Raw genomic sequence first — 57,671 nt, 5'->3', positions numbered from 1 at the left:
GTTGTCGGCGGACCGTCGTCCGGTTGTCGGCGGGTCGCTGTCCCCCGTGGCGATGCCTTCCGCGCGACGCACCGCCAGTTTCCCGCGCCGTCCTTCCGACCCGTATACGGCGACGCGTTGGTTATAGAGGCTCACTTGTCTGCACGGCCGTATACGTCGCCGCATAAGTGCCCGTAGCGACCGTTTACGCGCCCGCATCGGCCGTTTACGCGGCCGTAGGCGCCCGTTTCGGCGGCGCGGTCGTCCGGGAAGTCCGTACAGTCCCCGCGCCGGAGATCCCGGAACAGAGAGCCGGGCAGAGATACGGCACGGAGAACCAGCACAGAGAACCGGCGTAGAGAACCGGGCAGAGATCGGGACGGAGATCCGGGGCAGATTGCCCCAACAGCCGCTCGGCGCGATGGCATTCGCCATCCCAAGGTCGTGACAGCTCGCACCGCTGCCGCGCGTCACCCGCCGAAATGCCGGGGACATGGAATGCGACGGAAGTGTGATCGACGTCTCAGCGTTGCGGCGCCGCCATGGCCCGGCGGTCAAGCGGGGAGTCGAAGCCGTGCGAGGCGTCTCCGTCTCCGTACGGGGCGGTGGGCTGTTCGCCCTCGCAGATGCCGGGCTCGGGCGGTGTGGCGGTGTGGCGGTGTGGCGGTGGCCACATTCCTGCGACCGGCCTCCCGGCCTGCCGCACCGTGATCGTCACCGGTCACGGCAGGCCAGGCCACCTGAAGCGGGCGCTGGAGGCGGGCGTGCGGGCCTTCGTGCCCAAGACGGTCTCGGCGGCAGCGGTCGGCCGAGATCATCCGTACGGTGCACGGCGGCGGCCGTTACGTGGCCCCGGAGTTGGCAGCCGATGTGGTCAGCGCCGGTGATGCGCCGCTGAGCGCGCGGGAAGCGGAACTGCCGGAGCTGGCGGAGGGCGGAACCCCGATCGCGAAGATCGCCGAGCGGGCCTCTCTGACCAGGGGAACCGTCCGCAACTACCTGTCGGCGGCCGCGGCGGAGCTCGGTGCTGAGAACCGTCATGCGGCAGCGCGCTTCGCTCGCGCCCAAGGTTGGCTATAGTGGGGTGCGCACCACGCGGAAACGCGCGGCGCATGCGGACGTAGCTCAGCTGGTAGAGCGCAACCTTGCCAAGGTTGAGGTCGCGAGTTCGAACCTCGTCGTCCGCTCAGCGAAAAGAACGAAGGCCCCGGTCGAGAGACCGGGGCCTTCGTCGTTTCCGCCCCCTCGGGGCCCTGCCCGCTCGCGGTCCGGCGCCGGACCGCGTCAGCCAGCCTCAGACGTCACTATCGCCACTGCCAATCGCCGATGGCCGATGGCCGATCGCCGATCGCCGATCGCCGACCATCGGGCGCCGGTCGTCAGCCGTCGGATTCCAGGCCCCGGCCCCGGCCCCGTGCGCCCGGAACGCGCGGCGTGCACACGCGTGGTCAGTCGTGCCAGGGCAGGCCGGTGAGGTGCTCGTACGCCTCGATGTACTTGGCACGGGTCCGCTCCACGACGTCCGCCGGGAGCGGGGGCGGCGGCTGCTCGGCGTGCCGGTCCCAGCCTGAGGCCGGGGAGGTCAGCCAGTCGCGGATGAACTGCTTGTCGTAGGACGGCTGCGGGCGGCCCGGCTCCCACTGGTCGGCGGGCCAGAAGCGGGAGGAGTCGGGCGTCAGCACCTCGTCGCCGAGGATCAGCCGCTCCCCGTCGTAGCCGAACTCGAACTTCGTGTCGGCCAGGATGATGCCGCGCTCGCGCGCGATGTCACGGGCTCTGCTGTAGACCCCGAGGGTCATCTGGCGCAGCTCGGTCGCCGTCTCGGCGCCGAGTCGGCGGGCGACCTCCTCGTAGCTGACGTTTTCGTCGTGGTCGCCGACAGCGGCCTTCGTCGCCGGGGTGAAGATCGGAGAGGGCAGCTCTGAGCCGTCCGTCAGGCCCTCGGGGAGCGCGAGGCCGCAGACGGTGCGACTGGCCTTGTACTCCACCAGACCGGAGCCCGTCAGATAGCCGCGGGCCACGCACTCGACGGGGACCATCCGCAGCGACTTGCAGATGAGCGTGCGGCCCGCCCAGTCCTCCGGGGCACCCTCGGGAAGGTCGTCAGCGGTGTCGCAGGCCCGGATGACATGGCTCGGCACGAAGTCGACGAGCTGGTCGAACCACCACAGGGACAACTGGGTGAGGACCCTGCCCTTGTCGGGAATCTCGGTGGGCAGTACCCAGTCATAGGCGGACATCCGGTCGCTGGCCACCATCACCAGCTCACCAGCGGCGTTCTGGTAGAGATCCCGGACCTTTCCTGTGTGCAGATGCACCAAGCCCGGCACCTGGGCAGGCTCGGGCTTTTCGACGAATCCGGACACGGTTCCTCCCGGTGGGTTTGTCCTACGTCGTTGATTCTCCCGTATCCGAGCGATCCAGGGAGACCGGCCTCCCTGGCCAGCGGCGGCGCAGGCGCTCCCCGGGTACCCGCTCCGGTCGGCAGCGTGCGGTAGCGCCGGTCCGCCCGTACGGAAATCCGGCTCCGTGCGGACACCGGCGCCGGCGCCGTGCGGACGCGGCTACGTACCGGGGCGGCACGCGGACGCCCGCGCGACTTCAGAGGGAGGAGGGGGCACGGGCGGGGACGTGCGGGTCAGCTGTGCCGCGCGGGTCAGCCGTGCCGGCGGACGCGTCGGGCCGCGTGGGCGTCGGTCAGTCCCGTTTGCAGATGCGGTCCAGCAGGTTCGCCGTCGCGCGCTGGATTCTGGTGTCGACGTGGCCTGGCCGGTCCAGGGCAGGAGACCAGGCGAAGGTGCCCGAGGCGAAGACCAGGGCGCCACTCGGCGCCCGGTACAGCGATGTCTCCTGGTGGCGCACCACACCCTCGCTGTCTTCGTACGGGGAGTGGGCCAGCAGAATCCGGCGGACGTGCTCGGGCAGGCACGTCCGCGGGAAGTAGCGGTCGGCCTCCCCCGCGACCAGGCCGGGAAGCTCGTCGCCCTCGCCCGCGCCCGTCGCCTCCCACAGCCAGTGGTCGGCGTTGCGGACGACGAGGGGGGACGGCTCGGGCACCCGGCCCGCGTACTGGATGCCCATCAGCTGCTGCTCGGGCGTCGCGACCTCGCGCCACAGGGCGGGCTTCCCCGGCCCGCGGCGTTTGCGGCAGCTGAGCAGACGGTCGGGACCTGCTGGGGACGGGGCCAACTCCACTTGCCAGTACATGGTGTTGGCGGAGAGGAAGACAAGCGAGGTGCCGCTGTCGCGGGCCACTTCGACGGCGCGGCGCATCGGCGCGGACCAGTACTCATCGTGTCCAGGGAAGACCAGGCCCCGGTACCGGGACGGGTCCACGCGTCCGGCGTGCAGGTCACACGTCTCTGCGTAGGCGACGTCGTATCCGTAGCGCTCGGCCCAGCGGATGAAGTCGTAGGCGTGCCCGACGTGCAACGGCAGGCCCGCGCCCGCGTACGGACGGTCGAAGGACAGGGTGACGGCCGCGTCCTCCTCGCCGAGGAGCCGCCCGTCCTCGTCCCACGCGTGGTAGAGGCTGGCTCCGGTCCTGCCGTCCTCGGGGTAGAGGTTGTACGCCTGCCAGGTGATGTCCGGCAGGACGAGCAGGAGATCGGCCGGGTGCTGGTCGCGGACCGTGAACGGGATGTGGCTGCGGTAGCCGTCGGCGGTGGTGAGGACGGCTACGTACGCGCCGACCTGCCAGTACGACGGGACCTGGAGCCGCCAGGACAGCCACCAGTGGTGACACGAGACGGTGCGGTCGGCGGTGAGCGGGGCGGGCTGCACGATCCCGGCCAGCCGGGGACTCGTGGTGATCTTCGACGCGCCCTCTCCGGCGTAATGGCCGATGCGGTAGATGTCGACGCTGAACTCCTGCGGCGGATCAACCGTGATCCGGAAGTCGATGGCCTCACCGGGAGCCACGGCGCCCGAACAGGTGAAGCCCTTGATCTGCCGGTGTACGTCATCGGCCATCTGAGGACTGCTGCTGTGCAGCCCACGTCCGGCACGCGCGGTCGCGTAGGCACCGGTGCGCCCGTTGATCCGGCGCGCTCCCCCCACCCTGGCTCTGCCACGGGGCGATTCGCCGCTGCGCGGCAGTGGAAACGCGGACGTACCAGGAGCATTGGCCTGGTCCACGTACCAGGGGACGACATGGCCGGTGTCGTCGAAGTAGTGCTCACTCCCCCGCAACCACGGGAGCGGTCCTTGCCCGAACGGGTCTGAGACTGCGTGTGCGAGAGCGCCTGACTCCCAGCGCCGGATCTGCTCCGTGCCCACTGCTATCCCTCCCTGCGTACCGCGTTCCTCGTCCTCGGCAGCCGTGGCCACATCGCGTGCGTGAGCGGCCTTCCCGCGGGACCGAGGGTGCCTGGGCGGCCTTTGCCGCGCTCGCACCGACTCGTCCCGGCCGCTGTTCCGGCGCTCGAACCGTTGTGTCGTTGTCCGAGGCCCGCGCTTCGCTTGTGGCTGCGCTGCTCGTACTGGGGCTGTTTTCGCCCTCGTACCCTTGCTTGCCCTTGTGCTCGTTGGCGCTGGTGCTTCGTGCTCTGTGCTGTTGTGCTCGTCTGTGCTTGTCGCCCTGTGCTGTGCTGCCTGGCGCTCGCGGCCTTCTTCTCGCCGTCTCTCTTGCTACCGGCTCTCTTGTTGCCGTCTGCTTCTTGTCGCGTGTCGGCGTACACCGACTGCCTTACTGCTCACTGCCTGCTGCTTGTTCCGCGCTGTCGCTGCGGGGCCGTCCGGGGTCCGTCCTTCCCCCGCCCCGGGGAGCCGTCGCTCCGCGCGGTGTTGGGGGCGCGCGGCGCCGTCAAACGCGTGCCCCACGCACGCGCCGCGCCGTCACTCCCCGTAGCCCTGACAGGAGGTCGGCCGCCCACCGCGTCCTCCGTCGTGGTCGTTTACCCGCCATCCGTCGAGTGTCAATCTCCTACCCCCAACCACATCACATATTGCACTCATCTCATCACTGTTCGTCGCGGATTGTCGCAACCTGCCCCGGCGGACCGGCGCACGACACCGCGCACGGAGCTCATGGTCATACCAGGCGGATGGGCTTGTCCGCACGCACGCCGACGTCCGCCAGCCAGGCCCGCAGCGGCTCCGGATCACCGTCCTCAACGAGGCTCAACACGGGGTTGACCAGGTCCGATCTCCGCCGCCCGGCCACCAGCAGCGTCGGGCCATCGAGCCAGTCGAGCCCAGGCGCGGCACCCGCCGTGTCCACCGCCGCACAGCAGACCACCGCCGTGACGTGATCGGCCAGCAGCTCGCGGCCGGTGCGTGGCGGCTGGAGCGGGAAGAGCGGCATTATTCCGTCCAGCCACGGCTCACCAGCGCCGCCTCCCGCGCCCGCGTGACCGCCTCCGGCACCAGCTCCGGCGCCCATCGCCGACCCCGCCGCGGAGCCGGGAGCTTCACACTCCGTCGTCGCCCGCCGCTGTGCGGCTTCTTCACGAGCCAGCTCGGCGGTGAGCCGAGCGGCCAGCAGCTCGCCCGTGGCGCCCAGTCCACCCAATCCGCCGAGACCGCTGTCGGCGTCCTCGGCATCCTCGGCGGCTTCGTCCGCTACGGCGACTTCGTCCACAACGGCCGCCTCGGCCACATGGAACGGCCCGGCTGCCTGGCTCGGACCGGTCGCCTGGGCCGGTCCGGTTGCCTGGGCCGGTCCGGCCGCTACCGACGGGTCACGCTTCCCGGCGCCGTCCGAGGTGCCGCTGAGGTGGTCCATGACCCGGTCCAGCGTCGGGCCTGTCACGTCCCCATGCCTGCCGACCGCGTGCTCGTGCCGCTCGACCGCTTCCCCGCGCCTCCCGGCACCGTTCCGCCGCTCCACGCCACCGGGGCGCTCAGCCGCGCGCTGGTCGGCCCCAGCCGGACCGGGCGACTCCACGGGCGCGTGCGCGTACGCCCCTTCGCCCCGGCTCGGGGCTGTCGTGGCGGGCGCCGCCGCTTCCGGGAAGTCTGGTGACGCCGCCGCCGATGCCGGTCGCACCGAGGCCACGGGCACGGGCGCCGCGGGCAGGGGCTTCGCAGGCGTGGGAGCCACGGGCTCGGATGCCATCGGCTCGGGGCCCGGCTGTCCGTAGGCGTACGGCGACGGGTCAGCCGGGGGAAGCGTGTCCAGGATGGCGTGCAGACGGGCCGCCTCCAGGCGCCACTTGCGGTCCACGACCTCCTCCGGATACTCCGCCCAGTCGACCGGGCACCAGTCGGGGCCCGACTCCGCTGGGCCGCCGTGGAACAGGCGGGCTGCCAGCAGCGACGTCGCCTCGTCGATCACCCCTGGCTCCTCAAGGAGGTCGCACGCGGGCCGCTCGCCCAGCCGTGAGGCGAAGCCCTCGGCGAGCCGGTCGCGGCGGGACAGCTCGGTGAGCGCGGACACCACCCCGGCGTCCAGCCGGGACGGCCAGCGGCCCATCCGCCAGGCGGGCAGCGCGACGCGCGTCAGCAGCCGGTCCCAGCCCGCGTAGGCGAGTCCCACCTGCTCCTGGGCGACGATCCGGGGGCCGTAGTCCACGCTCTGCGCCCGTTGCGAGGCGGCGACCGCCACGCCCCGCTCCATCTCGGCGGCGTGGTCCCTGCACGCGCGCAGCAACAGCCGGGCCACGCAGCCGACGAAGGCGAGTCCGGGGCGGCGGACGGCGCGACCGATGGCCGCGAGGGGAGCAGAGCGCGCCGGGCGGGCCCGCCCGGCCGGCACGGCACCGGCTGCCGCCCGTGACGCGTCACCGGCCACGGCCTCGGGTGTCCCGTCGTGGTCAGCCACCCGCGCGCTCGCGGAGGGCGTAGGCCCTGCCTCGCCGCTCGCCGCTTCCGACGTCGGTCCGGGGGCCGGCGGCGGCCCGGCCGCCACGCCAGAGGTGAGGCCCATGTCAGCGGTGGCCGTCCCCTGGGGGCCGCGTGCCGCTATCGCGGCGGCGGCGTCCAGGCCGCGGACGAAGCGACGAGCCGCGGCGATGTCCGGATGGGCCGCCGGGCCCGTGCCCGCCACAACCGGCGCGAGCAGCGCACGCAGCTCAGCGACCCGCATCCACCACAGGAACGGCGAACCGATCACCAGCACAGGCGCCTCAGGTGTCCGCCGCTCCCGCCCGCCGCCCTCGGCCGCTCCGGCCGCCTCGTCGGTGAAGGCGCCACGCCGCTCCGCACCGGGACGGCCGGTCCGCGTGGCCGGAACGGTCGCTTCCAGACCGAGCTGGGGCGGCCGGGCGGGGGCGAGCCGCAGACGGCCGAGCAGCCCACCGCGGTCCTCTCGCCCCCGCGCGCCGTTCGCCTCCTCGGCCGCCCGCGCCCGGCGCGTCCCGGGTGGCCGGTGGGCGCGGTGCGTACGGTCCTCAAGCCAGCTGTCGCAGTCCGGCGTGAGCGCTATCGCCGAGGGCGCGGGCACATCGAGCCGCTCCGCGAGATCACGCACAAGCCGGTACAGGTCGGGGGCTTTCGCCTCGGCGATGGGGATGGTGGGGCTCAGGGCGGGCTTGGCCCGCGCGATGACGGCCGACACTCCCGCCGCCACGGCGAGGGTCAGCACGGCGACGCAGACGACCACCCAGCGGGCGGTGCTCCAGCCGCTTCCCGAACCGTCGATCCTCCCGGTGCTTCCGCCGACGAGCAGCACCACGGCGACGGCCGCCGGCAGCAACGCCACGGCCTGTGCGGCACCTCGGACGCGCAGCACCGCGAGGGCTCGGGCGCGAGCTCCAGGTGTCTCTGTTTCCGGTCTTGCCACGAGTGTGATCACCCCCTACTGCCCTGCGGCGAGTGCGACAGCGGACGCCGACGGCGTGCCTACCCCACCACTGTCGCACCGGTCACTGACACCGCAATGCCGGTGAGCCAGTTGCCGCAGCGCGCTTGCGCGGCACACTAGTTGGGGCCGTGAATCGCGTCAGCCAGATAGTGAAGCGCTCACTCGATGGAATGGCTTCGGCCAGCGGTAGGAACTATTCCGATTACCTGTTCCGAGCCAGGCGCGCGGCGCCCCCACACCCCCGTACGAGCAGCGGAGCCCCACGTCAGCCAGGGGCACCGGGCGCCGGAGCAGCGGTCGCCACGGGGATGAGCAAGCGGCCAGTCGGCGACCGGCCGAACAGCCGGACGGGTCATCAGGCGGGCCGAGCATGGCCTGAATGGCCTACGTCGAACGTCAGAGACCAGCCAGCCAACGCCGGTGTTCAGCCAGTCGCGCCCAGCGGATGACGGTCTCCCGGTCCGCAGCCACCCGGCCTCCGTTGCCCAGCCCAGTCCAGCCCCAGCCCCGGGCCCGGCCGGGCCGCGAGCCAGCCGGCCCAGTCCGCGCCAGGCCCAGCCGCATGCCAGGCGGAAGGCGCGCCCCGCGGCCGGAGCCGCCGGGGCCCGGGGCGGGGGTGCGTCAGCCCGAGGTGGCGGCGTCGGCGGCGGCCTGGGCGGCGATGTCTGTGCGGTGGTGCGAGCCGTCCAGGCTGATCTGCGACAGCGCGCGGTAGGCCCGGTCGCGCGCCTTGGTCAGATCGGAGCCGGTCGCCGTCACGGAGAGCACGCGTCCACCCGCGCTGACGATCTCGTCGGCGTCGTTCCGCCGGGTGCCCGCGTGCAGAACGTACGCCTTCTCCTGCTCGGCGGCCTGGGCCAGGCCGGTGATGGGGTCGCCGGTGCGCGGGGCGTCGGGGTAGTTGTGGGAGGCGATGACGACGGTGACCGCCGCACCGTCGCTCCAGCGCAGCGGCGGTTCCACCTCCAGACGGCCGGTGGCCGCGTGCAGCAGCACGCTGGCGAGCGGCGTCTTGAGGCGGGCCAGCACGACCTGTGTCTCCGGGTCGCCGAATCGGGCGTTGAACTCGATGACGCGGACGCCGCGTGAGGTGATCGCGAGGCCCGCGTAGAGGAGCCCGGAGAAGGGGGTGCCCCTGCGGCGCAGCTCGTCGACGGTGGGCTGCAGGACGGTCGCCAGGACCTCGTCCGTCAGCTTCGGGTCGGCCCAGGGCAGCGGCGAGTACGCGCCCATGCCGCCGGTGTTCGGGCCCTCGTCACCGTCGTAGGCGCGCTTGAAGTCCTGCGCGGGCTGCAAGGGGAGGACCGTTTCCCCGTCGGTGATCGCGAAGAGCGAGACCTCGGGGCCGTCCAGGAACTCCTCGATGACCACCCGGTCGCAGCCGAGCGCGTGCTCGCGGGCGACGGCCAGGTCGGGGGTGACGACGACGCCCTTGCCCGCCGCCAGTCCGTCGTCCTTGACGACGTACGGCGGACCGAAGGCGTCGAGTGCCTCGTCGATCTCGGCGGCGTTGACGCAGACGTAGCTGCGGGCGGTCGGCACACCGGCGGCGGCCATCACGTCCTTGGCGAACGCCTTGGAGCCCTCCAGCCGCGCGGCCTCGGCCGAGGGGCCGAAGGCCGGGATGCCGCGCCCGCGCACGGCGTCGGCGACACCGGCCACCAGCGGCGCCTCGGGGCCGACGACCACGAGATCCGCCCCCAGCGAGGCGGCGAGCTCAGCGACCGCCGCGCCGTCGAGGATGTCCACCGGGTGCTGCTCGGCGACCTCGGCGATACCGGCGTTGCCGGGGGCGCAGTGCAGAGCGGTGACGTCGGGGTCGAGCGAGAGAGAGCGGCACAGGGCGTGTTCGCGGGCGCCGCCGCCGATGACAAGGACCTTCACGGGCCCAGCCTAGACGCCGTCGGCATGCCAGCCCTAAACCTGCCACCCACCGGCTCGCACCGGCCGCCAGCCACTCTTTCGAGTGAGTCGCGGTCTGCCCTATATCCGATAGCGCACTACTTCTGGGCGGAAATACAGCGATCTGGCGCTCAACGCCAGCCGTTCGGCGGTAGGAAGGAGGCCGCGCGTGAGACGTGGGCGTGGCACGTGGGGCGGGGAACGGAGTGGCACGCGGGGCGGGGAACGAGGCCGGTGGCTCGTGTTCCTCGTACGCCGCCGTCAACCTCGGTCAGAGCTCCGGCCTCCCGTCATCGCGAGGACAGCAGTCAGCTAGAAAGGCTGGAACAACTAGAACAACTAGAACGACCCGAAACAGCCAGAGCGACGCGAACAACGGCGGGGCCGTCGTCGCGACGAAGCGCGCGGCAGCCACCCGGCAGCCGCCCGGCCAACGGGGCCAAGAAGAACGGCGACCGCCCGGAAGCACACAGCCGGGAGCCGGACAGAGCCGGACAGGAGCCGGCCGACGGCCAGACCACAGCGGCAGTCGGCCAGCCAGCAGGGGCTTGCGGGACCACGGCGGTCCGCGGGTCCACGCCATCACGCAGGGAGTGCACGGGTGAGTCAGCCGGAGATGCAGCCCGAGGGGCTTCCGCGCGAGGAACGCCAAGAAGGAGGGGCGGGCGACCCCGGCGCGAGAGGCTGGATCAGAGGGGTGAACGGACGGCGGCAGCACACGGGGCGGCTGGGCGGCAGGCCCCTGGGCGCTCGGCGGACGGGCACCAGGCGGACGCCGGACGAACGGCCGGGGGACCTGCTCGGCCGCCCCTTCCCCCTCGGCGACTGGGGCGAGCCCACCAAGCGCCTCGACGAGCTGTACCGCTGGGCGGAGGACGGCGCGCTGCGCGTCACCGACTGGTACCTCACCGACCGCGCGTGGAAGCGGCGTGCGGCACGGACCCTGCGGGCCGGTGCCGCGCTCGGGGCGACCGCGGGCGCGGCGCTGCCGCTGCTTCAGCTGACCGGGGTCCTGAGCAGCGGCTCGGGGTGGGGCTATCTGTCGCTGCTGGCCGCCGTCGCGTGCGTCGCCTGTGACCGCTTCTTCGGGCTGACCTCCGGCTGGATGCGGGATGTGGCGACGGCGCAGGCCGTACAACGGCGGCTTGAGGCGCTCCAGTTCGACTGGGCACTGGAAAACGTACGCGAGGTGCTCGGCCCCGCTGAGGGCACAGCGAACGAGGCCGCTGAGCGCTGTCTGGCGGTGCTGCGGCGCTTCTCCGAGGACGTCATGGAACTCGTACGCGTCGAAACGGCGGACTGGATGGTCGAATTCCGCTGCGGTGCGGGGCCGCTGGTGACGCAGTCACTGATGTGGGGCGCGCGCCCCGACGCGAGCGCTCCCGCGAGCCGCCTGCTGCTGCCGCCGGGCACCCGGCCGAACATGCCCCGGCAGCGGCCACCGGAGCCACCGCGCTGACGCCCTGACGGCTCTGGGGCCCTGACGCTCAGGCGCCCTGCGGCCCTGGCGCTCAGGCGCGGTCGGCTCCCGCGCCCGGGGCGCCGGGGCCACGCATCCAGCGCGCCCCTGCCCGGCGGCCTCAGCCGCCTCAGCCGCCTCAGCTGAAGACGATCATCGACCCTTGACCCAGGCTGCGGGTCGCCGCGGCGTACAGCGACAGCCAGACATGGCGTTCCCGGGCGAACGGGTTGTCGTCGTATGGGATCGGGGCGGCGGGTTCCTCCAGGTCGGTGGGTCGGGTCGGCGGAGTGGGCGGTGCGGGCGGGTTGGCCGGGTCGATGCCCAAGGCGGGGGCGACCTCCTGGAGTTCGCGCAGCAGCCCCTGGCTGGAGCCGAGCGGGCCACCGCCTTCGAGAAGCCCGTCGTTGGACAGCGGATGCTCGAAGTCGACCGGAACGTAGGCGCCCGCGTGGTCGTAGTGCCATACGAGGTGGGACTGCTGGGCCGTGGGCTCGAACATCTCCAGCAACTGCTCGTAGTCCCCGCCCAGTTCGCCGACGGGGGTGACGGCGAGTCCGCAGATCCGCAGCAGGTAGGCGCGGCGCAGGAAGTGGAGGGCGTCGTAGTCGAACCCGGCGATCGGCGCGACCGCGCCGGAGAGCCCGGGCGTGTAGCCGAAGACCGGAACGGGAGGCAGCCCGGCGTCACCGAGCGCCTGGTCGTACGCGGCGATTTCCTCCGCGAAGGGGTTGTCGGGGCTGTGACACAGCACATCGACGAGTGGGACCAGCCAGAGGTCACATGCCACGTGTACTCACTCTCGTTGGCGGCGGTCGGGCCAGCGTAGCCCGCCGGCAACGCTCCGCGAAGAGCGCGGCAGAGAGCCGTGGCGGACCGTTTCCGGCTGCTCCGGGCCGTGACGCCCGCACCGCCGGGGCGGCCAGGCACGGATGTCAGGCGGGATGTCAGGCCGGGTGTCAGGTTGGATGGCAGGCCGGATGGCGGCCCAGGCACAGCAAGGCGGCGCGCCGGATGCCGGCCCGGCGTCAGGCCGCGTTCTCGATGAGGGCGAGGCTGTGCGCGTTGTACGCGGCGACGATCTTCTCGGCTGTCTTGATGTCGCCGCTGGTGATGGCGAGTACCAGGTCGCGGTGCCCGGCCCACAGCCGTTCGCTCAGGTCGGGCAGGCCGCGCAGATACGGGACGCAGAAGACCCAGCTCTGCACGCGCACGCGCTCCAGAATCCCCGAGATGTACGAGTTGCCGACGAGCCCGCTCAGTTCACGCCAGAACCGCAGGTCGTAGCCGATGAGTATGTCGAGGTCGCCGCCGCGCGCCGCGCGCTCGGCCTCCTCCGCCCGGCGCCGTACCGAGGCCAGGGACTCCGGTGTCGCCGCGTCCAGCGCCGGGGCGACGGAGCGCCGGAACATGCCCTCGACGATGAGGGTGCGGGCCTCGACCATGTCCCGGTAGTCGTCGATGGTGAACTCGTGCACCCGGTAGCCCCGGTGCTCCTCTACGTCCAGCAGCCCCTGCGCGCACAGGTCGAGCAGCGCCTCGCGGACCGGGGTGGCGGACACGCCGTACTGCTCGGCCATCTCCTTGACGGTGAACTGCTGCCCGGCCGGGAGGCGCCCGGCGAGCACCTCGTCGCGCAGCGCGCCGGCAATCTGCTGCCGCAGCGTGCTGCGCTTGACCTGGCTGATGCCGGGCATGGTCCCGTCTCCTTCCGTGGCCGCGCGCATGGGCAGAAGTTGGTGGGAATGCGGACGGCCCTCGCATCACGATATGCGAGGGCCGTAGCGCGCAGTGTGGAGGTGTTGTACGGAGTGCAGTGCTCTGGCCCGAGCATGGCGCTCTGACACGGAAAAGTCGCTCGGCGGTGTGGCCAACGTTACGCCGCGTACGCCCGGGCATGGCAGCTGCCGGACGGCTTCCGGCGCCCCCGCCCGCACCCACGCGCCCTCGCGCCCGCGATGCCGCGCGCACCGGGCGGTGGGCTCCGGCGCGCACACCAAGCCGTGCGCGTTGCCGCCGTACGCGTCGCGCCGTGCGCGCGCTCCGGGGCGGGAGCGCGGCGGCTACACCGTGTGCGCGTCGGCCGCTGTCAGGGCCTCGTCCAGGATGGCCAGGCCCTCCTTGGCCTCCGCCTCGGTCACCGTGCACGGCGGGACGACGTGGGTGCGGTTCATGTTCACGAAGGGCCAGAGGCCGCCGCGCTTGCAGGCTGTGGCGAAGTCGGCCATGGGCTGGTTCGCCGGGCCGCTCGCGTTGTACGGGACCAGCGGCTCGCGGGTCTCCTCGTCCTTGACGAGTTCGAGCGCCCAGAAGACGCCCATCCCCCGCACCTCGCCGACGGAGGCGTGCCGGGAGGCGAGGTCGCGCAGGCCGGGGCCGATGACCCGCTCGCCCATCTCGGCGGCGTTCTCGACGATGCCCTCCTCCGCCATGGCGTTGAGGGTCGCGACGGCGGAGGCGCAGGCCAGCGGGTGCCCGGAGTAGGTGAGGCCGCCGGGGTAGGGGCGCTGGTCGAAGGTCGCCGCGATCTCGGCGGAGATGGCGACGCCGCCGAGCGGCACGTAACCGGAGTTGACGCCCTTGGCGAAGGTCAGCAGGTCGGGCGTGATGTCCCAGTGGTCGGCGGCGAACCAGCGGCCGGTGCGTCCGAAGCCCGACATGACCTCGTCGAGGATGAAGACGATGCCGTACCGGTCGCAGATCTCCCGGACCCCGGCCAGGTAGCCGGACTGGGGACCCTTCGCACCACTGGCCGAGGGAGGCACCATGATCCCGGCCGTGCCGGGGACGGTCTCCAGGATGATCGCGGCGATGGTCTGCGGGCCCTCGAAGACGATGGTGTCCTCAAGGTGCCGCAGGGCGCGGTCGCACTCCTGCTCCTCGGTCTCGGCGTGGAACGGCGACCGGTAGAGGAACGGGGCCCAGAAGCGCACGACACCCGCCGAAGCGGTGTCCGAGGCCCAGCGGCGCGGGTCGCCTGTCAGGTTGATCGCGGCGGCGGTGGCCCCGTGGTACGAGCGGTAAGCGGAGAGCACCTTGGGGCGGCCGGTGTGCACCCGGGCCATCCGGACCGCGTTCTCGACGGCCTCGGCGCCACCGTTGGTGAAGAAGATCTTGTCCAGGTCGCCGGGCGTGCGCTCGGCGATCAGCCGGGCCGCCTCGGACCGTACGTCCACGGCGAAACCGGGCGCGATGGTGCACAGCTTCGCGGCCTGCTCCTGGATGGCGGCGACGACCTTGGGGTGCTGGTGGCCGATGTTGGTGTTGACGAGCTGGGAGGAGAAGTCGAGGTAGCGGTTGCCGTCGTAGTCCCAGAAGTACGAGCCTTCGGCGCCCGCCACCGCGAGCGGGTCGATCAGGCCCTGCGCCGACCAGGAGTGGAAGACATGCGCGCGGTCGTCGGCCTTGACTGCGGCGCCCACGGAGGGCTCGTGGGCGGGGTGCGTGGACACGTTCAGTACCTCGGATCGCTCGCGGCTCGGTGATACCAACATCGTCAGCGTATGGACCGTGGCGCCCACCTGGTACCGGCACTGTGTATGGCGCTCACCACGCCCCCGGACACACTGCCGGGAACCGGGCCGGCCCACCGGGCGCCTCCCCCGCGTCCTGGCTCCCTCGCGCCCGGCCCGGCAACCGTCTCGTCACACCGCGCCTGCTCGCGGCGCGCGGCCTCTATTCTCTGCGGGGGTGGACCGGGGCGGGTCAGCGCGGCGGCGTCAGCCTGACGCGATCTCCGTCAGCCCGTACGCCACGGAGACCCGTACGACACGGAGACCTGTACGACACGGAGACCTGTACGGCGGCAGCACGGTACGGGCAGCGCGACGGCGGCGACACAAGGGGCAGGAGCCACAACAGCATGGAAGACCTGGGGGCCGACGATCCTCGCTGGATCGGCGAGTACCGCCTGCTCAGCAGGCTCGGTGAGGGAGGGATGGGCCGGGTGTACCTGGCCCGTTCGGCGCGTGGCCGCACCGTCGCCGTCAAGCTGGTGCGGGGTGAGCTGGCCGGGCAGCCCGACTTCCGGCGCCGCTTCCAGGCGGAGGTCCGGGCCGCGCAGCGGGTCGGCGGTGACTGGACCGCGCCGGTGCTCGACGCCGACACCGAGGCGGCCACGCCCTGGGTGGCCACCGGTTACATCGGCGGCCCCTCGCTGTACACCCTCGTCGCCCGCGACTCAGGACCGCTCCCCGAGCATTCCGTACGCGCCCTCGCCCGTGGCCTGGCGCAGGCGCTGCGCGACATCCACGGCGCGGGGCTGATCCACCGCGACCTGAAGCCGTCGAACGTGCTGATCACCATCGACGGCCCGCGCGTCATCGACTTCGGCATCGCCCGCGCCCTCGACCCGGTCGCCGACAGCGGGCTGACCATGACCGGCGCGGTCGTCGGCTCGCCCGGCTTCATGTCCCCCGAGCAGGTGATCGGCGCGCCGATCACGGCGGCCAGCGATGTCTTCTGCCTGGGGTCCGTGCTCGCCTTCGCCAGTACGGGGCGCTCACCGTTCGGCACGGCCGACAGCGGTGTGCACGCGCTGATGTACCGGGTCGCTCAGGAGGAGCCGGACCTCGACGGGCTGCCCGAGGGGCTGCGCGAGCTGGTCGAGGGCTGCCTCACGAAGGACGCGGCCCGGCGTTTCACCGTAGAGCGGGTACTGGAGTGTGCGGGGGGCGCGGGGGCGGAGTCCGAGCCGTGGCTCCCGGGCGAGCTGCTGGCCCAGCTCGGCCGCGACGCGCTGCGCCTGCTGGAGGCGGAGATGCCGCAGACCTCCGTCGGCTTCACGCCGCTGGGGTCACCGGGCGCGCCCGGAGCGCCGGGCATATCGACGCCGACCGGCCCCGGCCTGGGCGCGCCACCACCGTCCGCCACCCAGCTCGGCCCCCCGCAGCACCAGCAGCCCCAGCAGCCGTCCACCCCGACACCGCCGGGGCCCCACCAGCACCAGCCACCCCTCACACACCAGTACCAGCACCAGACCCACACGCCGCACCCAGTGTCACCACACACACCACAACCACCACAGTCACAGCCACCACAGTCACTGTCGCCACAAACGCCACCGCCCGCGTACGCGCACACCGGCATCGCCGCCGCCCAGCCCTACCCGCCCGGCGGCACCGCGTACCAGCCGTTCGCCGTATGGCGTTCCCCCCGCTCTCTCGCGAACGCCACGGTCACCCTCTTCGCGATCAGCCTGCTGCTCATGCTGCTCGACCTGGCCTTCAGCATCCGGCTCTACGGCGTGTACGAGGAGTACTTCGAGGGCTCGGGCCCGGCGTCGGCCATCGACGACAGCGAGGACGTCACCGACGGGCTGGACGCCCTCGCGTTCCTCACCGCCATTCCGATGGTCGTGCTGTGGGTGGTCTGGTTCCGGCGCGTCTACGTCAACGCGCAGGTGGTCGCGCCGGGGCGGCAGCGGTACAGCAGCGGGATGGCCGCGGGGTCCTGGTTCATCCCCGTCGTCCAGTTCTGGTTCCCCAAGCAGATGGCCAACGACATCTGGACCTCAAGCTCCCCGGCCCCCAGCGCCCCGCAGGGCCCGTACCAGCCTCCGCCGAGCGGCCCGTCGCGCGCGCTGCTGAACTGGTGGTGGACGCTGTTCGTCCTCCTGCTCGTCGTCAGCACCGTCGGCCTCGCGGTGTTCGGCGAGGCGGAGACGTACGGCCAGTACCAGGACTCCGTCGTCTGGTCCTGCGTCAGCGACGTCGTGTCGATCCCCACCGCCGTACTCGCGATCGTCGTCGTGCTCCGGCTGACCTCCATGCAGGAGCGGCAGGCCCTCCAGCAGCAGCTGCCAGGCGCGCCGGGTGGCACAGGGCTCTACGGCCCACGGTACGGCCCGGGCCCCGGCGGCCGCTGACCGGACCGGCCGTCCGCACCCGCCGACCGCGCCGACCGAGCCGTCCGCGCCGAGCCGTACGGGCGTGAACTAAACGGCTGAGGCCCGCGCCCCGGTTTCCCGGAGGCACGGGCCTCAGCCGTACGCGAACTCACATGATCAGCACACGATCAGCGCGTGATCAGACGAACGGGTTGATCTGGATCGTCTCGTCGCGGCCGGGGCCGACGCCGATCGCCGAGATCGGCGCGCCGGACATCTCCTCCAGCGCCTTCACGTACGCCTGCGCGTTCTTCGGCAGGTCAGCGAAGGTCTTCGCCTTGGTGATGTCCTCCGACCAGCCCGGCAGGTTCTCGTAGACCGGCTTCGCGTGGTGGAAGTCACTCTGGCTGTACGGCAGCTCCTCGACGCGCTTGCCGTCGATCTCGTACGCCACACACACCGGGATCTGCTCCCAGCCTGTCAGCACGTCGAGCTTCGTCAGGAAGAAGTCGGTGAGGCCGTTGACGCGGGTCGCGTAACGGGCGATCACCGCGTCGAACCAGCCACAGCGCCGGTCGCGCCCGGTGGTCACACCGCGCTCGCCGCCGATGCTGCGCAGCGCCTCGCCGTCCGCGTCGAAAAGTTCGGTCGGGAAGGGACCGGCTCCGACGCGCGTGGTGTACGCCTTGAGGATGCCGATCACCCGGCTGATTTTCGTCGGTCCCACGCCCGCACCCGTGCAGGCGCCGCCGGCGGTCGGGTTGGACGAGGTCACGAAGGGGTACGTGCCGTGGTCGACGTCGAGCAGGGTGCCCTGGCCGCCCTCGAAGAGGACGACCTTCCCCTCGTCGATGGCGTTGTTCAGGATCAGCGTCGTGTCGGCGACGTAGTCCCTGATCTGCTCCGCGTAGCCGAGGTACTCCTCGACGACCTGCTCCGCGTTGATCGCGCGCCGGTTGAAGAGCTTGACCAGGATCTGGTTCTTCTCGTGCAGCGCCGCTTCGACCTTCTGGAGCAGGATCGACTCGTCGAAGAGGTCCTGCACGCGGATGCCGACGCGGTTGATCTTGTCGGCGTACGTCGGGCCGATGCCGCGCCCGGTCGTACCGATCTTCCGCTTACCGAGGAACCGTTCCGTGACCTTGTCCACCGTCTGGTGGTACGGAGTGATCAAATGAGCGTTGCCGCTGATCAGCAGCTTGGACGTGTCGACGCCGCGCTCATTGAGTCCGCTCAGCTCGGAGAGCAGGACCGCTGGGTCGACGACGACTCCGTTACCGATCACCGGCGTGCACTCAGGCGTGAGGATTCCGGAAGGGAGGAGGTGCAGCGCGTACTTCTGGTCGCCGACGACGACCGTGTGGCCGGCGTTGTTGCCGCCCTGGTAGCGCACCACGTAGTCCACCGAGCCACCGAGCAGGTCGGTGGCCTTTCCCTTGCCTTCATCACCCCACTGAGCACCGAGCAGCACAAGTGCGGGCACAGGCGTACACCCCTTCCGGGCGGGGCATGTCCAACGTGCGCGACGGTACGCGTCATCGCGTTTCCGCCACCAGAGCCGTCGGACCGGTGCCCCGGAATAGACCAAGCCCCTGGCGCAATAGCGCAAGGGGCTCTTGCACCGAGATGCTACCTGAGGAAGGACCGAGGTGTCGGCTCCAGAGCCCCGCGCGAGCGCGGGCCTACCGCTGCTCATGATCATCGACCAGGGCGCACGGCGCACCGACGGCGAGTCGGTGCGCATCGCCAAGGACGTGCTGTGCGCGCGTGCGACCACGAAAATCTGCCTGCCCGACGGGCCGGAGGACGTCGCGCGGGCGCTGGCCCGCCGGGGCGGCAGACGGCCCGTGGTGGTTGGCGATGACCAGGCGCTGCTCCGGGTCGTCACACTGCTGCACCGAGAGCGGACGCTGGCCTCCACGCCGGTGGCCATGGTGCCGGTGGGACCGGCCGCCTCCGTGCGGCTGGCGCGGGCCCTCGGCGTGCCGACGGACGCGGTCGCTGCCGCGCGCGCCGTCCTGGACGGCGCGGACCGCCGACTCGACCTGCTGGTCGACGACAGCGACGGCGTGGTGCTCGGCGGCCTGTGCGTGCCCTCCGGGCCGGGGATCAGCGGCCCGCACGCCGTCGCGTACGGCGCCGGCGGCAGCGCTGGACGCCCCCTCGGCTACGGGCACGCGTACGGCTACGAGGGCGGCCCCGGGACTGGGCCTGGGGCTGGGGCTGGGCCTGGAAGTACGGGCGGGGGCGCGAACGCGAACGCGAACACGGACGCGGACGCCGACGCGGGCGGTCACGCGCATGGCGGAAGCGCGTACGGCCGGATGGCCCGGCGCGGCGGCGGCGACGGTGGGGGCGGCGGCAGCGGCGGGGACCACGGCGGTACGGGCAGCGGCGCGCGCGGCGGCGAGAGGCCGGGCCGTGGCAACGGCGCGCTCTTCGCCCCCGGGTCCCGCCCGGGTTCCGGCCCGGAACCCGGTCCCGACAACGGCGGGGACTCCGGCGCGGGTCCTGCGGCTGCCTCCCGCGCCGAGGCCGGGACCGATCCGGAAACCGGTTCCGGGGCTCGCCCGGGAACAGCCGGTTACGGGAGTGGCGGCCCGGCCGGGCGGACCGGCGCTGCGCGCGGCACCGGCGCGGCGGGCACCGGGGGCGGCGGGGTTCCCAGGCCCCGCACCGGCCAGTCCGGCGGGCCGGACCGGCCCCGGCCGTGGTGGTCCCCGGCGGCGCGTACGGCTCGTACGGCGCTGACCCTGCTGACCACGCCCGTCACCGGGCTGACCGGGCTCGGCGGGGCAGGGACGCGCCGGGCGCAGCCCCCCACGCGACGGCTGCGCGTCGAGGCTGACGGAGTGCTGCTGGCCGACCTCGACCACCCGGTGGAACGGGTCTCGATCTCAACGGCGTCGCTCGCGACGACCGGCCCCACCGGACGCGCGGCGCACAGCGCCACGGGCACGGGCACGGGAGCCGATGCCGCCACGGGCGCCCGCACGCCGCACGGCACATCCGGGGGACCAGGCGCCCAAGCCGTCGGCGCGGCGGAGGCCAGGTCGGACGGCAGGTCAGCCATCAGGCCAGACGGCAGGTCAGATGACAGGAGCGGCCGTGTTTCAGACAGCGGGTCAGCGGACCGGGCGGGTGGCACCGCTGACGGCAGCGTGAACGGCGCGGCGCACGGAACGAAGGGCGGGGCGGCGGGCCGGGCGGCGCTGGGCGGCGCGGGCGGCGCGGCGGACGGCGGAGCGTTCACGCGGCGCGCGAACGGCGAGCCGACCGACGCGGGGCAGGTCGACGCGGGGCAGGTCGACGCGGCGCGAGCCGACGAGGCGGGCCAGGCCGATGACGCCGGGGCGCCGTATCGCGGGCTCGCCGAGGTCGTCGTCTACGGGCATGTCTCAGGCAGCCTCGTACGGGCGCGGGCCCGGGCCGTGACGATCTCGGGGCCGGACTTCCACTACCGGGCGGACGCGCTGGTCGGCGGGCCGGTACGGACCCGGACCTGGACGGTGCTGCCGAACGCCTGGACCCTGACGCTGCCCCGGTAGCGCCACCTGGCCCCGCCCGGCCGCGCTAACCGCCCGCGCCCGCGCCAGCTCCCGGCCCCGGCCCGTCCGCCCCGGCGGTGCGGGTCTCGCGGCGGGCGGCCTGCCGCTCGCGCCAGCGGTCCATGATCACCAGCATTTCGCCGTGCAGATACTCGAAGAACTCAGCCGTCTCCGTCATCCGCACCCCCGCCGGAGTGTCGGGGCCCAGGGCCTCGGCGCCGTCCCGCATGGTCTGCTCCCAGCGCGAGAGGACCTGGTCGCGGCGGGTGATGGACTCGTACCAGATGTCGGTGTGCAGTCGGTAGCGGTCGCGCCGGGAGCCGGGCTCGCGCTCCCGGCCGACCATGTGGACCTGGGAGAGATACCGGATCGCGCCGGAGACGGCGGCGGGGCTGATCTGGAGCTGCTCGGCGAGCTCGGCGGAGGTGAGCGAGCCGGAGTCGGAGGCGAGGAGCGCGGCGAAGACGCGGGACGCCATGCGCTGGACGCCCGCCTGGGCCAGCTCGGCGGCGAACCTCTCGACGAACTGGGACACGGCGTCCTCGTCGCGCGCGGCCCCCGGGGCAGCCGTCCGCGGCAGCACGGCACCCCGGTCCGGCGTGTCCAGACCGGCCCGCCGCCCCGCGCCCGGCTGGACTGCCGCCTCGGAGGCCGCGGGTTTCAGTTCCGTCATCGTCAACCCCGTCGTCTCGCTCACAGTCAAAGCTCCCTGTTCAGAGCCTCACCACCAATTATACGTTTCTTTAACTTCACAAATTTCTGAAAGAAGAGTAGCTTCGAAATCATGACGACGGCAATCACCGTGTCCAGCCTCCACAAGTCCTTTGGCCGGACGCACGCACTGGACGGCCTCAACCTCGAAGTCGAGACGGGTGAGGTCCACGGCTTCCTCGGTCCGAACGGGGCGGGGAAATCCACCACCATCAGAGTGCTGCTCGGTCTGCTCCGCGCGGACAGCGGCACCGCCCAGCTCCTCGGCAAGGACCCGTGGCATGACGCGGTTGAGCTGCACAACCGGCTCGCCTACGTCCCCGGTGACGTCACGCTGTGGCGCAACCTCAGCGGCGGCGAGGTCATCGACCTCTACGGGCGGCTGCGCGGCGGCCTGGACACGTCCAGGCGGGCCGAGCTGCTGGAACGGTTCGATCTTGATCCGACCAAGAAGGGCCGCGCGTACTCCAAGGGCAACCGGCAGAAGGTCGCGCTCGTCGCCGCGTTCGCGTCCGACGTCGACCTGCTGATCTTCGACGAGCCGACCTCCGGGCTCGACCCGCTGATGGAGGAGGTGTTCCGCGAGTGCGTCATAGAGGAGCGGCGGCGCGGAAGGACCGTCCTCCTGTCGAGTCACATCCTCAGCGAGGTCGAGGCGCTGTGCGACCGGGTGAGCATCATCCGCAAGGGCAGGACAGTCGAGAGCGGCTCGCTCAGCTCGCTGCGCCACCTGACCCGGACGTCGGTGACTGCCGAGCTGGAAGCCCCGCCCAACGGGCTGACCACGCTCCCCGGTGTGCACGACGTCGACGTCGAGGGCCATCGCGTCAAGCTCCAGGTCGACACGCACCAGCTCAACGCCGTGCTGAAGCAGCTCAGCGAGACGGGCGTGCGCAGCCTCACGTCGACGCCGCCGACGCTGGAAGAGCTGTTCATGCGCCACTACCAGGCCGACGCCCGGCAGCCAGCGGCGGAAGGGGCGACCGCACGATGACCGCCGTAGCCGACGCACGGGTGGCCGCCCCACCCAAGCGGTCGTCCCACGACCTGACGGGTACCGGGACGCTGCTGAAGCTCGCACTGCGCCGCGACCGTGTCATGGTGCCGGTCTGGGTGCTCGCCCTCGGGCTGATCCCCATGAGCACGGCGAACCAACTGGACAGCTCCTACGGCACAGCCGCCAAGCGCGCCGACCTCGTCCACGACATGAACGCCAACGGCTCGACGCGTGCGCTGCTCGGAGCCGCCTTCGACGACTCGCTGGGCGCGCTCACCGCCTGGCGGGTGGGCGGCTTCCTGGCCCTGTTCGCCGCGATCATGAGCTTGCTCATCGTGATCAGGCATACGCGTGAGGAGGAGGAGACCGGCCGCCAGGAGGCGCTGTCCTCCGGCATGGTCGGCCGCCGCGCCGGACTCACCTCCGCGATCATCACGGTGGCCATCGCCAACGGCGCCATCGCCCTGCTGATCACGGGCGGCCTCGCCGCCAAGGGCGGCAGCGGCGCGCTCGCGCTCGGCCTGGGCGTCGGCCTCAGCGGTATGGCCTTCGGCGGCATCGCCGCCATCACCGCCCAGGTCACCGAGAACACGCGGCTGGCCAAGGGCCTGGCCATGGCCGCCGTCGGCATCGCCTTCGTGCTGCGCATGGGCGGAGACGCCGCCAAGGACAACTCGGAGGGTTCCAGCCACAGCCTGGTCTGGCTCTCCCCGCTGGGCTGGGCGGAGAACACCCGGGCGTTCGCGCAGGAACGGTGGTGGACGCTGCTGCTGCTCGCGCTGCTGTCGGCGGTCACCATCGCCACGGCGTACACCCTCGCGGGCCGCCGCGACATCGGTGCCAGCTTCTTCGCGACCCGCGCGGGCCCGCCCGGCGCCGGCCCCTGGCTCCAGGGGGTGTACGGCCTGGCGTGGCGGCTCCAGCGCGGCACGCTGTTCGCCTGGGCCGTCGGCTTCGCCTTCGCGGGCGTCATCTTCGGTGGCATCGCGGACAGCGCGGAGGACATCCTCGGCGACAGCGAGCGCACGCGCGACACCTTCGTCCGCATGGGCGGCCAAGAGGGCCTCACGGACGCGTTCCTCGCCTCCATGGTGGGCTTCCTCGGCCTGGCGGTGACCGTGCACACGGCCAGCGCCGTGCTGCGGCTGCGCGGCGAGGAGACGGATCAGCGCGCGGAACCGCTGCTGGCCAACGCCGTCAGCCGACTGCGCTGGGTGTCCAGCCATCTCGTCGTCGCCTACCTCGGCCCGGTCGCCATCCTTCTGGTCGGCGGGCTCGGCCTCGGCGTCGCCTACGGCACGGCGGCCGGTGACCTCGGCGGCGAACTCCCGCCCGTGGTCGGCGCCGCGCTCGCGCAGACCCCGGCGGTCTGGGTGATCACCAGCCTGGCGGTGTTCCTCTTCGGTGTGCTGCCGAAGTACACGGCCGCCACCTGGGGTGTGGTCGGGTTCGTCGTCGCCATCGGCTGGCTCGGCCCGGCGCTCGACCTGTCCCAGTCCGTCATGGACCTCTCGCCCTTCGGCCACCTGCCGAAGCTGCCGGGCGGCGACCTCACCGCCACCCCGTACCTGTGGATGCTGCTGCTCTCCGCCGCACTGCTGGCAGCCGGCCTGGTGGGGCTGCGCCGCCGGGACATGACCAACTGACCGCCCTTGGCACGGGCGCCTGGCCGGCCATGCGACTCCCCCGCGAGGGCGCGCGTGACGACGCAGGGCCCGCGCCGAGCCGCCAAGACGTGCGGCGCCGGACTCCGTTCACCCCCGTAGCGGAGTCCGGCGCCGCACTTATGCTTTATGCGGCTTATGCCGCTTTCTGCGCCTTATGCATGGGTACGTAGCGCCACGCTCCCCATGTTATCCACAGGCTGTGGACAGAAGAGTCGATCGCGCGATCAGCGAGGCGCCCACGGCAGATCCGGCCAACCCGCGCTCAGACCTCCACCAGAAGTTCCTTCAACCCCCGGATGACGAACTGCGGTTTCCCATCCGGCTCCGCCACCAGCCGCAGTTGGGGCGCGCGGCTCAGCAACGCCCCGTAGGACTCGGCGAGTTCGACACGTGCGAGTGCCGCTCCCAGGCAGTAGTGGACGCCCGCCCCGAAGGACATATGCGGATTGTCCGTACGGGCCAGATCGAGACGATCAGGGTCGGCGAAGCACGCCGGGTCGCGGTTGGAGGAACCGAAGAGCAGCGCCACCTCGTTGCCGCGCGGGATGACCGTGCCGCCCACCTCGATGTCGTCGAGAACCCACCGCTCGAACAGCTGCAAGGGCGTGTCGTAGCGCAGCAGTTCCTCAATGGCGGTCGGCAGCAGCCGCTCGGGCTCGGCACACAGTGCGGCGAGCTGGTCAGGGTGCCGGAACAGGGCCCACCAGCCGTTCCCCGTGGCGTTGACGGTGGCCTCGTGGCCCGCGTTCAGCAGCAGGACACAGGTGGAGACCATCTCCTGTTCGCTGAGCTTGTCCCCGTCGTCGTACGCGGCGATCAGCGCGCTGATCAGGTCGTCCCCCGGCTCCTTGCGACGCGCCGCGATCAGGTCGCGCAAGTAGGCGGAGAACTCCAGGCTCGCCCGTACGGCCCGGCGCGCGGTCTCCTCACCCGGGTTCAGCTCGTACATCCCGCAGATGTCCGCCGACCATGGGCGAAGCGGCGCGCGGTCGGCGGGCGGGATTCCGAGCAGTTCGGCGATGACCGCCACCGGCAGCGGTTCGGCGACCTCGGCGATGAGATCGCCGCCCCCGGCGGCCAGCAGCGAGTCCACCAGCTCCTCGGCGAGCCGCCGCACCGTGGGCACCAGCCGTTCCACCGTGCGCGGCGTGAACGCCTTGGACACCAGACGGCGCACGCGCGGATGTGCGGGCGCCTCCAGATCGAGCAGCCCCTGCCCGTTGAGCGTATGGAACGGTTCATGCTCGGGGGGCGGCGCGGTCCGGCCGAACCCCTCGTGGGTGAACCGGTGCAGGTAACTCCGGCCGAGCCGCCGGTCCCGCAGCAACGCGCTGACATCCGCGTGATGCGGGATCAGCCACTGCTTGGTGGCGTCGAAGTAGTGCGCCCGGCCGAGCTCACGCAGCGCCGCGTACGCGGGATACGGGTCAGCGACGAACTCGGGCTTCCACGGGTCGAAGACGCTCTCCACGCTCATCTCTGGCCACCCTCTCCTCGCGCTTCCTCACCGTAGCGGTCCCGGCTCCCGAGGACGCCCGGCTCCTGAAACCGCTGAGGTTGGGGACGAGGATGATGCTCGGGTGGCGCCGGTGACACTGGTTGACGTTGGTGGGTCCGGGGTGCGGGCGAGGCGGGTGATCTCCGCGAGGACGGTCCCGGTCGCTTCAGCGGCGGGATCGATCAGGGGAAAGTGCCCCACCCCCGCGACGAGAACGAGCCGCACCGGCTGCCCGGCCGCCATGGCCGCCGCGGCGAACGCCTCAGCGGCGGGCGGCGGGACATCCTCGTCGGCCTCCCCCTGTACGAGGACCGTGGGGACACCCGTCGGCAACAGGGCCGCCGGATCGCTCTGCGCCAGCCGCCCCCGCGACTCCACGTCCGGGCCTTCGCCCTTGACCGCTCCGGAGCCGACGGGAGTCAGGCCGAGCAGTTCGTCGACGGCGTGGGAGCAGACGCCCAGCTCACGGGCCGAGGCGAAGTCCGCGATGGGTGCGAGGCCGACCACCCCGCGACAGCCGGGCCGCGTGGGGAGCCGCCAGCGCGAACCGGTGGGAAGCCGGTGCCGCGCGGCGGCCCACAGCGCGGCGTGCCCGCCCGCGGAGTGGCCGACGAGCACCGGCCGTTCCGCGTCGACGGCGGCCCAACGAGTGCCGTCGGCGGCCCGGACCGCGTCCCCTCGCGGTACGGCCCGGCCGGGGCCCGGCCGCCCGCCGGGCCCGTAAGGCGAACCCTCCCCGTCCGGCACGGGACCGGAATGACTGCTTCCAGGGCTGCCCGGTTCTTCCGGACTGGCTGCACTGTCCGGGCTGCTGGGCTTGTCCGTCCCGCCCGGACTGCCCGGTCTGCCCGCGCCCGGTGCCGCGTGACGGCCGCGCGCGAGGTCGCGTACGAGTTCGGGCATGGCGTCCATGGCGGCCGCGATGTCGTCGAAGGTCTCCGGCCACCGCCCGGCAGGCAGCGGCGGCGCCGCGCCACCGGCCGCCTCCGGCCCGGACGCGCTCGCGGGCTCCTGGCCCGGTGCCGGCACCCGCCCTGGCGCCGGTGCCCGCGTGCCATGCTCCACCGAGCTGCCCGGCGGCTCGTCCGCCGGGCCGCGCCGGTATTCGACCGATGCCACGGCGAAGCCGTGCGCGGCGATGTACGCCGCGAACGGGGAGAGGTGGCGGCGGTCGTACGGCGCGCGCCACGCGCCGCCGTGGAACAACACGACCAGCGGGACAGCCGGTGGCTGATCGCCCCGAAGCACGGGCGGGTCCGCCGGAGCCGCCGCGTCGGCTCCGGCAGACGGCGGATCGGGAACCGACGGGCGGTCAGCCGGCAGACCGGAAGACGGCAACGCGGAAGACGACGGACCCGCAGAGGACAGCCACGCAGAAGACAGACCCGCAGACGACGGGGCCGCAGACGACGGGCCGCCGGCCGCCGATCCGACGGCGACCGACCCGGCAGCCACCGGATCGGCAGCCCTCGACCCGGACGGCAGGTAGAAGTCCACCAGTTGGTCCGGGTGCGGCCCGTAGGAGGCCGTCGCGTCGGGAGGGACATCGGCGTGTGCGAACGCCGAGGCCTCCTCCCGTTCCGCGCGCGTCGCGGGCGTCATGTCGGCGCGAGTACCTCCCCCAGCGCCCGCGCGGCGCGTTCCGCGTCGGCGAAGCTCGTGTAGAGCGGCGTGAACCCGAAGCGCAGGATGTCAGGACGGCGGAAGTCGATGACCACGCCGCGGCCCAGCAGCTGTTCCGTCACCTCGACGGCGTCCGCGCACCGCAGGGCGACCTGGCTGCCGCGCATGCCGTGCTGCCGTGGCGTGAGGCACTCGACGGCGCCCGCCGGTACGTACGCGGACACGCAGGACAGGAAGAAGTCCGTCAGCGCCAGGCTCTTGGCCCGTACGGACTCGATGGTAATGCCGTCCCACGCGTCGAGCGCGGCTTCCAGGGCGAGCATGGACAGGATGTCCGGCGTGCCGACCCGGCCGCGGAGGGCGCCGTCGGCCGGGGCGTAACCGGGCGTCATCGCGAACGGGTCGGTGTGGGAGTTCCAGCCGGGCAGCGGGGAGTCGAAGCGCGCCTGGTGCCTGCTCGCGACGTAGAGGTAGGCCGGTGCGCCGGGGCCGCCGTTGAGGTACTTGTACGTGCAGCCCACAGCGAGGTCGACGCCGTGCGCGTCCAGGTCCACCGGCAGCGCGCCCGCGCTGTGGCACAGGTCCCAGACGGCCAGCGCCCCGGCCGCGTGCAGGGCCGCGGTCGTGCCAGGCAGGTCGTAGAGGCGTCCGCTGCGGTAGTCGACGTGGTTGACGAGCGCGACGGCGGTACGGGAGCCGGCCGCGGCCGGCATCTCCCCGCCGGGGACGGCACGCAGCGTGCAGCCCGTCATCCGCGCGGCCGACTCCGCTATGTAGCCATCGGTCGGGAACGTGCCCTCGTCCACGAGGATCTCGTCCCGCTGCCCGCCGCCCGCGCTGTCGTCGCCCCTGACCAGCCGTACGGCGCCGACGACGGCTTTGAAGACATTGACGCTCGTCGAGTCGCCGACGACCAGCTGGCCGGGCGCGGCCCCCACGAGCTGCCCGACGCGGTCGCCGATCCGCTCCGGCGCCGTCCACCAGTGGTTGTCCGACCAGGAGCGGATGAGGTCGCGTCCCCATTCCTCCGCGATGACCTTTGCCATCCGTCCGGGGACCGCGCGGGGCAGCGCGCCCAGCGAATTGCCGTCCAGGTAGACGGTGCCACCGGGGTCGCCCGCGTCGTCGACCAGGAACCGGTCCCTGGCCTTGGCGAGCACGTCGTCGCGGTCGAGGCGACCGGCCTCAAGGAACAGGTCGGCGTCCCGGCCGGAAGGAGCAGAGCCGGAAGGAACAACGCCGGAAGCAGCCGGACCGGAAGAGCTCGGGCCCGGGGAGCTCAGCCCCGGGGAGCCCGGCTCCGGGGCGCCCGGCTCCGGGGCGCCCGGCTCCGGGGCGCCCGGACCGGAAGTGGTCTCATACATAGCTACGCGCCGTCCACAGCTCGGGGAAGACGTTCTTGGTCGCGCGCTTCTCCAGCCACGCGACACCGGCGGAACCACCGGTGCCGGTCTTGGAGCCCATCGCGCGCCGGGTGGCCACGAGGTGGTCGTTGCGCCAGCGCCAGACCAGCTCAGCGACCTCGGTCAGCTGCTCTCCGAACGCCACCAGCTCGCCGGTCCGGCCCTGACCGCCCGCGCTCGGGTCCGCGGCGGCGTTGTCGTCCGAAGCCGTGCCCGGTTCGACGCCGGTGTAGATCTCCGTCCAGACCCGCTCGACCGCCGGGTGCGCCGCGTACCGCTGCGTGGGGTCGCGGTCGAGCGCGTCGCTGGGGAGGTCGTAGCCGCGGCGGGCCAGGAAGCGCAGCGCCTCGTCGTACAGGCTTGGTTCCGTCAGCGCCTTCTCCAGCTCGGCGTGCTCGCGCGGCGCACCCCGGTGCGGGACGAGCATGGACGCGGACTTCTCGCCCAGCAGGAACTCCATCCGCCGGTACATGGCCGACTGGAAGCCGGAACCGTCGCCGAGGGCGCTGCGGTACGCGTTGAACTGCGTCGGAGTCAGGTGCGCGAGCGGCTTCCACGAGGCGTTGAGGGATTCCAGCTCGTACGTGGAGCGCTTCAGCGCGGCCATCGCCGCGGGCAGATCGTCGTGGCGCAGCGCCTCGGCCGCGGTGTGCCACTCGTGCACGATGACCGTGAACCACAGCTCCATGACCTGGGTGGTGACCAGGAAGACCATTTCACCCGGGTCGTCGGAGAGCGGGTGCTGGAGGTGGGTGAGAACCGACGCCTGGACGTAGTCCTCGTAGGGCGTCGTGCCCTGGAAGTCGAGGTTCGGGGTCTCGGGTTCGGTCTCGTGAGTGCCGGAGTTTTGGGACATCACTGTCTCCTCATACTGCGTGCTCCCGGGTAGCGGTCCGCCCCTTCCTCTCGGCATCGGAGCCCCGGTCCCCTCTTGGGCCGCGATCGGTGATCGTCAGACCCACAGCGCATCATGCGGGTCCCGGGCTGGTACGGCAAGGGCCTGCCTGGTCGATATGCGCGACAGGCAGGCCCTAAAATCGGACACGAAGTGCGTACTAACGCCTACAAACAGCTACGGAACGTTCAGCCGAGCGTGTTCGCAGCGGTCGGCGAGGAGTCCCGGAGGAAGGCGGAGCAGCGCTCGTACTCCTCCTCCTCGCCAATGGCCTGCGCGGCCCGCGCGAGCCCGTGCAGGGCGCGCAGGAAGCCTCGGTTGGGCTCGTGCTCGAACGGCACCGGACCGTGGCCCTTCCAGCCACTGCGGCGCAGCGAGTCGAGCCCGCGGTGGTAGCCGGTCCGGGCGTACGCGTACGACTCGACGACCCGTCCCGCTTCGAACGCCTCATCGGCGAGCTGCGCCCAGGCGAGCGAGGACGCCGGGTATTTGGCGGCGACCTCGGACGGCGCGGCGCCGGTGGCGAGCAGCTCACGCGGCTCGGGATCGTCGGGCAGATGGGTCGGGGGAGGTCCCCCGAGTAGGTTCTCGTTGATGGCCATGAGTTCCAGTCTGCCGGACGGTTCGGCCCACGGCTGCTCCGAATGGGCAGGCAAACACCCTGGCTGAATATCGCGTACGGCCCTGGCCCCGGCCTGAGGCCCCCGTGACGCCACTCCAGCGGCCCCCAGCCACCGGTCAGGCCACGGCGACCAGGCATTTCAGCGCTCTCACCCAGCCCGACGAGCCCACGCACCACCACACACGGCGAAGGGTCCGGCTCCCTCAGGGGAACCGGACCCTCCACCACACCTCGCATGCCTCACACCCGCACGTCAGACACCACGCGCCACGTGCCACGCACACGCCGCGCAGGGCGCCCGGCGTCGCGCGCCGCGAATCCGCGAATCCGCGAATCCGCCGGGTGGCGAACGGCTCGCGCTTACTTCAGCTTGGTGCCCGTGGCGCGCAGGTTGGCGCACGCTTGGGTGACGCGCTCGGCCATCCCGGCCTCGGCCAGCTTGCCCCAGCTGCGCGGGTCGTAGACCTTCTTGTCGCCCACCTCGCCGTCGACCTTCAGCACACCGTCGTAGTTGCTGAACATGTGGGCGGCGATCGGGCGGGTGAAGGCGTACTGGGTGTCGGTGTCGAGGTTCATCTTCACGACGCCGTTCTCCAGCGCGGTCCGGATCTCCTCCTCCGTCGAGCCGGAGCCGCCGTGGAAGACGAAATCGAAGGGGTCGGTCTTGCCCGACGTCGCGGCGATGCCGTCCTGCAGGTCGCGCAGCAGCTCGGGGCGGAGCACGACGTTGCCCGGCTTGTAGACGCCGTGCACGTTGCCGAACGAGGCGGCCAGCAGGTAGCGGCCCTTCTCGCCCAGGCCAAGCGCCTCAGCGGTGCGCTCGACGTCGGAGACGGTGGTGTACAGCTCGTCGTTGATCTCGTGGGTGACGCCGTCTTCCTCGCCACCGGTCGGGGTGATCTCGACCTCAAGGATGATCTTCGCCTTGACGGCCTCGGCGAGCAGCTCCTGCGCGATGGACAGGTTGTCGTCAAGGTTCTCGGCGGACCCGTCCCACATGTGGGACTGGAAGAGCGGGTTCTGACCGGCGGCGACGCGCTCCTGGGAGACGGCGAGCAGCGGACGCACGTACCCGTCGAGCTTGTCCTTCGGGCAGTGGTCGGTGTGCAGCGCGATGTTGACCGGGTACTTCTTCGCGACGATGTGCGCGAACTCGGCCAGCGCGACCGCGCCGGACACCATGTCCTTGCTGTACTGGCCGCCCAGGAACTCCGCGCCCCCCGTCGAAATCTGGATGATGCCGTCGCTCTCGGCCTCGGCGAAGCCACGCAGTGCCGCGTGCAGAGTCTGCGTCGAGGTGACGTTGATGGCCGGGTAGGCGAACTTGCCTGCCTTCGCCCGGTCGAGCATCTCGTTGTAGATCTCGGGGGTTGCGATGGGCATGGGTCCGCTCCTTGTGAAGTTCCGGATACGTTGTGAGAGCCCTGACCTAGGGGGCGACGTCATCGTCGCCCCCATCCTTCCAGACTCGCCCGGGTACTCCACACGGCGCATAGCGGCTTTTGCCGGAGTGCACGGAAGGCGGGGACTGTTTCACGTGAAACAGTCCCCGCCTTCGACAAAACCCAGCTCAGACGGTCAATAGCGATCAGTCAAGATCGAGATCAGTGAGACCGTATGCCTGGTAGTACGGCAATCCGGCGGCCTCGATCGCGGGCGCGGCGCCCCGCTCCACGATGACGGCCACAGCCACGACCTCGGCGCCCGCCTCGCGCGCCGCCTCGACCGCCGTCAGCGGCGAGCCGCCGGTCGTGGAGGTGTCCTCGACGATCAGGACCCGGCGGCCCTTGATGTCCGGGCCCTCGATGCGGCGCTGGAGGCCGTGGGCCTTGTTGGCCTTCCGTACGACGAAGGCGTCCAGCCGACGGCCGCGCGCGGCGGCCGCGTGCATCATCGACGTCGCCACCGGGTCGGCGCCCAGCGTCAGCCCGCCCACGGCGTCGTAGTCCAGGTCGGTCGTCAGGTCGAGCATGACCTGACCGGCCAGCGGCGCCGCCTCGCCGTCCAGCGTGATCCGGCGCAGGTCGATGTAGAAATCGGCCTCAATACCGGATGAAAGGGTCACCTTGCCGTGGACCACGGCCTTGTTCTTGATCTGCTCCAGGAGGGCATCACGCGCGTCGCTCATACGGACGAGATTAGCCGCGCCACCGCGGGACGCGAGCCGGAGCCCGGCACGCGGGGAGCCGGAGCCCGGCACGGCGCGAGCCAGAGCCCGGCTCCGGCGCGAGCCGGAGCCGGGCCCGAACCTGCCGGGGCCCGGCCCGCCACATGCCACGGTCCCGAGCCGGCCCGACCGGAACCGTGCCAGGGACCGGCCCGGCTCGGCGCCGCGCGCGCCGCGTCAGAACCGCTGCCAGGTCCATGTCGTCGAGAGCTCCAGCGGGTCGATCGGCGTCACCAGGTGCGGCAGCGTGTTGAGCCCGTTCGGCGGCCCCGACTGCGGCTCGACACACACCCAGTCCTCCGGCTCGTCGTAGACGACGACCCACTCGGCCCTGCTGGCGATCTTCAGCTCCAGCTGCATCGGCCAGGTGAGCGTGACGTCCACTCCGTTCGGCATGCCGAAGCAGTCGTCCCACGGGCCGGGCAGCGGTTCGATGCGGCGCCCTGTCGGCAGGTGATCGGCGCCGCGCTCCTCCTGCCAGGCGGGCGTGAACGCGATCTGCACCGGTGCGCCCGTATCGCCGAACTTCCGCGCGAACCAGGGGTGCCAGCCGATCTGTGCGGGGAAGGAGTCACCCCGCGCCTCGATGCTCATGGTCAGCGTCACCGAATTGCCGGACAGCTCCACGGACTGCGTCACACGGCCGGGGTAGGGCCACGGGTCGGTGAGGTCGCAGTAGAACGTGGCGGACAGCTCGTCCACCTTGGCGGTGCGCCACGCCATGTCGCGGACCGTGCCATGAATGGCGTGCGGCGGTGCGTTGAGCGGCAACTGGTGCCGTTCGCCCTCACCCTGCCCTCCCCCCGCACCGCTCCGCACGGCGGAGACGGGGCTGCTGAACTGCCCTTGGTTCATTCGCCCGCACCAGGGCGCCATCGGGAACGCGCCGTACCGGGGGCCCGGCCGCAACAGCTCCATGCCGTCAATGATCAGCGAGCTGACGCGACAGCCGTCCTCCGGAAGGACCGTCAACTCCGCGTCACTCGACACCAGTCGTACGCCTTGCGCCCCGGAGGCGCCATCCGTGGTCTCTTGGGTGCTCACCCTGCGACCTTAACGGCGCCCCAGGGCACGCGCGCAGCGGACAACCCGGACACGCGTAAGGAACGTGCCCAGGCGTCGCCACGGGAACATGACCGCGCATCGCGGCGGGAACGGGACGGGCGTCGTCACGAGCGGCGCGTACGACCCATCGCCCGGTCTCGACGCCGCGAACGGCCCGTGGCCTACTTGCGGCGGCGCAGCACCCGGCCGACGACGACCGCCGAGGCGAGCACCGCGGCGGCGGCGGGAGCGGCCCAGCGCAGCGTGGCGGCCGTCGAAGCGGTCTCGGGCGCGGGCACGGGCGCGTACCGGCCGCGCGGTGGCGCGTGGTCCACCTCCTCCGCACTGCGGCCGATCATCGTCCGCCGGGCGTGCGCGGCCTCGGCCGGAGGCTCCTCCGGTTCGGCGCCCTCCAGCGCGAGCGGGTCGAGGGAGGACGGCGGGATCTCCGTCTCGAAGAGAGAGGAGTGCGTCATGTCCGACGGCTGCTCCGGCGGCACGCTCTTCTCGGGCTCCTCGGCGCCTTCCTCCAACGCCTCCTCCACGGCTTCGGCCACGGCTTGTTCCGCCTCATCGCCCGTAGCGGCGCCCCCGGTCACCGGCTCCTCCGGTACCGACTCGTCCGTCGCTGACTCATCCGTCACCGCATCGTGAGTCCCGGACTCGTCCGCCGCTGACGCCGAGTCGCCGGTGTCCGGCCCGGCATCGCCGGTGTCCGGTTCCGGCGCGGAGCCCGTCGATCCCAGCTCGGTGGCCAGCTCCTCGGCGAACCGGTCCAGCAGCCGGCGGGCGGCGCTCATGGCCGCTTCGGCGTCGAACTCGGCGAGTCGGCCATCGCTCTCGGCGGTGCCCTCGCACAGCAGCCTCGTGCCGCCGTCCACGTCCTGCGGGGTCACGGACAGCGTGAGCGTGACGCTGCCACTGCCCCGCGACTCCGTGCCCTCGGCCACGTACACCAGACGGCCGTCTTCTTCGGAGATACGCAATACGCCGCGATACGTGATGGACGACCCGCCGATACGGACGCGCAGCCGCCCGGCGATGTGCCCTGACGTCGCGTCATCGTCCTGGTGGAGCCCTGGGAGACAGCGGGCGATCCGCGCGGGCTCGGACAGTGCGCTACGCACCGCGTCGACGGGAACCGGAACGAACACCTCATGCTCCATAACCCCCGAGCGTACTCACCACCTCCCGGATCAGGCATCGCCCCGCACGAAAACGCCGCACCAACCTCCCGCACGAAGCGGTGACCGTGCCACTCCATCGCGTCATCGAACCTCACCCCCCATGCCGAGGGCGGGTCAGTGTCGAGACCGGCACACCCGTCCGCCGTCGCCGTTCCGCCGCGTCGTGGGCCTCGCTCAGCCCCCGCGGCGTCAGAGCGCGCAACGCCGGTCGGCCAGGGGCAAGCCGCAGGTCAGGTGAGGTGCGCGCGGCGAGTAAGAAGCCCCAGTCACGGGGTGCGGCCACCCGGCCTGAAGAGCGGTCGGGACCGCCCGCAGAGCCGGCGAGCCGCCCCGGCACGCGGTACGGCGTGACGCGCAGACCGGCGGACCGCACCGTCGCCTCCACCGTCCAGTACGCGTCTGCCCGTGTGCTCAGCGCCCCCGCGTGCACCGCGAGCCGCGCGCCGGGCCGCATCGCGCGCTTCGCCAGCCCGTAGAACTCCTGCGAGTAGAGCTTGGTGCTCGGGGTGATGCCCGGGTCGGGGAGGTCGGAGATCAGCACGTCGTAACCAGCCCCTCCACCGGAGCTTCCGTCGGTTCCTCTGCCGCCCCGCCCCCGCGCTCCCCCGCGCTCCCCCGCGTTCCCGCCCTTCCTTCCGGGGCCGCGCAGCCAGCGGAACGCGTCCGCCGTCACGACCCGGACGCGCGGGTCCCGGTACGCGTGGTCGTTGAGGACGGTGAGGCCCGGGTCCGTACGGGCCAACTTCACGACGCCCGGATCGAGTTCGACCACGGTGGCCGATCGCACTCCGGGGTAGCGCAGCACCTCGCGCAGCGCCAGGCCGTCGCCGCCGCCGAGCACCAGCACCCGGCGGTGCGGCCCCGCCATCGCCGGGTGCACGAGGGCCTCGTGGTAGCGGAACTCGTCGCGTTCGCTGACGCGCAGCCTGCCGTCGAGGTACAGCGCGAGCGGCGCGCCACCGTCCCCGGTGCCGTGCGACCGGCCGGCGCGCGTTCCGCCCGACCCGGCCTCCGGCAGGCCACCCGGTACTCCCTCCCTCGCCCCCTCCTCCGGTACGCCGCCGGTGATGACGACCTCCTGGACGTCGGTGTGCAGCGCGACCCGTACGTCCGCTCCGTACACCGCCTGCCGTGCGGCTCGCTCGAAGGCTCCCGTCAGCGCCGTGGCGGTCATGAGGGCCGCCAGCACCGCCGCGTTGGTGGTGAGCAAGATGCGGTGCTCGCGCGGGGACAGGTCGTGGCGGAACAGCCACAGCACCAGCGCCCCACCCGCGATGACGTTGACGGCACCGGTCAGCAGCGCCCCGCTCAGCTGCCCCAACTTGGGGAGCAGCAGGAAGGGAAACGCCAGGCCGCCGAAGAGGGCGCCCACGTAGTCGGCGGCGAACAGGTCGGCGACCGCGCCGCCCGCGTCCTGCTTGCGGATGCGCTGGATCAGCGTCATCAGGAGCGGCACCTCGGCCCCGATGAGCACGCCGATGGCCAGCGAGAAGCCGACCAGCGCCACCCGGGACTCGTCGAACCAGGCGAAGCACGCGTAGAGCGCCATGGCCGACACCCCGCCGACGAGCGCGAGCGTCGATTCGACCAGCCCGAACCCGAACGCCGCGCGCAGCCGCAGCCGCTTGGCGAGCAGCGAGCCGAGGCCCATCGCGAAGACCATGACGGACAGCACGACAGAAGCCTGAGTCACCGAGTCGCCGACCAAGTAGGCTGTGAGCGCCACCAGTTGGAGTTCGTAGATGAGGCCGCAGGCAGCGCAGACGAAGACGGTGGCGAGGACCGCGAAGCGGCCGGCTCCGGCCGACACCGGAAGCCGCGCTCGCCCCTCGGGCTCCGGCGGGGTGTCCACCGTGGCTGATGCGAGAGGCGACGGCGGGTCGATCATGGGTGAAACGTTACGTCACGGAATGCACACTTTCCGTCACTCACACGAGTGGGATGTGGGGCATTTCAAGGTCAACGAGGGTTCAGCTCCGGCCTGGCGGGGCAATGATCAACGTTCTCCCCCCATCACGCCGGAGCGCGCCATCGTCATCCGGCACCCGCCCGCGCACATCACCCCCCACCTCCGCGCCCACGCACCCTGCGAGCCTCGCCTATAACGTGGCGGCCATCCGCGCGCCCAGCCGGGTCCGGGTCGCCACGAGGCAGCCGTCCTGCGGGTACGCGTGCCAGGTCCGCCAGCCGACTTGGCCGTCGTGGCGCTGGGCGAGCATGGCGGTGAAAGCGTGCGGGCTGCCGGGAAAGGTCCCCGCCAGACCATTCGGATGATCGGCGACCAGCGCGAGCAACTCCTGGGCCCGGCCGGCGAATGAGCCGCGCGAGAGGGATTCGACGCGGGCGGCGAACTCGTATTCACGGCCGTCAATCACCTTGGAGACCCCCAGCGGCAGCGGTGTGCTGCTCCCTGGCATGCAGGCGACCGTCTCCGAATACCGGTCGTCCTGTTCCTCCAGGATGACCTGATGTGAGGCGCCGAGCAGCCGTAATTGCACTGCCGATGGGCCGAATTGCAAGTCGAGAACGGCCAGCGCCGGCAGTGGCTCGCGCCCGAGACACCAGGCGAGATCAGTGGCGCGGGTATCGGTGTAGGACGTCTTGAGGGTGGTGAGCATGGGTCGGCTCCGCAGGCACGCAGTGGAAGGTGGGCCGGCCCTACCCCTCGCTCTGCGGGGGAGACCCCGCCGGGGAGGACCAAGGGGTCATGGCGCGCCGGCTGCTGACCACATGGGGTCCGTGGGGTCTATAGGGTCCGAGAGACACGGAATCATGAAATGCGTGGCGCCACAGGGTTTTTACCCACCTTCGTGAGGTTTCCATCCCCTCGGGCGCCACTCAGATCAATTGTTCAAGCTTTTAGCGCCCAACCGGCGTTGGCCCGTCGGGCGCATATGCCTATGGACATGAGACAGCCGCATTCCCGCCAGTCAGCTGCCCCCGCCACCACCACCGCCGCCGCAACCGCCGCCGCCACCACAGGAGGAGCCTCCACCGCAGGAAGAACCGCCGCCGCAGGAAGAGGAACCTCCGCCGTCACCCGAGGACCACCAGCCGCCGCCTCCGGAGTTCCCGCCCGAACCCCCGGAAGATCCCGAAGTTCCCTGGGAGCCACCGCTGTTGACCGCGCTCCGGATAACCGCCACCAGCACTATCAAAAAGGTGATGCCGGTGACCAAAGCGAATGCGTCCATGTCCCTCACTGTCCTTTCGTCCCCCGTAGCGAGGCAGGAGCCCCCGATGCGGACCTGATCAGTAGTCGCGTTGCGACATGCCGGTTCTTGAGTTCCTGAGTTCCTGTAAGGCCGAGTTGTCGTGGAGCTGTGGAGCCGTGGAGCTGTGTTGTCGGCCGGTGAACGGTGGCCGGTGGCCGGTGGCCCTGGTTGTGGCGCGGCCACCGCTGTGCAGTGCTGTTTCCCGAGTCTTTCCGAGTCAAAGCCGAGTTGAGCTAATCCAGAGGTTCGGCGGAGGATGTGTCCCATGACGCGACCGCCGCTCAACCGCCGCCTGGCCGCCTTCGGCACGACGATCTTCGCTGAGATGTCGGCCCTCGCCGTGCGGACCAGCTCCATCAACCTCGGGCAGGGCTTCCCCGACACCGACGGCCCCGAGGAGGTCCGCGAAGCGGCCGTCCGCGCGCTGCGCGACGGCCGGGGCAACCAGTACCCACCGGGCCCGGGGGTGCCCGAGCTGCGGGCCGCCATCGCCGCGCACCAACAGCACTGGTACGGGCTCTCCTACGACCCCGACCGGGAGGTGCTGGTCACCGCGGGCGCCACCGAGGCCATCGCCGCCTCGCTGCTCGCCCTGCTCGAACCGGGCGACGAGGTCATCGCGCTGGAGCCGTATTACGACTCGTACGCCGCCGGCATCGCCATGGCGGGCGGCACCCGGGTCCCCGTCACGCTGCGCCCGGACGCCGAGTCGGGCACGTACCGCCTCGACCTGGACGAGTTGCGCGACGCCGTCACCGACCGCACCCGGCTGATCCTCCTCAACACCCCGCACAACCCGACCGGCACCGTGCTGACCCGGGCCGAACTGGCCGCCGTCGCCGCCCTCGCCTGCGAACGCGACCTGCTCGTCATCACCGACGAGGTCTACGAGCACCTCGTCTTCGACGGCGGCGAACACGTGCCGCTCGCGTCCTTCCCCGGCATGCGGGAACGCACCGTCACCATCGGGTCGGCGGGCAAGACTTTCTCCTTCACCGGCTGGAAGGTCGGCTGGGTGACCTCCACGCCCGAGCTGGTCACCGCGGTCCGCTCGGCGAAGCAGTTCCTGACCTACGTGGCGTCCGGGCCGTTCCAGTACGCGATCGCCGAGGCACTCGCCCTGCCGGACACGTACTACGCCGCGTTCCGCGACGACCTCGCCGCCAAGCGGAACCTGCTCGCCGACGGCCTGAGCGCCGCCGGATTCGGCGTCTACCGCCCCGCGGGCACGTACTTCATCACCACCGACATCCGCCCGCTCGGCCCGTCCGTCGCGGCGCACGGGGACGGCTTCGCCTTCTGCCGCGGACTTCCCGAGCGCTGCGGTGTCGTCGCCGTGCCCAACGCCGTCTTCTACGACCACCAGGAGCAAGGCGCGCCTTTTGTGCGCTTCGCCTTCTGTAAGCGGATGGAGGTGCTGCAGGACGCCGTGGCGCGGCTGAAGTCACTGACGTAGAGCCACGGCACGCGCGTCCCGGCGCGGGCCGCGGGGCCTCTGGCATAGGCCAGGGGCCTGGCGAGCTGGACGGCGGGGCCAACCGGCACCGTAGGGCGAAGACGCGAACGTCCGGTGCGCCCCTGGAGCGGGGCGTACGCCGGGGCGCACAGGGGGCGTACGCGCTGGTACGGGGCGAGGCGTAGGCAGGACAGCCGTGACCCCGGACGCCGACCGCGGCGGTTGGCGCAGCCAGGACGCAGAAACCGCAGAGGACAGCCCAGAACGGTCCAGGACAACCCAGGTCAGCACAGGACAACCCAGAAGCGGCCAGAGCGGCCCACGGCAGCCGCTACCGCCACGAGCAGGCGCCCAGAGCGCCCGAGCGGCGCCGCCCAGCCGCGCTCGCGCCTCACGTGCGCCCGCGCGCTCCCGGCGCGTCCCTGTCTTGCCCTCCGCCCCCCGCGCGCCCCCATGGCGGCGTGCGCCATACGAGTGCCCCGGACGCTGTCTGGCCCACCTTCGGCCCTCAGCGGTCGCGCGGGCGGCCGGTACCCGGCAGAGTCGAGATGCCGGGCCCCCGCCGCATTCCCGGGGGCTCGGCCCCTTCCCGCCGCGGCCGGGCGCGGCGAGCGTGCTTCCCCGCGGCAGTCGGCGGCAGGGCGGCACAGCAGTGCGGCGGTGGCAGGCCACAGCCCCGCCCGCGCCCCGGACAAGGCGAGAGCCCGGCGCCCGGACCGTCCGTCGTTCAAGACGGGGTCCGCGCGCCGGGCTCTCGCTCCATGCCGGTGCCCGCCGCGTACGGGCGGGCGGGCTGCCTACTCGGGCGCCGCGGCCGACTCGCCGGGCTCGCCGTCCGCCGGCTTGCCCTCGATGTCCTCCTCAAGACCGAGCTGGTCGACGAGCCACTTGTCGAACTCGATCGACGCCCGAACCCAGCTGACCGTGCTGGAGACGAAGTGCTCCAGGCTGACGCCGGTACCGATCAGCATCTGCGCCTCGCCGATCAGCCGGACCGTGCCGTCGTCGTTCGTGTGGCTGTACACCTTCGGCCACAGCGTCCGGCGGTTCCAGTCGTCCGTCAGCTCAAGGAGCTGCGCCTTCTGCTCCAGCGCGTGCGAGCGGTCGTAGAACGTACGCACCGAGAAGACCTGCTGCTCGTCCTCGCCCCGGAACATGAAGTACGTGCGGAACTGCTCCCACGGCGCGGCGAGGTCGCCCTCGTCGTCGACGACGTACTTCAGCTCCATCTGTTCGAGGAGCTGCTTGACCAGATCCTGGTCGGGGATGACGGGGCCATTCGGCCCAGCCTCCTGAGGTTCGGGTTGGCCCCCGAAATTCGGAATCGAGGACGGGTCGATGCTCACCGTGGATTTCCCTTCGTACGGTTCCCGCCATCCTCCCTCATCACCGCCCCGTCACCGCAACCCCGCGCCAGGACGGGATCGCCCGCGCCGCCGGTGGGCCCGGCGCGCGACGCCGGACCGGGGACGGACCGGAGACGGGCGAGAGACGGACCGGAGACAGACCGGACATGGGCGAGGGACGGACCGGACACGCCCTTACTGACGCTCTCGCCGGCCTAGCTGCCGGTCCGGCCGGCTCACTCGCGGTCCGGCCCGGCCGCCGCGACCGCCAGCCCCGCGGTCCCCGGCTCGTGGTCCACCCGGACCGTGTCGCCGTCCCGGATCTCGCCGCCCAGGATGGCGCGGGCCAGCTGGTCGCCGATCGCGGTCTGTACGAGGCGGCGCAGCGGGCGGGCCCCGTACGAGAGATCGGGCTCCGCCGCGCCCGCCTCGGCGGCGCCGCCGGTGACCGGCTCGTGGCCGAGCCTGGCCAGCCACTCCAGAGCCGCCTCCGTGACGGTCAAGGTCAGGCGGCGCTCGGCGAGCCGGCGCCGGAGGTGGTCGATCTGGAGCTCGGCGATCCGGCGCAGCTGGCCGGTGCCCAGCGCGTGGAAGACCACGACGTCGTCCAGCCGGTTCAGGAACTCGGGCCGGAAGGACGCCCGTACCGTCTCCAGCACCTTCTCGCGCTTCTGGTCCTCCTTGAGCAGCGGGTCCATGAGGAAACCGGAGCCGAGGTTGGAGGTGAGGATGAGGATGGCGTTACGGAAGTCGACCGTGCGGCCCTGACCGTCCGTGAGCCGTCCGTCGTCCAGCACCTGGAGCAGGACGTCGAAGACGTCGTGGTGAGCCTTCTCCACCTCGTCCAGCAGCACGACGGAGTACGGGCGGCGGCGCACCGCCTCGGTGAGCTGGCCGCCCTCCTCGTAACCGACGTAACCGGGCGGAGCGCCCACGAGCCGGGCGACCGAGTGCTTCTCGCCGTACTCGCTCATGTCGATGCGGACCATGGACCGCTCGTCGTCGAAGAGGAAGTCGGCGAGGGCCTTGGCGAGCTCCGTCTTGCCGACGCCGGTCGGGCCGAGGAAGAGGAACGAGCCGGTGGGCCGGTCGGGATCGGCGATTCCGGCGCGCGTGCGGCGCACCGCGTCGGACACCGACCGCACGGCCTCGCGCTGGCCGATCAGCCGCCTGCCCAGCTCGTCCTCCATGCGCAGCAGTTTCTGTGTCTCGCCCTCCAGCAGGCGGCCCGCCGGGATGCCCGTCCAGGAGGCGACGACGTCGGCGATGTCGTCAGGACCGACCTCCTCCTTGACCATCTTGTCCCGGTCGCCCTTCTTGGCCTCCTCCTCCGCCTCGGCGGCGGCCGTCAGCTCACGCTCGACGGCGGGGATCTCGCCGTAGAGCAGCTTGGAGGCGGCGTCGAAGTCGCCGTCACGCTGGGCGCGTTCGGCCTGGCCGCGCAGGTCGTCCAGGCGTTCCTTCAGCTCACCGACGCGGTTGAGACCCTGCTTCTCCTTCTCCCAGCGCGCGCCGAGGCCGCGCAGCTCCTCCTCCTTGTCCGCGAGGTCGCGGCGCAGCTTCTCCAGCCGCTCCTTGCTCGCCTCGTCGGACTCGTTCTTGAGGGCCAGCTCCTCCATCCGCAACCGGTCGACGGCGCGCTGGAGTTCGTCGATCTCCAGCGGCGAGGAGTCGATCTCCATGCGCAGCCGGGAGGCGGCCTCGTCCACGAGGTCGATGGCCTTGTCGGGGAGGAAGCGGGAGGTGATGTAGCGGTCGGAGAGGGTGGCGGCGGCGACCAGCGCGGCGTCGGAGATCTGCACCTTGTGGTGTGCCTCGTACCGCCCCTTGAGCCCGCGCAGGATCGCGATCGAGTCCTCCACGGACGGCTCGGCGACCAGCACCTGCTGGAACCGCCGCTCCAGCGCCGGGTCCTTCTCGATCCGCTCGCGGTACTCGTCGAGCGTCGTCGCGCCGACCATGCGCAGCTCGCCACGGGCCAGCATCGGCTTGAGCATGTTGCCCGCGTCCATCGCGGAGTCGCCGCCCGCGCCGGCCCCGACGACCGTGTGCAGTTCGTCGATGAACGTGATGATCTGCCCGTCGCTGGCCTTGATCTCGGCGAGTACGGTCTTCAGCCGCTCCTCGAACTCGCCCCGGTACTTCGCTCCGGCGACCATCGCGCCGAGATCGAGCGCCACCAGACGCTTGTTCTTCAGCGACTCGGGCACGTCGCCCTTCACGACCCGCTGCGCCAGCCCCTCGACGACGGCGGTCTTGCCGACGCCGGGTTCGCCGATGAGCACCGGGTTGTTCTTCGTACGCCGCGACAGCACCTGCACCACGCGCCGGATCTCCTGATCCCGCCCGATGACGGGATCGAGCTTGCCGTCGCGCGCGGCCATCGTCAGATCGGTACCGAACTTCTCCAGCGCCTTGTACGTGCTCTCCGGGTCCGGGGTGGTCACCCGCGTTCCGCCCCTACTGGTCTCGAAGGCGTCGAGCAGCCGCTTGGCACTCGCGCCCTGCTGGTCAAGGAGTTCCCCGCTCTGGCCGCCCTTGGCGGCGATGCCGATGAGCAGGTGTTCGGTCGAAATGTACGCGTCGCCCAGCTCGCGGGCGCGCCGTGAGGCGTCGGCGAGGACGGCGATCAGGTCGCGGTTGGGCTGCGGCGGGGCGACGGTGGAGCCCTGCACGCTCGGCAGCGCCGCCAGCAGCCGCTCGGCGCCGGAGCGCAGCGTCGCCGCGTCGGCCCCCACGGTGGCCAGCAGGTCCATGAGGTGGGCGTTGCTGTCGTCACCACGCCCGTCGAGCAGCGCGAACAGCACGTGCGCGGGTGTCAGATCGGCGTGCCCGGCGGCCACGGCCCGTTCATTGGCGGCGCTCAGCGCCTCCTGGCTCTTGTTCGTCAGCTCGGCATCCACGGTCCCGTGCTCCTCCTCGCTCCTCGGCTACGGCGGGACTGGCCTGCGGTAGCCGCCCGCATTCCCTCATCCAGACTCTTGCCTCATACAGCCTACGATAAGTTGAGTCTTTTCCACTCAAGGTGGCACCCGGATGCCGCTCCCGCCACCGCCCGCACCCACCACCGCAAGCGGACTCCCACCCTCCGGCGTCGAGGGAAGAAAGAAGGGCGAGAATCGCCCACCTGTTCGGTTTCGGCGTGGCATGATCAAGCCTTGGCGTCCCCCCACCTCCTTGCGCCACCCCATTCCGCAGCAAGGACCACTCACGATGCCCCGACGCTATGCCCCGCGCCGCGCCTCAGCCGCGACGCTCGCCCTCACCGCGGTGACCCTGGGTCTCACGCTCCCCGCCACCACGGCACACGCGTCCGGCCAGTCGGCCACCCCGCGCGCCGCCACCTGCAAGCCCGGCGAGTGGAAGGCGCAGTACTACGCCAACACCACCTTCCGGGGTACCCCGAAGAAGACCGCCTGCGACGCGGCGATCAACGAAAACTACGGCACCGGCGACCCGGGCGGGGTGACCCTGCCACGCGACAACTTCGGCGTCCGCTGGTCGGTCACCCGCGACTTCGGCTCCGGCGGCCCCTTCACCTTCTCCGCCGAGGCCCAGGACGGCATCCGCGTCTACCTCGACGGCACCCGCAAGATCGACCTGTGGAAAGACGTCGCCACGACCCGTAAGAAGGCCGTCCAGGTGACCATCCCCAAGGGGCGGCACACCCTGCGCGTGGACTTCGCCGCGTTCAAGGGCTCCGCCAACGTCAAGTTCGGCTACCCGCCCATCACCAGCCCCAGCGTGGACAAGACCAAGCCGCTCAACCCGGCGGCACCGAAGGCCGTCTACCAGCCGGGCACCCTCAAGACCACGCTCACCTGGCCCAAGAACGCCGAGCTCGACCTCGCGGGCTACGAGGTGCACCGGCGCCCCCTGGGCGCCCCGTCCTGGACCAAGGTCAGCGGTACGAAGCCGGTCACCGGGACCACCCTGACCGACGCCCCGCTCGCAGACGGCAAGCCGGTCGAGTACGCGGTCACCGCCGTCGACAAGGCCGGAAACCGCTCCGCGAAGTCCACCGGCACCCACGTCACCCCGGCCGACAAGACCAGCCCGGACGCACCGAACGACATCACCGCCAAGGGCGTCGCCTCGGGGATCATGCTCACCTGGACCGCGAACACCGACGACACCGTCGCGTACCGCGTCTACGACAACCAGATCCCGAGCACCCTGATCGCCGAGGTCACCGGCACCTCCTACCTGGACACCGCGGCGTACGTCGACGAGCTCACGTACTACGACGTGTGCGCCGTGGACGCCGCCGGGAACCAGTCCGCGTGCCGCCAGGTCAGCGCGGTCCGCCCGTACGACGACAAGATCGCCCCCCTCCAGCCCAAGTTCCCGCGCACCTTGCTGGGCGCCGCGAGCGTCCACCTCCACTGGAAGCACGGCGGCACCCCCGCCGGCGAGCGCCCCGAGTACGACGCGGTGACCTACCGGATCTACCGCGCGGCCATCCCGCGGCCCGAGGGCCCGGCCGAATCCCGCAGGCTCCTCGCCGAGGTCCCGGTCCCCCAGCTCGCCTACGAGGACACCCAGGTCCGCACCGGCGTCATCTACCAGTACGACATCACGGCAGTCGACGCCGCGGGCAACGAGTCCCCGGCCAGCGACAAGGTCACCTCGTACCTCGGCTGACCCCCGGGAGCCGGGCCCCGAACGGGTGAACCACCCGCGAGGGCCCGGCTCCCCCACCCCCGGCCAGCCACACTGGCCAGCGACCACAAGGGGGTGCAGCATGACGGCTATGGCACACGAGCCGACGCCCACGCAGGAAGACCTCCTCCTTGAGAGCTTTCTGGCCCTGAAGACGCCCGAAGGCTTCAAGGCCGAGCTCATCGAGGGGGAAATCGTCGTGTCACCGACTCCGGACGGCGACCACCAGGACGCCATCGAGCTCATCGTCTGGCAGACGTACGAGCGCTCCCAGACGCCCATGCAGCAGTCCGGCAACTCGGGGCTGATCCTGCCCCGGGGCGGCCTGTGCCCCAAGAACCGGGTCATCCCGGACATCACCTTCGCGCCACGCGAACTGCGTCTCTTCCGGGGCGCCCCGTCCTGGATGCCCTGCGGTGGAGTCGCCATGGTCGTGGAGGTGACCAGCAGCAGGCCCGACGGCGACCGTGTCGCCAAGCGCGACTGCTACGCCCGTGCCGAGATCCCTCTCTACTTGCTCGTCGACCGCGGCAAATCCGCCATCACCCTGTTCGGCGACCCCATGAACGGCGTGTACGCGGATGCCCAGTCCCGGGCCTTCGGCAAGCCCATCCCCCTGCCCGCTCCCTTCTCCTTCGACCTGGAGACCACGGACTTCCTGTGAGCTGAGAATGCCGGCGGGAGCGGGAGAAAACGGCTCCCGCCATCCCACCGGACAACCGTCCGGCCCCCGGCCCGCGCCCTCAAGCTCGCCGATTACGCTGCCGGTCATGGCCATCGACCCGCGCGACCCCAGCCCCGAATTCCTCGCGTTCTGGCGCGACTACCACCTCTGCACGCTGACCACGATGCGCCCGAACGGCACACCCCACGTGGTCGCCGTGGGCGTCACCTACGACCCCGAGGCCGGGCTCGCGCGCGTCATCACCCGCAGGACCAGCACCAAGGTCGCCAACGTCCTGGCGGCAGGCGAAGAGGGCGCGCCGGTCGCCGTCTGCCAGGTCGACAAGGACCGCTGGTCAACCCTGGAGGGCCGCGCCCGGGTCCGCACCGACCCCGAATCGGTCGCCGAGGCCGTCCGCCGCTACGCCGACCGCTACGGCCGCACACCGACCCCCAACCCGGAGCGCGTGGCGATCGAGATCACGTTGACCAGGGGCATGGGCCGGGTCTGAGGAACGGCCCGGCCGCCGCATCACGGTGGTGCGGAGCGCCTCCCTGGCGTGACGCGTCATGACCCACGAAGGCCCCGCCCACGACCCCCACCTTCGGCGGTCACCAGCGGACCGTCCGCGCGAAAATCATGGCGACGGGCCGCACGCCGTGCGAAACTAACGCACACCAAAGGGGTGTAGCTCAGCTGGCCAGAGCACCGGTCTCCAAAACCGAAGGCCGCAGGTTCGAGTCCTGCCGCCCCTGCCATGCTTACCGCACTTCGTCGATGACCTCCAGGTTCAAGAACCGGGGCTCGGCGGTGCACAACGCGCGGAACTTTTCCGCCACGCGTTGCGTCTCGGGCAGCTCACTGTTGGCCATCGCCTTCTCGTACGACGGGAACTCAACGATGTCCACGTAGTGGTTCGGCCTGTCACGGTCCTTCGTGTGACACTCCCGGCTCACCGTGCGCTTGCCTTCGGTGGCCGCCAGCCACTCGTCGAAGGCCTCTCCCATTTTCGCTTCCTGCGTGGTCTCGTAGTCGATGACCTGCACGAACGTCATGAGTCAGCCCTCTTCCAGGCGGGCGTACTCCTGGGCCATGCCACCAGCGAAGTCATACGCGATGACCTGCTCGTCACCCACGACCCACGCGTCGTGACCCGGCGGGACAACGAACACGTCCCCGGGCCCGACCTCGGACTCGGCCCCGTCGTCCATGCGCACGCGCAGCCGACCCTGCACCAGGAACCCGTTGTGGTGGACCTCGCAGCTCTTGGTCCCCACGAGAGGACCCAGCGACTCCGACCACCGCCAGCCAGGCTCAAACGTGGCAATAGCGAAGTCCAGCCCCGTCATGTGGAGCGCTTCGAGGTGCCCTCGGGGAAAATCTCGCCGCTCATCCGGCTTCTCGATCGTCTTGACTTCCATCATGGTGCTACCTCCTGCCATCATCTCCATACTGCGCCTGGTGGGGGCATATGTCCCCTCAAGTCCGCTTGAAGTTCACGACCGCGATTCGCTGCCACACGGCGAGGCCATACGAAGACCAGGCCCGCCGCAGGCGGCTCTGCGCGTCAGGAAGCCGAAGGGCCGAACGCCCCCGCCTTGACGGCCCCGATGAGGCCCCGGAGGGCGGTCGGTGTGGTGATGAGGACGACGCCGGGGGCGTCGCTCTCCCGGAGACGTATGAGGTCGTCTGCGGCCTTCGATACCTCGACGCACTCGTTTTGCTCATAGGGGCCGGAAAACGAACTCTTTCGCCATTGCGTCACAGCCCGCACCCTCACAACTCCCGGATCATGTCGTTGACGAAGTCCCGAGTCTCGTCCGTCGACAGCGCATCTTGCTCCAGCAAGCTGAACGCCTGTCGATACTCAGACAACTGCTCGGCATCATCAACGAAAGAGGACCCTCGCACGATGTCAAACTGCGCCGTATCCAGCTGGACTACTACGCCGTCTGCGTAGAACATCGCGAACGCGGGCGAAAAGCCCTCCCGGGCAAAGGGAATGACCCTGAAGTGCACTGAAGGCCGATGCGACTCCCGCAAAAGAAACTCAAGTTGGCTACGGACGACCTTCCGACCACTCACCTGCATCCGAAGCGCTGCTTCATGGATGACCAGCCTGACAACAGGCGGCTTGTCACGGTCGAGGATCTGACGACGCGCCTGGCGAAAGGCCACCAGCGCGTCAGCGCGGTCCCGTGACAATCCGTATTGTGCGTTATTGAACAGAGCGCGGCTGTGTTCCTCCGTCTGAAAAAGGCCCGGGATATGCACCACCTGAAAAATCCTGAGGCGGGGAGCGTGGTGTTCAAGCTCCGCAAGGTCGAGCAGAGCAGTACTGCCAACCGCTCGATATTTCTGCCACCAACCTCGCACACGCTCTGAAGCCATCGCCGCTAGAGCGTCCACCAACGCGGCATCCTCAACGCCGTAAGAGGACGCCAGATTTCGCACGCGCTCAGCGCCAACTGCGATGCGTCCCGCCTCCAGGTGGGACATCGTCGCCTGGTCCACGCCGACCGCGCGGGCAGCCTCACGCGCAGGAACTCCCGCACCCTCTCGCAACTTTCTGAGTTCCGCTCCCAACCGCACTTGGCGTGCCGTGGGGTTGCTCCTCCTCGCCATGGACTTCTCTTCCTTCTCGGGCTTGCGGCGCCACTGTGTCACGGCTCAGCACGATCGGGCGAACGTCGAAGAACGTGTTGCAAGGGGCCATACTTGGCCTCTACGTTGAGTACTGCGCCGCTCACAGAGTGGTTACCGGCCACACCGGAAGCGCACCGCTACCCCCATGTCTGCCGCCCGCCAGGGCACAGGCACCGGCATGTCCGGCGAGGGCAGCGGCATGGACACCGGTCGGCCCGCCCCATCGCGCCATCAGGAGGCTCCCATGCCCCTCACCGCATCCCAGATCACGCCCTTCGAGTACAGCTTCCACATCCCGCATGACCCGCGAGCCATCGGTGTCGCACGAGCTTCTGTGCGGACCGTTCTGGCCGTCCACGAACTGACCGAACTGACCGATCAGGCCGAGTTGCTGGCCAGCGAGATGCTGACGAACGCCATCGTGCACTCGGACGGTGAGGCGGACCTCAGGCTCACCTGGACCGAGGAGACCGGGACGTTGCGGCTGACCGTATGGGACACCAGTAGCGAGCCACCGGACGTACGGGAAGTCGGCGACGACAGCGAGGGGGGCAGGGGCCTGCATCTGCTGCGGTTGTTCTCCGACCGGTGGAACCACTTTCCGCTCCAGGGCGAGCTGTGGGGACCGGCGTCCAAGGTCGTGTGGTGCGAGATCGACAGGCCACCGCCCCGCGAACGGGCGTGAGCCACAGGGCGGCACGCGGAGCCCTCAGCGCTCCGCGACCCGCTCCACAAGCATCCACATCCCTGTGGACGGGTTCGTACGGTGTTCCTGTCCCGGCTCAGCCAACCGCCGGGCGTGCGTTACGGCTTCGGACCAACGCGCCTCGTAGTCCGCGAAGTTCAGGCGCGCCTTGTCGTAACCAGGCACGTGCTTCTTCAGGTGCGGCAGCAGGTCCTTGTACGTCGCCGCGTACGAGCTGTGCGCGCGGAAGTGCAGGATCAGCCACAGCTCGAAGCACGGGTTGGACAGGGCGACCTTAATGCCCTGCCGCTGGGCCTCCGCTACCGCTGCCGCGACGTCGTAGTGGTCGATGTCGAAGACGCACCAGACCTCGTCGAAGTCCCCAGCAACGCGGTCCTGTTCCTTGACCGCGTAATCGACAAGCTGCGACGGCGAGCACGACTTCGTCCGCACCCGGACCGTGACGGCGGGGTTGCCGAGGTGGTTGACGAGCCCCTGAACGTAGTCCCGCTCGGTCACCTCGCCGTCGCAGACAACCAGCAGGCGCATGCGAGCACGGCGAGTCGCGGGCCCCCGTGAGAGGTTCGACTCGAAGGCGGGACGGCGCCGCCCGCTACTCTTCGGGGTCCTCGCCACCCGGCCCCCTCCCACGGGCGGCCACCGCCGCCTCGAAGCGTTCGTCGCTCAGGAACGGGACCGCGCCGTAGCTGCCCCCCAGATAGCGGCGTTCCCGGTTCTCGTCCTGGCGTGGCTTGAAGTCGGAGAGCGGGAAGATCGTCGTCTCGCCGTACTCGTCCTTCTCCACGAACCACACCTCGTCCCGCTTGAGAACGTCCTCGCCGCCGTCGCGGCCGAGCAGGCTCGCATCGTGCGTGGTGAGCAGGAGTTGTGCACCGTGCGGGTTGGTGGCGGGGTCGTGGAACAGCTTGATCAGGTGTGCGGTGAGGCGTGGATGCAGGCTGGAGTCGACCTCGTCCACGACGAGCAGTCCCCCGTCGCCCAGTGCGCTCAGAACAGGAACGGCATAGGCCAACAGTGCCTTCGTGCCCGCCGACTGGTCCTCCATGCCCATCCGGACGCTGCCGCCCCGGCCGCGCTGCTGAACCCACACCCGACGTCGCTCCCTGGGCAGCAGGGCCCTCGCCAGGAGGTTCCGGTGTGACTTGCTGGGCCGCGCTCCCCTCAGCATTCTGTCCGCGTGGAGCTCATCGTCCCGCACGGTCTCGATGCCCACGTTCTCGATGCCGAGGTCCGCCGCGCGCAACAGGCTGACCACGGAGGGAATCAGCGCGGGCTCAGTCAGGATTTGTTCCGCTTCGAGACCCCACAGCGTCTGGAAGCCGCCGCCCGACCGGAACGTCAGCTGCGACCTGAACCACTCGTACACCGGTTGTACCGCGTCCTGCCGGGAGCGGGCGGCCACCGACAGGAACAAGCTGTTCGGTTCGGTGATGTTCTTGATCAGCTCCAGCTCGCGTCTCGGCAGCGTCTCACCGAAGACGAAGTCGTCCCCCGACCGCTGGAAAACCGTCCGCTTGCGGCCCTTCGGATAGCTGTAGAGCCACTCATCGAGGACCCGCTCGCCGTCCATGCTGCACCCGTACGTATGCCGCACACCGGCCAGCACCAGGTCCACCACGTACCACGACGGCTCGTCCGCGCACTCGGGGTCCAGCGCGAACGGATACCGCTCGATGCCGCCACCCGGCTCAGCGTCCCGGTGCGACGACACCACCAGCGTGGCGAGGAACTGGAGCGCGTGCACCACATTCGACTTGCCCGCCGCGTTCGCGCCGAACAGCGCCGCGACCGGCACCGCCTGCCACTCCGTGCCCTCGGGGCGGTCCGCGTCGTAGACGGGAGCCAGCAGGAGCTGCTGCTCTTCTCTGATGGAACGGTGATTGGCCACGCGAAAACTCAGCAACATCCCCGTTCACCTCCTCCGAGCGGCTTCAGCGCCTTTCGCGCGGGAAAACCGCACGAATCGCGGTGTAGCTACACCGTACGGCCTGATGGAGGACGACAACAGGCCCGCCACCCAACCGGGGTAGCGGGCCCATCACGTCTGCGGACACGTCTGCCGGCTCACGCCCTGCGCGGCCCCGTCACGGCCTCCGTGATCACGAAACCCTTCGCCGGGCCCTCCGGGATGGTCACCTCGGTGCCGTACGGAACGCGGGTGGAGGCGGCATAGACGCCCTCTTCGCGGGAGGGGGCGGTCAGGACCGTCACCGTGCCGTGGTTGTCGTGGTCGTCGATGAGGACGTAGACCGGGATGCCCGCCTCGGCGTACGCGCGGCGCTTGCGGACCCGGTCGCGCTTGATGTTCGCTCGGCCCGGGGAGACAACCTCCGCGACGAACTGAACAGCGGTGGCGTCGGCGCCCAGGCCGTCCTCGGTAGCGATGTCCGCCAGGTCCACGGGCCCAATGAACACGTCAGGCACCCATGGCTTGAGCCCATGGATCACATTGATGTCCTGGTGAGCGGCGAAGTCACTACCCTCAAGATGCTTGTCCAGCATCCGGCGCAGTCGGTTGGCGGTCTGGCCATGGTCCAAGCGTCCAGTCGGCGACACCTCGATGAACCCCTCGACGATCTCGGCGTTGAAGCCCTCGGGGAGTTCCATGGTCTTCCACGCCTGCCACAGGGCCTCATCGAGCGTCGGGGGGGGCATGGCTGGCACCTCCGGCGGGGCTTCGTGGACGAGAGCGGTCATAGCGCGGCACCTCCTCCTCAAGTGTGGGTGGGCGTCCCCTGCGGCACAAGCGACGCCGCCACGTTAGGGAGCGGGCGGCCTGGCGGTCGGCTTTCGATCGTTTGTCCATCCGATCGGATGAACGGCGGTGCGCAGCCCTGACGGCGAGCGCCCCCGAGCAAGCCACCAGCCCCCACACAGCGACAAGCCCGCCGCCCGGCGACCGGGTGACGGGCCTGCGCGTACAGCCTGAGAAAACGACCGTACAGACGGAGAAAGCGACCGAGAAACGGCGAACGAGGCGAAAGACGAGCGGGGCTACTCCACACCCGGCCGCTTCGGTCGCCAGACCACCAGCGCGCTCGACTGTTGGACCTGGTTGTACGGGACCAGGTCCCGCCGGTACGAGGCGTGGACGGCTGCCTCGCGCTGCTGGATGGTCGCCGCGGCGCCCTCGACGGCCTGCTGGAGTTCGGCGACGCGTGACTGGAGCGCGATCACCTGGTTCTCCAGTTCGATGATCCGCTTGATGCCGGCGAGGTTGACGCCGTCGTCCTGGCTCAGCTGCTGGACCTGGCGCAGGAGCTCGATGTCGCGGGCCGAGTAGCGGCGGCCGCGGCCCGGGGTGCGGTCAGGGGAGACCAGGCCGAGACGGTCGTACTGCCGCAGGGTCTGCGGGTGCAGGCCGGAGAGCTGAGCGGCGACCGAGATGACGTATACCGGTGACTCGTCGGTCAGCTCGTAGGGGTTGCGGCTGGGGCCGCCTGGCCTCCGTACGCCTCGGCCGTCCATCTCATGCTCCCTTCGCGGCCTGGAACAGCTCGGACCTCGGGTCCTCGTCCGATGTCGCTTCGCGGTACGTCTCCAGCGCGTCTCGCGCCTTGTCACTCAGATCCTGCGGCACCGCGATCTCTATGGTGACAAGCAGATCGCCCCGAGTGCCATCCTTGCGCGCCGCTCCCTTGCCACGGGCGCGCATGGTGCGGCCACCCGGCGTACCGGCGGGCAGCTTGAGGGTGACCGCCGGGCCGCCCAGCGTCGGGACCTTGATCTCGGCGCCGAGGGCCGCCTCCGCGAAGGTGACGGGCACGGTGACGGTCAGGTTGTCGCCCTTGCGGCCGAAGACCGGGTGGGCGTCGACGTGGACCACGACGTACAGGTCGCCCGCCGGGCCGCCCGTCTCGCCCGGCGCGCCCTTGCCGCGCAGTCTGATGCGCTGGCCGTCGCTGACGCCCGCCGGGATGCGGACCTGCATGGTCCGCGAGGAGCGGGCGCGACCGCTGCCCTTGCACTGGTCGCAGGGGTCCTGGGCGATCAGGCCGCGGCCCCGGCAGTCCACGCACGGGTCGGTGAGCGAGAAGCCGCCACCGCCGCCCCGGCTGACCTGCCCGGTGCCGACGCAGGTCGGGCACACCCTGGGGGTGCCGTTCTTGTCGCCCGTGCCCTGGCACGCCTTGCAGGGCGCCTGGCTGGACATCCGCAGCGGGACGGTCGCCCCGTCCACCGCCTCGGTGAAGCTGAGCGTCACCTCGGACTCGATGTCCTGGCCCCGGCGCGGCTGGGTACGGGTGCCCGCGCCGCTCCGGTTGAACAGGCCGCCGAAGACGTCGCCGAGACCGCCGCCGAAGCCCCCGGCGCCAGGACCGGTGCCGCCGCCCTGGGGTCCGCCGCCTCCGAAGAGGTCGCCCAGGTCGAAGTTGAAGTTGCCGGTGCCGCCGGGCCCGCCCGGGCCCGGCCGGAAGCCGCCGTTGCCGAACAGCGCTCGGGCCTCGTCGTACTCCTTGCGCCGCTTGGGATCAGCGAGGACGTCGTTCGCCTCGGAGATCTCCTTGAAGCGCTCCTCGGCCTTCGCGTTCCCGGTGTTGGCGTCCGGGTGGTACTCGCGGGCGAGCTTCCGGTACGCCTTCTTGATCTCGGCCTCGGTGGCGTCCTTCGGGACGCCGAGGACCTTGTAGTAGTCCTTCTCCACGAAGTCCTTGGTGCTCATCCTCGACGTCCCTCCTCTCCGTGCACCGCGTCAGCCCTCGTCTGGGCCACCGCTCTCCTCGTCTGCCGCTTCGTCACCGCTGCCGCCCGCCGCGGCACCTGGCTGCGGCTCGGCGACGGCGACCCGCGCGGGGCGAATCGTTCGCTCGCCGATCCGATACCCCGGCTGGAGGATCGACACGCACGTCGTTTCCGTGACGTCCGGCGCGTAGCTGTGCATCAGCGCCTCGTGCACCAGCGGATCGAAGGGCTCGCCCTCCTTGCCGAACTGCTGCAGGCCCAGCTTGGCCGCCGCGCTCTCCAGCGACTCGGCGACCGACTTGAACCCACCGACCAGCTCGCCATGTTCCCGCGCGCGGCCGATGTCGTCGAGTACGGGAAGGAGCTCGGTCAGGAGCTTCGCCGCGGCGATCTCCGCGACCGTGGCCCGGTCCCGCTCCACCCGGCGGCGGTAGTTCTGGTACTCCGCCTGGAGGCGCTGGAGGTCCGCGGTGCGCTCGTTGAGCGCGGTACGGACCTGGTCGAGCTGGGCCGTGAGGGCCACGTCCTGCTTCGCCTGACCGTTTCGCTGTGCGTCCCCTGCCGGGGCCGCCGGGCCCGCCTTGTCGGCGGACCCGGCCCCCTCCGCCGCGTCGGTCTGCGACGCGGCGTCGGGGGTTGATGCGGCATCAGAGGGGACGTCGGGCTGTTCGTCGAAGCCCGGGGTCTCCTCCGTCACGCGGCACCATCCCTTCGGTCATCCGTCTTCTCGTCGTCGACGATCTCGGCGTCCACGACGTCGTCGTCCTTGGCCTGGCCCGCGGCACCGGCACCCTCAGCGCCCGCGGCACCCTCGGCGCCCGCACCGGCGGCCTGCGCGTCCGCGTACATCGCCTGGCCGAGCTTCTGGCTGACGGTGGCGACCTTCTCGGTGGCCTCGCGGATCGCGGCGTTGTCCTCGCCCTTGAGCTTTTCCTTCAGCTCGCCGACGGCGGTCTCGACCTCGGTCTTGACGTCGTCCGGGACCTTCTCCTCGTTGTCCTTGAGGAACTTCTCCGTCTGGTACACGAGCTGCTCGGCCTGGTTGCGCGTCTCGGCGGCCTCGCGGCGCTTGTGGTCCTCGTCCGCGTACTGCTCGGCCTCGCGCATCATGCGCTCGATGTCGTCCTTCGGCAGCGCGGAGCCGCCGGTGACGGTCATCCGCTGCTCCTTGCCGGTGCCGAGGTCCTTGGCGGAGACGTGCATGATGCCGTTGGCGTCGATGTCGAAGGTGACCTCGATCTGCGGCACGTTGCGCGGCGCGGGCGGCAGCCCGGTCAGCTCGAACATTCCGAGCTTCTTGTTGTACGCCGCGATCTCGCGCTCGCCCTGGTACACCTGGATCTGCACGGACGGCTGGTTGTCCTCGGCCGTCGTGAAGATCTCGGAGCGCTTGGTCGGGATCGTGGTGTTGCGCTCGATCAGCTTCGTCATGATGCCGCCCTTGGTCTCGATACCAAGCGACAGCGGCGTGACGTCGAGCAGCAGGACGTCCTTGACCTCACCCTTGAGGACACCGGCCTGGAGCGCGGCGCCGATGGCGACGACCTCGTCCGGGTTGACGCCCTTGTTGGCGTCCTGGCCGCCGGTCAGCTCCCTGACGAGCTCGGCGACGGCGGGCATCCGGGTGGAGCCACCGACGAGGACCACGTGGTCGATCTCGGACAGCTGGATGCCGGCGTCCTTGATGACGTTGTGGAACGGGGTCTTGCAGCGCTCCAGCAGGTCGGAGGTCAGCTGCTGGAACTGGGCCCGGGTGAGCTTCTCGTCCAGGTGCAGCGGGCCCTCGGCCGACGCCGTGATGTACGGCAGGTTGATCGTGGTCTCGGTGGACGAGGACAGCTCGATCTTCGCCTTCTCCGCGGCCTCGCGGAGACGCTGGAGAGCCATCTTGTCCTTGGACAGGTCCACGCCGTGTCCGTTGTTGAACTGCTTGACCAGGTAGTCCATGACCCGCTGGTCCCAGTCGTCACCACCGAGGTGGTTGTCACCGTTGGTGGCCTTGACCTCGACCACGCCGTCGCCGATCTCCAGGAGCGAGACGTCGAACGTGCCGCCACCGAGGTCGAAGACGAGAATGGTCTGGTCGTCCTTCTCCAGCCCGTAGGCGAGAGCGGCGGCCGTCGGCTCGTTGACGATACGCAGGACGTTCAGGCCCGCGATCTCGCCGGCTTCCTTCGTCGCCTGCCGCTCGGAGTCGTTGAAGTAGGCAGGCACGGTGATGACCGCGTCGGCGACCTTCTCACCCAGGTAGGCCTCGGCGTCCCGCTTCAGCTTCTGCAGGATGAAGGCGCTCATCTGCTGCGGATTGAAGTCCTTGCCGTCCAGGTTGATCTTCCAGTCGGTGCCCATGTGGCGCTTGACCGACCGAACGGTCCTGTCCACGTTGGTGACCGCCTGGCGCTTGGCGACCTCGCCGACCAGAACCTCGCCGTTCTTCGCGAAGGCGACAACGGACGGCGTGGTCCTGGCGCCCTCGGCGTTGGTGATGACGGTGGGCTCACCGCCTTCGAGAACACTGACGACGGAGTTCGTCGTACCCAGGTCGATGCCGACCGCACGTGCCATGTCAATCCTCCAGCTGACTTGAGTGGAACAGGCTCAAGCGTGCACGATCGGGATTGCCCTGTCAACAGAGGTGAGTCGACCGCACTCAACTTTTATATGGCGCTTACTCGCACAACAGGAGGAACGAGGCGGTCAGAGGGGTGGCCGGGGGCGAAAATAGGGGTCACGGACGGAGAATGTCCAACGAAGGCAACCCTCAGCGATGCATATCACCGGCTGGTCGAGTGTGCCGACGGAACGATCCTCGGTAATCTCGGCAAAGACCCCACTAAGTTACTGCTTAGTAATCCCCCGCTAGTCGCTACTGAGCAAACCCCCGCTCTCGTAGGTTCGAGGAGCCGCCATGCAACTCGCCGCGATCATCGTGTCGCTGGTCCTCACCGCGGTCGGCGTTGCGCTCGTCAGCCGCGCCATCGCGCAGATCGTCCGCTTCATGAAGCTCGGCGCGCCGATCCCGCAGGGCAGTCGCACCGACGACCCGAAGCAGCGCAGCATCACCCTCGCCAAGGAGTTCGCCGGCCATACGCGCATGAACAAGTGGGGCGTCGTCGGCGTCGCCCACTGGTTCGTCGCCGTCGGCTTCTTCACGCTGGGTCTGACGATCGTCGCCGCGTACGGACAGCTGTTCAAGGCCGACTGGATTCTTCCGGTCATCGGCGGATGGCTCCCGTACGAGCTCTACATCGAGCTCATCGCGCTGGGCACCACGCTCGGCATCCTCGTCCTGATCGTCATCCGGCTGCTGAGCCTGCCGTCCCGGGCGGGCCGCAAGTCCCGCTTCTCGGGGTCGACGGCCTGGCAGGGGTACTTCGTCGAGTACGTGATCCTCACCATCGGCGTCTGCATCCTGGCCCTGCGCGGGCTTGAGGGCTCGCTGCACCACGTGGACGGCTGGGAGCCCGGGTACCTCGCCTCGTACTCGATCACCGCCCTCACCGACGGCCTGAGCACCGGCACCCTGCAGAATCTCGTGTACTTCTTCGCGATGGTGAAGCTCGGCACCACGATGATCTGGGCGACCACCATCGGCCTGAACACCGACATGGGCGTCGCCTGGCACCGCTTCCTCGCCTTCCCCAACATCTGGTTCAAGCGGGAGGCCAGCGGCGATGTGGCGCTCGGCGCGCTCCAGCCGATGGTGAGCGGGGGCAAGCCGATCGACTTCGAGGACCCGGGCGAGGACGACCAGTTCGGTGTCTCCCAGGTCGAGCACTTCTCGTGGAAGGGCCTGCTGGACTTCTCCACCTGCACCGAGTGCGGGCGCTGCCAGTCGCAGTGCCCCGCGTGGAACACCGGCAAGCCGCTGTCCCCCAAGCTCCTCATCATGGCCCTGCGCGACCACGCGCACGCCAAGGCGCCGTACTTGCTCGCCGGGGGCGGCAAGGATGAGGAGGGCAACGAGAAGGCGACACCGGAGCAGCTGGCGGGGGTGCCCGCGTCGGCGCTGGCCGAGGC

At 70.9% G+C, this 57,671-nt stretch carries 43 protein-coding genes, 2 tRNA genes and 2 pseudogenes; 14 read left to right on the top strand and 33 right to left on the bottom strand.

The window, feature by feature from the left end:
- Positions 1 to 602 precede the first annotated feature (602 nt).
- Positions 603 to 1,059: pseudogene (locus AC5P1B_RS26140) on the top strand (LuxR C-terminal-related transcriptional regulator); the annotation flags it as partial.
- Between the two features lie 34 nt (positions 1,060 to 1,093).
- Positions 1,094 to 1,166 (top strand) — tRNA-Gly (locus AC5P1B_RS26135).
- A gap of 261 nt (positions 1,167 to 1,427) precedes the next feature.
- Here the strand turns inward: AC5P1B_RS26135 and AC5P1B_RS26130 are convergent.
- The 4 genes from AC5P1B_RS26130 to purD form a co-directional block, all read right to left on the bottom strand.
- Positions 1,428 to 2,345, bottom strand: coding sequence for a phosphoribosylaminoimidazolesuccinocarboxamide synthase (locus tag AC5P1B_RS26130; protein WP_493890154.1), 918 nt, complete (start codon positions 2,343 to 2,345; stop codon positions 1,428 to 1,430).
- A gap of 331 nt (positions 2,346 to 2,676) precedes the next feature.
- Positions 2,677 to 4,257, bottom strand: coding sequence for a N,N-dimethylformamidase beta subunit family domain-containing protein (locus AC5P1B_RS26125; RefSeq protein WP_493890152.1), 1,581 nt, complete (start codon positions 4,255 to 4,257; stop codon positions 2,677 to 2,679).
- 754 nt (positions 4,258 to 5,011) lie between these two features.
- Positions 5,012 to 7,711, bottom strand: coding sequence for a hypothetical protein (locus tag AC5P1B_RS26120; protein WP_493890215.1), 2,700 nt, complete (start codon positions 7,709 to 7,711; stop codon positions 5,012 to 5,014).
- A gap of 633 nt (positions 7,712 to 8,344) precedes the next feature.
- Positions 8,345 to 9,607, bottom strand: a complete 1,263-nt coding sequence (gene purD / locus AC5P1B_RS26115) for a phosphoribosylamine--glycine ligase (RefSeq protein WP_493890151.1) — start codon at positions 9,605 to 9,607, stop codon at positions 8,345 to 8,347.
- A gap of 619 nt (positions 9,608 to 10,226) precedes the next feature.
- Between purD and AC5P1B_RS26110 the strand changes: the two genes are divergently transcribed.
- A complete protein-coding gene (locus AC5P1B_RS26110; RefSeq protein ID WP_493890149.1) occupies positions 10,227 to 11,084 on the top strand; it encodes an SLATT domain-containing protein in 858 nt (285 codons plus the stop codon).
- A gap of 139 nt (positions 11,085 to 11,223) precedes the next feature.
- Here the strand turns inward: AC5P1B_RS26110 and AC5P1B_RS26105 are convergent, their stop codons facing one another.
- The 3 genes from AC5P1B_RS26105 to AC5P1B_RS26095 form a co-directional block, all read right to left on the bottom strand.
- Positions 11,224 to 11,874: a putative DNA-mimic protein gene (locus AC5P1B_RS26105; RefSeq protein ID WP_493890147.1), complete on the bottom strand. Its 651-nt coding sequence runs from the start codon at positions 11,872 to 11,874 to the stop codon at positions 11,224 to 11,226.
- Positions 11,875 to 12,112: 238 nt separating this feature from the next.
- Positions 12,113 to 12,781 carry a GntR family transcriptional regulator gene (locus tag AC5P1B_RS26100; protein WP_493890146.1) on the bottom strand — a complete coding sequence of 223 codons (669 nt, stop codon included), beginning with the start codon at positions 12,779 to 12,781 and terminating at the stop codon, positions 12,113 to 12,115.
- 366 nt (positions 12,782 to 13,147) lie between these two features.
- The gene (locus tag AC5P1B_RS26095; protein ID WP_493890144.1) at positions 13,148 to 14,578 is read right to left on the bottom strand and encodes an aspartate aminotransferase family protein; all 1,431 of its coding nucleotides are present in this window, start codon (positions 14,576 to 14,578) and stop codon (positions 13,148 to 13,150) included.
- 368 nt (positions 14,579 to 14,946) lie between these two features.
- Between AC5P1B_RS26095 and AC5P1B_RS26090 the strand changes: the two genes are divergently transcribed.
- Entirely contained in the window at positions 14,947 to 16,950 is a 2,004-nt protein-coding gene (locus AC5P1B_RS26090) for a protein kinase domain-containing protein (protein WP_493890143.1), read from the top strand.
- Between the two features lie 160 nt (positions 16,951 to 17,110).
- On the opposite strand, the gene AC5P1B_RS26085 is transcribed toward AC5P1B_RS26090, so the two are convergent.
- Positions 17,111 to 18,394, bottom strand: a complete 1,284-nt coding sequence (locus tag AC5P1B_RS26085; protein WP_493890141.1) for an adenylosuccinate synthase — start codon at positions 18,392 to 18,394, stop codon at positions 17,111 to 17,113.
- Positions 18,395 to 18,560: 166 nt separating this feature from the next.
- Here AC5P1B_RS26085 and AC5P1B_RS26080 point away from each other — a divergent pair, with 166 nt between their 5' ends.
- Positions 18,561 to 20,459 carry a hypothetical protein gene (locus AC5P1B_RS26080; RefSeq protein ID WP_493890139.1) on the top strand — a complete coding sequence of 633 codons (1,899 nt, stop codon included), beginning with the start codon at positions 18,561 to 18,563 and terminating at the stop codon, positions 20,457 to 20,459.
- Positions 20,460 to 20,484: 25 nt separating this feature from the next.
- On the opposite strand, the gene AC5P1B_RS26075 is transcribed toward AC5P1B_RS26080, so the two are convergent.
- Positions 20,485 to 21,132 (bottom strand): GbsR/MarR family transcriptional regulator, encoded by a 648-nt coding sequence (locus AC5P1B_RS26075; RefSeq protein ID WP_493890214.1) that lies wholly within the window; start codon positions 21,130 to 21,132, stop codon positions 20,485 to 20,487.
- A 111-nt stretch (positions 21,133 to 21,243) separates the two neighbouring features.
- Here AC5P1B_RS26075 and AC5P1B_RS26070 point away from each other — a divergent pair, with 111 nt between their 5' ends.
- Together AC5P1B_RS26070 and AC5P1B_RS26065 are read left to right on the top strand one after the other, a co-directional pair.
- Positions 21,244 to 22,164: an ABC transporter ATP-binding protein gene (locus AC5P1B_RS26070; RefSeq protein WP_493890138.1), complete on the top strand. Its 921-nt coding sequence runs from the start codon at positions 21,244 to 21,246 to the stop codon at positions 22,162 to 22,164.
- Complete coding sequence (locus tag AC5P1B_RS26065; RefSeq protein WP_493890137.1) at positions 22,161 to 23,813, top strand: ABC transporter permease; 1,653 nt, start codon at positions 22,161 to 22,163, stop codon at positions 23,811 to 23,813. The genes AC5P1B_RS26070 and AC5P1B_RS26065 overlap by 4 nt, the downstream gene beginning before the upstream one ends.
- A gap of 283 nt (positions 23,814 to 24,096) precedes the next feature.
- Here the strand turns inward: AC5P1B_RS26065 and AC5P1B_RS26060 are convergent, their stop codons facing one another.
- The 11 genes from AC5P1B_RS26060 to AC5P1B_RS26010 form a co-directional block, all read right to left on the bottom strand.
- A complete protein-coding gene (locus AC5P1B_RS26060; protein WP_493890136.1) occupies positions 24,097 to 25,311 on the bottom strand; it encodes a cytochrome P450 in 1,215 nt (404 codons plus the stop codon).
- A gap of 27 nt (positions 25,312 to 25,338) precedes the next feature.
- Positions 25,339 to 26,580 carry an alpha/beta hydrolase family protein gene (locus AC5P1B_RS26055; RefSeq protein ID WP_493890133.1) on the bottom strand — a complete coding sequence of 414 codons (1,242 nt, stop codon included), beginning with the start codon at positions 26,578 to 26,580 and terminating at the stop codon, positions 25,339 to 25,341.
- A gap of 350 nt (positions 26,581 to 26,930) precedes the next feature.
- Positions 26,931 to 28,319, bottom strand: a complete 1,389-nt coding sequence (gene kynU / locus AC5P1B_RS26050) for a kynureninase (RefSeq protein ID WP_493890131.1) — start codon at positions 28,317 to 28,319, stop codon at positions 26,931 to 26,933.
- Positions 28,312 to 29,214 (bottom strand): tryptophan 2,3-dioxygenase family protein, encoded by a 903-nt coding sequence (locus AC5P1B_RS26045; RefSeq protein WP_493890130.1) that lies wholly within the window; start codon positions 29,212 to 29,214, stop codon positions 28,312 to 28,314. Before AC5P1B_RS26045 ends, kynU begins: the two co-directional genes overlap by 8 nt.
- Positions 29,215 to 29,441: 227 nt before the next feature.
- The gene (locus AC5P1B_RS26040; protein ID WP_493890128.1) at positions 29,442 to 29,855 is read right to left on the bottom strand and encodes a DUF3151 domain-containing protein; all 414 of its coding nucleotides are present in this window, start codon (positions 29,853 to 29,855) and stop codon (positions 29,442 to 29,444) included.
- 380 nt (positions 29,856 to 30,235) lie between these two features.
- Entirely contained in the window at positions 30,236 to 31,258 is a 1,023-nt protein-coding gene (gene fbaA / locus AC5P1B_RS26035) for a class II fructose-bisphosphate aldolase (RefSeq protein ID WP_493890126.1), read from the bottom strand.
- Positions 31,259 to 31,463: 205 nt separating this feature from the next.
- Positions 31,464 to 32,003, bottom strand: coding sequence for an orotate phosphoribosyltransferase (gene pyrE / locus AC5P1B_RS26030; RefSeq protein WP_493890124.1), 540 nt, complete (start codon positions 32,001 to 32,003; stop codon positions 31,464 to 31,466).
- A gap of 216 nt (positions 32,004 to 32,219) precedes the next feature.
- Positions 32,220 to 33,086: an aldose epimerase family protein gene (locus AC5P1B_RS26025; RefSeq protein ID WP_493890122.1), complete on the bottom strand. Its 867-nt coding sequence runs from the start codon at positions 33,084 to 33,086 to the stop codon at positions 32,220 to 32,222.
- Between the two features lie 182 nt (positions 33,087 to 33,268).
- Positions 33,269 to 34,252, bottom strand: a complete 984-nt coding sequence (locus AC5P1B_RS26020; RefSeq protein WP_493890121.1) for an SRPBCC domain-containing protein — start codon at positions 34,250 to 34,252, stop codon at positions 33,269 to 33,271.
- A 112-nt stretch (positions 34,253 to 34,364) separates the two neighbouring features.
- On the bottom strand, positions 34,365 to 36,161 hold the full coding sequence (locus tag AC5P1B_RS26015; RefSeq protein WP_493890119.1) for a spermidine synthase: 1,797 nt from the start codon (positions 36,159 to 36,161) through the stop codon (positions 34,365 to 34,367).
- A gap of 211 nt (positions 36,162 to 36,372) precedes the next feature.
- Positions 36,373 to 36,891: a DUF2617 family protein gene (locus AC5P1B_RS26010; protein ID WP_493890117.1), complete on the bottom strand. Its 519-nt coding sequence runs from the start codon at positions 36,889 to 36,891 to the stop codon at positions 36,373 to 36,375.
- Between the two features lie 862 nt (positions 36,892 to 37,753).
- On the opposite strand from AC5P1B_RS26010, the gene AC5P1B_RS26005 reads away from it, so the two are divergent.
- Positions 37,754 to 38,944: a pyridoxal phosphate-dependent aminotransferase gene (locus AC5P1B_RS26005; protein ID WP_493890116.1), complete on the top strand. Its 1,191-nt coding sequence runs from the start codon at positions 37,754 to 37,756 to the stop codon at positions 38,942 to 38,944.
- A gap of 797 nt (positions 38,945 to 39,741) precedes the next feature.
- Here AC5P1B_RS26005 and AC5P1B_RS26000 read toward each other — a convergent pair.
- The gene (locus tag AC5P1B_RS26000) at positions 39,742 to 40,290 is read right to left on the bottom strand and encodes a type III secretion system chaperone family protein (RefSeq protein WP_493890114.1); all 549 of its coding nucleotides are present in this window, start codon (positions 40,288 to 40,290) and stop codon (positions 39,742 to 39,744) included.
- Positions 40,291 to 40,526: 236 nt separating this feature from the next.
- A complete protein-coding gene (gene clpB / locus AC5P1B_RS25995; RefSeq protein ID WP_493890113.1) occupies positions 40,527 to 43,193 on the bottom strand; it encodes an ATP-dependent chaperone ClpB in 2,667 nt (888 codons plus the stop codon).
- A 310-nt stretch (positions 43,194 to 43,503) separates the two neighbouring features.
- Between clpB and AC5P1B_RS25990 the strand changes: the two genes are divergently transcribed.
- The 4 genes from AC5P1B_RS25990 (at position 43,504) to AC5P1B_RS25975 (ending at position 46,374) form a co-directional block, all read left to right on the top strand.
- Entirely contained in the window at positions 43,504 to 44,934 is a 1,431-nt protein-coding gene (locus AC5P1B_RS25990; protein ID WP_493890111.1) for a fibronectin type III domain-containing protein, read from the top strand.
- A gap of 100 nt (positions 44,935 to 45,034) precedes the next feature.
- Positions 45,035 to 45,616, top strand: a complete 582-nt coding sequence (locus tag AC5P1B_RS25985) for a Uma2 family endonuclease (protein WP_493890110.1) — start codon at positions 45,035 to 45,037, stop codon at positions 45,614 to 45,616.
- 106 nt (positions 45,617 to 45,722) lie between these two features.
- Positions 45,723 to 46,127 carry a pyridoxamine 5'-phosphate oxidase family protein gene (locus tag AC5P1B_RS25980; protein WP_493890109.1) on the top strand — a complete coding sequence of 135 codons (405 nt, stop codon included), beginning with the start codon at positions 45,723 to 45,725 and terminating at the stop codon, positions 46,125 to 46,127.
- A 170-nt stretch (positions 46,128 to 46,297) separates the two neighbouring features.
- A tRNA-Trp gene (locus AC5P1B_RS25975) sits at positions 46,298 to 46,374 on the top strand.
- A gap of 3 nt (positions 46,375 to 46,377) precedes the next feature.
- Here the strand turns inward: AC5P1B_RS25975 and AC5P1B_RS25970 are convergent.
- The 4 genes from AC5P1B_RS25970 to AC5P1B_RS25955 all read right to left on the bottom strand — a co-directional run bounded on the left by AC5P1B_RS25970 (position 46,378) and on the right by AC5P1B_RS25955 (position 48,283).
- Positions 46,378 to 46,671 carry a hypothetical protein gene (locus AC5P1B_RS25970; RefSeq protein WP_493890108.1) on the bottom strand — a complete coding sequence of 98 codons (294 nt, stop codon included), beginning with the start codon at positions 46,669 to 46,671 and terminating at the stop codon, positions 46,378 to 46,380.
- 3 nt (positions 46,672 to 46,674) lie between these two features.
- Positions 46,675 to 47,040, bottom strand: a complete 366-nt coding sequence (locus AC5P1B_RS25965; protein WP_493890107.1) for a cupin domain-containing protein — start codon at positions 47,038 to 47,040, stop codon at positions 46,675 to 46,677.
- Positions 47,041 to 47,183: 143 nt separating this feature from the next.
- On the bottom strand, positions 47,184 to 47,381 hold the full coding sequence (locus AC5P1B_RS25960) for a DUF397 domain-containing protein (protein WP_493890106.1): 198 nt from the start codon (positions 47,379 to 47,381) through the stop codon (positions 47,184 to 47,186).
- Positions 47,382 to 47,392: 11 nt separating this feature from the next.
- Positions 47,393 to 48,283 carry a helix-turn-helix domain-containing protein gene (locus tag AC5P1B_RS25955; protein WP_493890105.1) on the bottom strand — a complete coding sequence of 297 codons (891 nt, stop codon included), beginning with the start codon at positions 48,281 to 48,283 and terminating at the stop codon, positions 47,393 to 47,395.
- Between the two features lie 223 nt (positions 48,284 to 48,506).
- Between AC5P1B_RS25955 and AC5P1B_RS25950 the strand changes: the two genes are divergently transcribed.
- Positions 48,507 to 48,947 (top strand): ATP-binding protein, encoded by a 441-nt coding sequence (locus tag AC5P1B_RS25950; protein WP_493890104.1) that lies wholly within the window; start codon positions 48,507 to 48,509, stop codon positions 48,945 to 48,947.
- A gap of 24 nt (positions 48,948 to 48,971) precedes the next feature.
- Here AC5P1B_RS25950 and AC5P1B_RS25945 read toward each other — a convergent pair whose 3' ends face one another.
- The 7 genes from AC5P1B_RS25945 to dnaK all read right to left on the bottom strand — a co-directional run bounded on the left by AC5P1B_RS25945 (position 48,972) and on the right by dnaK (position 56,216).
- On the bottom strand, positions 48,972 to 49,496 hold the full coding sequence (locus tag AC5P1B_RS25945; protein WP_493890103.1) for an RloB family protein: 525 nt from the start codon (positions 49,494 to 49,496) through the stop codon (positions 48,972 to 48,974).
- 64 nt (positions 49,497 to 49,560) lie between these two features.
- Positions 49,561 to 50,856: an AAA family ATPase gene (locus AC5P1B_RS25940; RefSeq protein WP_493890102.1), complete on the bottom strand. Its 1,296-nt coding sequence runs from the start codon at positions 50,854 to 50,856 to the stop codon at positions 49,561 to 49,563.
- Between the two features lie 176 nt (positions 50,857 to 51,032).
- Positions 51,033 to 51,623, bottom strand: a complete 591-nt coding sequence (locus AC5P1B_RS25935; RefSeq protein WP_493890100.1) for a Uma2 family endonuclease — start codon at positions 51,621 to 51,623, stop codon at positions 51,033 to 51,035.
- Between the two features lie 339 nt (positions 51,624 to 51,962).
- Positions 51,963 to 52,436, bottom strand: coding sequence for a heat shock protein transcriptional repressor HspR (locus tag AC5P1B_RS25930; RefSeq protein ID WP_493890099.1), 474 nt, complete (start codon positions 52,434 to 52,436; stop codon positions 51,963 to 51,965).
- Position 52,437: 1 nt separating this feature from the next.
- The gene (gene dnaJ, locus AC5P1B_RS25925) at positions 52,438 to 53,631 is read right to left on the bottom strand and encodes a molecular chaperone DnaJ (RefSeq protein ID WP_493890098.1); all 1,194 of its coding nucleotides are present in this window, start codon (positions 53,629 to 53,631) and stop codon (positions 52,438 to 52,440) included.
- Between the two features lie 30 nt (positions 53,632 to 53,661).
- Complete coding sequence (grpE, locus tag AC5P1B_RS25920) at positions 53,662 to 54,348, bottom strand: nucleotide exchange factor GrpE (protein WP_493890097.1); 687 nt, start codon at positions 54,346 to 54,348, stop codon at positions 53,662 to 53,664.
- Positions 54,345 to 56,216, bottom strand: a complete 1,872-nt coding sequence (dnaK, locus tag AC5P1B_RS25915) for a molecular chaperone DnaK (RefSeq protein WP_493890096.1) — start codon at positions 56,214 to 56,216, stop codon at positions 54,345 to 54,347. The genes grpE and dnaK overlap by 4 nt, the downstream gene beginning before the upstream one ends.
- 343 nt (positions 56,217 to 56,559) lie before the next feature.
- On the opposite strand from dnaK, the pseudogene AC5P1B_RS25910 reads away from it, so the two are divergent.
- Positions 56,560 to 57,671 (top strand): annotated as a pseudogene (locus AC5P1B_RS25910) (Fe-S oxidoreductase); the annotation flags it as partial.

The sequence above is a fragment of the Streptomyces sp. A01 genome (assembly GCF_059026195.1).
This window is presented reverse-complemented; position numbering and strand designations above follow the sequence as displayed.

What these genes read in the sequence shown, in the direction of transcription:
- AC5P1B_RS25985 (WP_493890110.1), top strand. Translation starts at nt 45,035, where the DNA reads ATGACGGCTATGGCACACGAGCCGACGCCCACGCAGGAAGACCTCCTC.
- AC5P1B_RS26100 (WP_493890146.1), bottom strand. Translation starts at nt 12,781, where the DNA reads ATGCCCGGCATCAGCCAGGTCAAGCGCAGCACGCTGCGGCAGCAGATT.
- AC5P1B_RS26095 (WP_493890144.1), bottom strand. Translation starts at nt 14,578, where the DNA reads ATGTTGGTATCACCGAGCCGCGAGCGATCCGAGGTACTGAACGTGTCC.
- AC5P1B_RS26020 (WP_493890121.1), bottom strand. Translation starts at nt 34,252, where the DNA reads ATGGAGCATGAGGTGTTCGTTCCGGTTCCCGTCGACGCGGTGCGTAGC.
- AC5P1B_RS26060 (WP_493890136.1), bottom strand. Translation starts at nt 25,311, where the DNA reads ATGAGCGTGGAGAGCGTCTTCGACCCGTGGAAGCCCGAGTTCGTCGCT.
- dnaK (WP_493890096.1), bottom strand. Translation starts at nt 56,216, where the DNA reads ATGGCACGTGCGGTCGGCATCGACCTGGGTACGACGAACTCCGTCGTC.
- AC5P1B_RS26045 (WP_493890130.1), bottom strand. Translation starts at nt 29,214, where the DNA reads ATGTCCCAAAACTCCGGCACTCACGAGACCGAACCCGAGACCCCGAAC.
- AC5P1B_RS25980 (WP_493890109.1), top strand. Translation starts at nt 45,723, where the DNA reads ATGGCCATCGACCCGCGCGACCCCAGCCCCGAATTCCTCGCGTTCTGG.
- AC5P1B_RS26090 (WP_493890143.1), top strand. Translation starts at nt 14,947, where the DNA reads ATGGAAGACCTGGGGGCCGACGATCCTCGCTGGATCGGCGAGTACCGC.
- AC5P1B_RS25990 (WP_493890111.1), top strand. Translation starts at nt 43,504, where the DNA reads ATGCCCCGACGCTATGCCCCGCGCCGCGCCTCAGCCGCGACGCTCGCC.
- AC5P1B_RS25945 (WP_493890103.1), bottom strand. Translation starts at nt 49,496, where the DNA reads ATGCGCCTGCTGGTTGTCTGCGACGGCGAGGTGACCGAGCGGGACTAC.
- AC5P1B_RS25950 (WP_493890104.1), top strand. Translation starts at nt 48,507, where the DNA reads ATGCCCCTCACCGCATCCCAGATCACGCCCTTCGAGTACAGCTTCCAC.
- AC5P1B_RS26005 (WP_493890116.1), top strand. Translation starts at nt 37,754, where the DNA reads ATGACGCGACCGCCGCTCAACCGCCGCCTGGCCGCCTTCGGCACGACG.
- AC5P1B_RS26065 (WP_493890137.1), top strand. Translation starts at nt 22,161, where the DNA reads ATGACCGCCGTAGCCGACGCACGGGTGGCCGCCCCACCCAAGCGGTCG.
- AC5P1B_RS26040 (WP_493890128.1), bottom strand. Translation starts at nt 29,855, where the DNA reads ATGGCCATCAACGAGAACCTACTCGGGGGACCTCCCCCGACCCATCTG.
- AC5P1B_RS26070 (WP_493890138.1), top strand. Translation starts at nt 21,244, where the DNA reads ATGACGACGGCAATCACCGTGTCCAGCCTCCACAAGTCCTTTGGCCGG.
- AC5P1B_RS26015 (WP_493890119.1), bottom strand. Translation starts at nt 36,161, where the DNA reads ATGATCGACCCGCCGTCGCCTCTCGCATCAGCCACGGTGGACACCCCG.
- AC5P1B_RS26075 (WP_493890214.1), bottom strand. Translation starts at nt 21,132, where the DNA reads ATGACGGAACTGAAACCCGCGGCCTCCGAGGCGGCAGTCCAGCCGGGC.
- dnaJ (WP_493890098.1), bottom strand. Translation starts at nt 53,631, where the DNA reads ATGAGCACCAAGGACTTCGTGGAGAAGGACTACTACAAGGTCCTCGGC.
- pyrE (WP_493890124.1), bottom strand. Translation starts at nt 32,003, where the DNA reads ATGAGCGACGCGCGTGATGCCCTCCTGGAGCAGATCAAGAACAAGGCC.
- fbaA (WP_493890126.1), bottom strand. Translation starts at nt 31,258, where the DNA reads ATGCCCATCGCAACCCCCGAGATCTACAACGAGATGCTCGACCGGGCG.
- AC5P1B_RS26010 (WP_493890117.1), bottom strand. Translation starts at nt 36,891, where the DNA reads ATGCTCACCACCCTCAAGACGTCCTACACCGATACCCGCGCCACTGAT.
- kynU (WP_493890131.1), bottom strand. Translation starts at nt 28,319, where the DNA reads ATGTATGAGACCACTTCCGGTCCGGGCGCCCCGGAGCCGGGCGCCCCG.
- AC5P1B_RS25965 (WP_493890107.1), bottom strand. Translation starts at nt 47,040, where the DNA reads ATGATGGAAGTCAAGACGATCGAGAAGCCGGATGAGCGGCGAGATTTT.
- AC5P1B_RS25935 (WP_493890100.1), bottom strand. Translation starts at nt 51,623, where the DNA reads ATGCCCCCCCCGACGCTCGATGAGGCCCTGTGGCAGGCGTGGAAGACC.
- AC5P1B_RS25970 (WP_493890108.1), bottom strand. Translation starts at nt 46,671, where the DNA reads ATGACGTTCGTGCAGGTCATCGACTACGAGACCACGCAGGAAGCGAAA.
- AC5P1B_RS25930 (WP_493890099.1), bottom strand. Translation starts at nt 52,436, where the DNA reads ATGGACGGCCGAGGCGTACGGAGGCCAGGCGGCCCCAGCCGCAACCCC.